At 69.9% G+C, this 50,813-nt stretch carries 47 protein-coding genes and 1 pseudogene; 18 read left to right on the forward strand and 30 right to left on the reverse strand.

What is annotated here, in order from left to right:
• Positions 1–59: 59 nt before the first annotated feature.
• From ACFCZF_RS24260 to ACFCZF_RS24280, 5 genes are all read right to left on the reverse strand, one after another.
• Positions 60–914 carry a DUF4394 domain-containing protein gene (locus ACFCZF_RS24260; RefSeq protein WP_376673436.1) on the reverse strand — a complete coding sequence of 285 codons (855 nt, stop codon included), beginning with the start codon at positions 912–914 and terminating at the stop codon, positions 60–62.
• 158 nt (positions 915–1,072) lie between these two features.
• Positions 1,073–1,531 (reverse strand): MaoC family dehydratase, encoded by a 459-nt coding sequence (locus ACFCZF_RS24265; RefSeq protein WP_376673437.1) that lies wholly within the window; start codon positions 1,529–1,531, stop codon positions 1,073–1,075.
• A gap of 48 nt (positions 1,532–1,579) precedes the next feature.
• Positions 1,580–3,127 carry a long-chain fatty acid--CoA ligase gene (locus ACFCZF_RS24270; protein ID WP_376673438.1) on the reverse strand — a complete coding sequence of 516 codons (1,548 nt, stop codon included), beginning with the start codon at positions 3,125–3,127 and terminating at the stop codon, positions 1,580–1,582.
• 10 nt (positions 3,128–3,137) lie between these two features.
• Positions 3,138–4,025 (reverse strand): amidohydrolase family protein, encoded by an 888-nt coding sequence (locus ACFCZF_RS24275; protein WP_376673439.1) that lies wholly within the window; start codon positions 4,023–4,025, stop codon positions 3,138–3,140.
• 1 nt (position 4,026) lies between these two features.
• The gene (locus ACFCZF_RS24280) at positions 4,027–4,938 is read right to left on the reverse strand and encodes an SDR family oxidoreductase (protein WP_376673440.1); all 912 of its coding nucleotides are present in this window, start codon (positions 4,936–4,938) and stop codon (positions 4,027–4,029) included.
• Positions 4,939–5,141: 203 nt separating this feature from the next.
• On the opposite strand from ACFCZF_RS24280, the gene ACFCZF_RS24285 reads away from it, so the two are divergent.
• On the forward strand, positions 5,142–5,555 hold the full coding sequence (locus ACFCZF_RS24285; RefSeq protein WP_376673441.1) for a MarR family winged helix-turn-helix transcriptional regulator: 414 nt from the start codon (positions 5,142–5,144) through the stop codon (positions 5,553–5,555).
• A gap of 64 nt (positions 5,556–5,619) precedes the next feature.
• On the opposite strand, the gene ACFCZF_RS24290 is transcribed toward ACFCZF_RS24285, so the two are convergent.
• On the reverse strand, positions 5,620–6,081 hold the full coding sequence (locus ACFCZF_RS24290) for a DUF3237 domain-containing protein (RefSeq protein ID WP_376673442.1): 462 nt from the start codon (positions 6,079–6,081) through the stop codon (positions 5,620–5,622).
• 217 nt (positions 6,082–6,298) lie between these two features.
• Between ACFCZF_RS24290 and ACFCZF_RS24295 the strand changes: the two genes are divergently transcribed.
• Both ACFCZF_RS24295 and ACFCZF_RS24300 read left to right on the forward strand, forming a co-directional pair.
• A complete protein-coding gene (locus ACFCZF_RS24295; RefSeq protein ID WP_376673443.1) occupies positions 6,299–7,948 on the forward strand; it encodes an ABC transporter substrate-binding protein in 1,650 nt (549 codons plus the stop codon).
• A 29-nt stretch (positions 7,949–7,977) separates the two neighbouring features.
• Positions 7,978–9,426: an amidase gene (locus ACFCZF_RS24300; RefSeq protein WP_376673444.1), complete on the forward strand. Its 1,449-nt coding sequence runs from the start codon at positions 7,978–7,980 to the stop codon at positions 9,424–9,426.
• A gap of 107 nt (positions 9,427–9,533) precedes the next feature.
• Here ACFCZF_RS24300 and ACFCZF_RS24305 read toward each other — a convergent pair whose 3' ends face one another.
• Genes ACFCZF_RS24305 through ACFCZF_RS24325 form a run of 5 tightly spaced genes read right to left on the reverse strand, consistent with a single transcriptional unit; the run spans position 9,534 to position 14,826 of the window.
• Complete coding sequence (locus tag ACFCZF_RS24305; RefSeq protein ID WP_376673445.1) at positions 9,534–10,322, reverse strand: ABC transporter ATP-binding protein; 789 nt, start codon at positions 10,320–10,322, stop codon at positions 9,534–9,536.
• Positions 10,315–11,310: an ABC transporter ATP-binding protein gene (locus tag ACFCZF_RS24310; protein WP_376673446.1), complete on the reverse strand. Its 996-nt coding sequence runs from the start codon at positions 11,308–11,310 to the stop codon at positions 10,315–10,317. The genes ACFCZF_RS24305 and ACFCZF_RS24310 overlap by 8 nt, the downstream gene beginning before the upstream one ends.
• The gene (locus ACFCZF_RS24315; protein ID WP_376673447.1) at positions 11,307–12,164 is read right to left on the reverse strand and encodes an ABC transporter permease; all 858 of its coding nucleotides are present in this window, start codon (positions 12,162–12,164) and stop codon (positions 11,307–11,309) included. The genes ACFCZF_RS24310 and ACFCZF_RS24315 overlap by 4 nt, the downstream gene beginning before the upstream one ends.
• A complete protein-coding gene (locus ACFCZF_RS24320; RefSeq protein ID WP_376673448.1) occupies positions 12,161–13,111 on the reverse strand; it encodes an ABC transporter permease in 951 nt (316 codons plus the stop codon). Before ACFCZF_RS24320 ends, ACFCZF_RS24315 begins: the two co-directional genes overlap by 4 nt.
• On the reverse strand, positions 13,108–14,826 hold the full coding sequence (locus tag ACFCZF_RS24325; protein ID WP_376673449.1) for a CocE/NonD family hydrolase: 1,719 nt from the start codon (positions 14,824–14,826) through the stop codon (positions 13,108–13,110). The genes ACFCZF_RS24320 and ACFCZF_RS24325 overlap by 4 nt, the downstream gene beginning before the upstream one ends.
• 97 nt (positions 14,827–14,923) lie before the next feature.
• On the opposite strand from ACFCZF_RS24325, the gene ACFCZF_RS24330 reads away from it, so the two are divergent.
• From ACFCZF_RS24330 to ACFCZF_RS24340, 3 genes are all read left to right on the forward strand, one after another.
• Entirely contained in the window at positions 14,924–15,490 is a 567-nt protein-coding gene (locus ACFCZF_RS24330) for a TetR/AcrR family transcriptional regulator (RefSeq protein ID WP_376673450.1), read from the forward strand.
• Between the two features lie 348 nt (positions 15,491–15,838).
• Positions 15,839–17,149: an amidohydrolase gene (locus ACFCZF_RS24335; protein ID WP_376673451.1), complete on the forward strand. Its 1,311-nt coding sequence runs from the start codon at positions 15,839–15,841 to the stop codon at positions 17,147–17,149.
• A 34-nt stretch (positions 17,150–17,183) separates the two neighbouring features.
• Positions 17,184–17,303: a hypothetical protein gene (locus tag ACFCZF_RS24340; protein WP_376673452.1), complete on the forward strand. Its 120-nt coding sequence runs from the start codon at positions 17,184–17,186 to the stop codon at positions 17,301–17,303.
• Here ACFCZF_RS24340 and ACFCZF_RS24345 read toward each other — a convergent pair.
• Complete coding sequence (locus ACFCZF_RS24345; protein ID WP_376673453.1) at positions 17,284–17,910, reverse strand: NADPH-dependent F420 reductase; 627 nt, start codon at positions 17,908–17,910, stop codon at positions 17,284–17,286. The genes ACFCZF_RS24340 and ACFCZF_RS24345 overlap by 20 nt on opposite strands.
• 209 nt (positions 17,911–18,119) lie before the next feature.
• Here ACFCZF_RS24345 and ACFCZF_RS24350 point away from each other — a divergent pair, with 209 nt between their 5' ends.
• Positions 18,120–18,608, forward strand: a complete 489-nt coding sequence (locus tag ACFCZF_RS24350) for an SRPBCC domain-containing protein (RefSeq protein WP_376673454.1) — start codon at positions 18,120–18,122, stop codon at positions 18,606–18,608.
• Positions 18,605–18,940 (forward strand): ArsR/SmtB family transcription factor, encoded by a 336-nt coding sequence (locus tag ACFCZF_RS24355; protein WP_375918223.1) that lies wholly within the window; start codon positions 18,605–18,607, stop codon positions 18,938–18,940. Before ACFCZF_RS24350 ends, ACFCZF_RS24355 begins: the two co-directional genes overlap by 4 nt.
• A 266-nt stretch (positions 18,941–19,206) precedes the next feature.
• Here ACFCZF_RS24355 and ACFCZF_RS24360 read toward each other — a convergent pair whose 3' ends face one another.
• The 3 genes from ACFCZF_RS24360 to ACFCZF_RS24370 all read right to left on the reverse strand — a co-directional run bounded on the left by ACFCZF_RS24360 (position 19,207) and on the right by ACFCZF_RS24370 (position 21,535).
• Entirely contained in the window at positions 19,207–19,539 is a 333-nt protein-coding gene (locus tag ACFCZF_RS24360) for a putative quinol monooxygenase (protein WP_375918225.1), read from the reverse strand.
• Between the two features lie 131 nt (positions 19,540–19,670).
• The gene (locus ACFCZF_RS24365) at positions 19,671–20,462 is read right to left on the reverse strand and encodes a VOC family protein (RefSeq protein WP_376673455.1); all 792 of its coding nucleotides are present in this window, start codon (positions 20,460–20,462) and stop codon (positions 19,671–19,673) included.
• 104 nt (positions 20,463–20,566) lie between these two features.
• Positions 20,567–21,535 (reverse strand): DUF3500 domain-containing protein, encoded by a 969-nt coding sequence (locus ACFCZF_RS24370; protein ID WP_376673456.1) that lies wholly within the window; start codon positions 21,533–21,535, stop codon positions 20,567–20,569.
• Between the two features lie 300 nt (positions 21,536–21,835).
• Here ACFCZF_RS24370 and ACFCZF_RS24375 point away from each other — a divergent pair, with 300 nt between their 5' ends.
• Positions 21,836–24,577, forward strand: a complete 2,742-nt coding sequence (locus tag ACFCZF_RS24375) for a hypothetical protein (protein WP_376673457.1) — start codon at positions 21,836–21,838, stop codon at positions 24,575–24,577.
• Positions 24,578–24,625: 48 nt separating this feature from the next.
• On the opposite strand, the gene ACFCZF_RS24380 is transcribed toward ACFCZF_RS24375, so the two are convergent.
• The gene (locus tag ACFCZF_RS24380) at positions 24,626–25,993 is read right to left on the reverse strand and encodes an APC family permease (protein WP_376673458.1); all 1,368 of its coding nucleotides are present in this window, start codon (positions 25,991–25,993) and stop codon (positions 24,626–24,628) included.
• A 214-nt stretch (positions 25,994–26,207) separates the two neighbouring features.
• Positions 26,208–27,071, reverse strand: coding sequence for an endonuclease/exonuclease/phosphatase family protein (locus ACFCZF_RS24385; protein WP_376673510.1), 864 nt, complete (start codon positions 27,069–27,071; stop codon positions 26,208–26,210).
• Positions 27,072–27,109: 38 nt separating this feature from the next.
• On the opposite strand from ACFCZF_RS24385, the gene ACFCZF_RS24390 reads away from it, so the two are divergent.
• Complete coding sequence (locus ACFCZF_RS24390; RefSeq protein WP_376673459.1) at positions 27,110–27,985, forward strand: aldo/keto reductase; 876 nt, start codon at positions 27,110–27,112, stop codon at positions 27,983–27,985.
• Between the two features lie 15 nt (positions 27,986–28,000).
• Here ACFCZF_RS24390 and ACFCZF_RS24395 read toward each other — a convergent pair whose 3' ends face one another.
• Both ACFCZF_RS24395 and ACFCZF_RS24400 read right to left on the reverse strand, forming a co-directional pair.
• A complete protein-coding gene (locus tag ACFCZF_RS24395; RefSeq protein ID WP_376673511.1) occupies positions 28,001–28,588 on the reverse strand; it encodes a DUF998 domain-containing protein in 588 nt (195 codons plus the stop codon).
• Between the two features lie 115 nt (positions 28,589–28,703).
• Complete coding sequence (locus tag ACFCZF_RS24400) at positions 28,704–29,225, reverse strand: hypothetical protein (protein WP_376673460.1); 522 nt, start codon at positions 29,223–29,225, stop codon at positions 28,704–28,706.
• A 298-nt stretch (positions 29,226–29,523) separates the two neighbouring features.
• Here ACFCZF_RS24400 and ACFCZF_RS24405 point away from each other — a divergent pair.
• Positions 29,524–29,861: pseudogene (locus ACFCZF_RS24405) on the forward strand (glutaredoxin domain-containing protein); the annotation flags it as partial.
• Positions 29,862–30,063: 202 nt separating this feature from the next.
• On the forward strand, positions 30,064–31,086 hold the full coding sequence (locus tag ACFCZF_RS24410) for a YncE family protein (RefSeq protein WP_375918240.1): 1,023 nt from the start codon (positions 30,064–30,066) through the stop codon (positions 31,084–31,086).
• 69 nt (positions 31,087–31,155) lie between these two features.
• On the opposite strand, the gene aztD is transcribed toward ACFCZF_RS24410, so the two are convergent.
• The 4 genes from aztD to aztB form a co-directional block, all read right to left on the reverse strand.
• On the reverse strand, positions 31,156–32,361 hold the full coding sequence (gene aztD, locus ACFCZF_RS24415) for a zinc metallochaperone AztD (RefSeq protein WP_376673461.1): 1,206 nt from the start codon (positions 32,359–32,361) through the stop codon (positions 31,156–31,158).
• Between the two features lie 108 nt (positions 32,362–32,469).
• Positions 32,470–33,429, reverse strand: coding sequence for a zinc ABC transporter substrate-binding protein AztC (gene aztC / locus ACFCZF_RS24420; RefSeq protein WP_376673462.1), 960 nt, complete (start codon positions 33,427–33,429; stop codon positions 32,470–32,472).
• Positions 33,426–34,676 (reverse strand): hypothetical protein, encoded by a 1,251-nt coding sequence (locus ACFCZF_RS24425; RefSeq protein WP_376673463.1) that lies wholly within the window; start codon positions 34,674–34,676, stop codon positions 33,426–33,428. The genes aztC and ACFCZF_RS24425 overlap by 4 nt, the downstream gene beginning before the upstream one ends.
• A 4-nt stretch (positions 34,677–34,680) precedes the next feature.
• Complete coding sequence (aztB, locus tag ACFCZF_RS24430; protein ID WP_376673464.1) at positions 34,681–35,550, reverse strand: zinc ABC transporter permease AztB; 870 nt, start codon at positions 35,548–35,550, stop codon at positions 34,681–34,683.
• A 23-nt stretch (positions 35,551–35,573) separates the two neighbouring features.
• On the opposite strand from aztB, the gene aztA reads away from it, so the two are divergent.
• Together aztA and rpmF are read left to right on the forward strand one after the other, a co-directional pair.
• Positions 35,574–36,308: a zinc ABC transporter ATP-binding protein AztA gene (gene aztA, locus ACFCZF_RS24435; protein WP_376673465.1), complete on the forward strand. Its 735-nt coding sequence runs from the start codon at positions 35,574–35,576 to the stop codon at positions 36,306–36,308.
• Positions 36,309–36,489: 181 nt separating this feature from the next.
• The gene (rpmF, locus tag ACFCZF_RS24440) at positions 36,490–36,660 is read left to right on the forward strand and encodes a 50S ribosomal protein L32 (protein ID WP_055420083.1); all 171 of its coding nucleotides are present in this window, start codon (positions 36,490–36,492) and stop codon (positions 36,658–36,660) included.
• A 180-nt stretch (positions 36,661–36,840) separates the two neighbouring features.
• Here rpmF and ACFCZF_RS24445 read toward each other — a convergent pair whose 3' ends face one another.
• The 7 genes from ACFCZF_RS24445 to rhaI form a co-directional block, all read right to left on the reverse strand.
• Positions 36,841–37,596 carry an SDR family NAD(P)-dependent oxidoreductase gene (locus tag ACFCZF_RS24445; protein ID WP_375918251.1) on the reverse strand — a complete coding sequence of 252 codons (756 nt, stop codon included), beginning with the start codon at positions 37,594–37,596 and terminating at the stop codon, positions 36,841–36,843.
• 215 nt (positions 37,597–37,811) lie between these two features.
• On the reverse strand, positions 37,812–38,477 hold the full coding sequence (locus tag ACFCZF_RS24450) for a lactate utilization protein C (protein ID WP_376673466.1): 666 nt from the start codon (positions 38,475–38,477) through the stop codon (positions 37,812–37,814).
• Entirely contained in the window at positions 38,474–39,898 is a 1,425-nt protein-coding gene (locus ACFCZF_RS24455) for a LutB/LldF family L-lactate oxidation iron-sulfur protein (RefSeq protein WP_376673467.1), read from the reverse strand. The genes ACFCZF_RS24450 and ACFCZF_RS24455 overlap by 4 nt, the downstream gene beginning before the upstream one ends.
• Positions 39,895–40,644 carry a (Fe-S)-binding protein gene (locus ACFCZF_RS24460; RefSeq protein ID WP_376673468.1) on the reverse strand — a complete coding sequence of 250 codons (750 nt, stop codon included), beginning with the start codon at positions 40,642–40,644 and terminating at the stop codon, positions 39,895–39,897. The genes ACFCZF_RS24455 and ACFCZF_RS24460 overlap by 4 nt, the downstream gene beginning before the upstream one ends.
• Positions 40,644–42,143: a rhamnulokinase family protein gene (locus tag ACFCZF_RS24465; RefSeq protein WP_376673469.1), complete on the reverse strand. Its 1,500-nt coding sequence runs from the start codon at positions 42,141–42,143 to the stop codon at positions 40,644–40,646. Before ACFCZF_RS24465 ends, ACFCZF_RS24460 begins: the two co-directional genes overlap by 1 nt.
• Positions 42,144–42,230: 87 nt before the next feature.
• Positions 42,231–44,276 (reverse strand): bifunctional aldolase/short-chain dehydrogenase, encoded by a 2,046-nt coding sequence (locus tag ACFCZF_RS24470; RefSeq protein ID WP_376673470.1) that lies wholly within the window; start codon positions 44,274–44,276, stop codon positions 42,231–42,233.
• 160 nt (positions 44,277–44,436) lie between these two features.
• A complete protein-coding gene (gene rhaI, locus ACFCZF_RS24475; protein ID WP_376673471.1) occupies positions 44,437–45,603 on the reverse strand; it encodes an L-rhamnose isomerase in 1,167 nt (388 codons plus the stop codon).
• Between the two features lie 283 nt (positions 45,604–45,886).
• Here rhaI and ACFCZF_RS24480 point away from each other — a divergent pair, with 283 nt between their 5' ends.
• From ACFCZF_RS24480 to rhaS, 4 genes are all read left to right on the forward strand, one after another.
• Positions 45,887–47,416, forward strand: coding sequence for a sugar ABC transporter ATP-binding protein (locus ACFCZF_RS24480; RefSeq protein ID WP_376673472.1), 1,530 nt, complete (start codon positions 45,887–45,889; stop codon positions 47,414–47,416).
• Positions 47,413–48,468 carry an ABC transporter permease gene (locus ACFCZF_RS24485; RefSeq protein WP_376673473.1) on the forward strand — a complete coding sequence of 352 codons (1,056 nt, stop codon included), beginning with the start codon at positions 47,413–47,415 and terminating at the stop codon, positions 48,466–48,468. Before ACFCZF_RS24480 ends, ACFCZF_RS24485 begins: the two co-directional genes overlap by 4 nt.
• Positions 48,461–49,492 (forward strand): ABC transporter permease, encoded by a 1,032-nt coding sequence (locus ACFCZF_RS24490; protein ID WP_375918268.1) that lies wholly within the window; start codon positions 48,461–48,463, stop codon positions 49,490–49,492. The genes ACFCZF_RS24485 and ACFCZF_RS24490 overlap by 8 nt, the downstream gene beginning before the upstream one ends.
• A gap of 82 nt (positions 49,493–49,574) precedes the next feature.
• Positions 49,575–50,660: a rhamnose ABC transporter substrate-binding protein gene (rhaS, locus tag ACFCZF_RS24495; RefSeq protein WP_376673474.1), complete on the forward strand. Its 1,086-nt coding sequence runs from the start codon at positions 49,575–49,577 to the stop codon at positions 50,658–50,660.
• Positions 50,661–50,813 lie beyond the last annotated feature (153 nt).

The following is a 50,813-nucleotide window of genomic DNA, read 5'->3' on the forward strand; positions in this document are numbered from 1 at the left end:
CCTGCGAGACTCCGGTCGGAGTCTCGCAGGCCGCCTCCTGTCGTGTCCGGGTGGTGCGGCTACCTCTGGTCGACCGGCAGGGCCAGGTCGGTGACCTGGTACTTCTTCGGGAACGCACCCATGTCCGTGGCCTTGCCGGTCAGGACGTCCACCCCGTACAGGCGGTAGGTGCCTGCCGAGCCGATGGCGGCGAACCCGTGGTTCATGCCGGTGGCCGGGCTGTAGTAGATGTCGAAGCCGGCGTCCAGGCGGGCGTCGACACCGAGGTTGCCGGTGGGAGCGAGGGTTCCGGCGTTGGCCGGGGACTGCAGAGAGATCCGGTCGGCCGTCGTGTCGAGGTCGAACAGGGTCGTCGCGGTCGCCGCGCTGAGGTCGTTGTTGGTGTAGGCGGCGCCGGTGACCCCCATGGCGGTGGACGGCGGGGTCGTGGGGTTGGTGAGGGTGCCGTCGACGGTGGTGGTTCGAGGGGCCGCCGGGTCGTCGATGTTGTGCCGCAGGTTCTGCCCCGTGTCGGAGATGACCCGCAGCCGGTTCGCGGCCGGGTTGAAGTCCACACCGAAGGCGGTGCCGGAGAGCGCGACCGTCAGCTGGGAGACCTTCGTCGCCTTCGCGTTCATGGTGTTGAGGGTGTAGATGCCCCCCTCGTCACCGACGCCGTACAGCCTCTCGTTCTGCACCCGGAAGTCGATTCCCACGATGCTGGTGTCCCCGGACAACCCGGAGACCTTACCCAGTGACCAGGTCTTGGCCGGCTTGTCGACGTGGAACTCGACCAGACGCTGGTCGCTGGTGAGACCGATCGCGGTCAGCCCTTTGTGCTGGGACGCGGCCTGCGTGCCCGGGGCTGCGAGTGCCGGGACGGCGCACAGGGCGGCGAGGACCACCCCGGCCGTCGCGACAGTACATTTACGCATCTCTTGTTCCCTTTCAGGAGGCCTCGGACTGAATCGCCGAAGGCTCTGAACGGGATCCGCCGCCGGCCGCCGGGCGGACTGGTGGCCACTGCGAAGGCCACCCGTATGGCCCCCGCCCGCGTAACGGGGCCCGGTCTGTGCTTCGAGGTCGGGAGACGTCAGGCGTAGTGGCGGTACACGGCCTGGGCCACGCAGGCGGGCTTGTCGCTGCCTTCCGTCTCCACGGTGAACGTCAGCGGCATCTGGACACCGTTGCCCTTGACCTCCTGCACGCTGCCGACGGCGCCGTGCAGGCGGATCCTCGCCCCGACGGGGACGGGGCTGGGGAAACGGACCTTGTCCAGGCCGTAGTTGACGCTCATGGATACGCCGGTGATGTCCAGCAGTTCGCCGAAGAGCGGGATGACGAGGGAGAGAGTGAGGTAGCCGTGGGCGATGGGGCCGCCGAAGGGGCCGTTCGCGGCCTTCCGCGGGTCGGTGTGGATCCACTGGTGGTCGTCGGTGGCGTCGGCGAAGGTGTTGACCCGTTCCTGGGTGATCTCTCGCCATTCGGTGCGGCCGAGGTCGGCTCCGCTGAGGGACTTGAGCGCGTCGAGGCCGTTGGCGATGGTGGGCATGGGGGTTCCTCTCGGTGGGGCGGGGCGGGCATGGGTGAAGCGGGCGCGTTACGGGTGGGAGCGATGGCCGCCGGGGGCGCTCGCGTAGCGGTCGCGCACGACGGGCTTGATGATCTTCCCGGAGGCCGTACGAGGCAGGGTGTCCGTGACTACCACGGACTTGGGGATCTTGTACTTGGCGAGCCTGCCCCGCAGGTGGCCGAGGATGTCCGGCTCGTCGGCGACGGCGCCGGGCTTCAGGACGACGACGGCGCGGCCCACTTCGCCCCAGGTCCGGTCGGGTACGCCGATGACCGCGCATTCGCTGACGGCCGGGTGGGTGAGGAGCACGTCCTCGACCTCGGCCGGGTAGACGTTCTCTCCGCCCGAGACGAACATGTCCTTGACCCGGTCGACGATGTAGGCGAACCCGTCGGCGTCGACGCGGGCGATGTCGCCGGTGCGCAGCCAGTGGTCGTCGGTCAAGGCGGCCTCGGTGTCGGCGGGCAGGCCCCAGTAGCCGGTCATGACGTTGGGGCCATGGACGAGGATCTCGCCGCGGTGCCCGGGTTCGGCGTCGCGCCCGTCGGGCAGCACCACGCGGGTGTCGGTGAAGAAGTGCGGGACTCCGGCGGAGCCCGCCTTGGCCGCGGCCTCCGCCTTGTCCAGGAAGAGGACTCCGGGGGACGCCTCGGTCATGCCGTAGCCCTGGCTGAAGGCCAGTCCGCGGGCGAGGTACGTGTCGATGGTGCGGGTGGGGACCGGTGCGCCGCCGCAGTTGACGGTGCGCAGGCTGGACAGGTCCGTCGTCGTCCAGCGGGGCAGGGCGGCCATCGCGTCGTACATCGTGGGGACGGCGAACATGTGGGTGACGCGCCGGCCCTCGATGGTCTCCAGTACCCGCTCGGCGTCGAACGCGCCGAGCAGCACGACCCTGCCGCCCTTGAGCAGGGTGGGCAGACACGTCATGTTGAGGCCCGCGGTGTGGAACAGGGGCGCGACGACCAGGGTCACCTCGTCCGCGGCGAGGTCGGTGTCGACGAGGACGTTGACGCTGTTCCAGGTGATGTTGGCGTGGGAGAGGACCGCTCCCTTGGGCCGACCGGTGGTTCCGGAGGTGTACATGATCATGCAGGGGTCATCGGGGGCCACGGTCTCGTCCAGCGGGTCCGTCCCGTGGGCCGTGAGCAGTTCCTCGTAGCCGAGGCCGCCGTCGCCGGGCCCGTCGAGCGCGACACGGTGAGGTACGCCGGCCTGTCCGGCGGCGGCGCGGGCGGCGTCGGCCTGCTCCGGCGCGTGGACGAGGACGGTGCTGCCCGAGTCGGACAGGCCGTACGCCAGTTCCGGGGCGGCCAGCCGGATGTTGAGCGGGACGAAGACCGCACCGAGCACACCGGCCGCGAACAGCGTTTCCAGGAAGGCCGGGTGGTTGGGTCCCAGGTAGGCGATCCGGTGGCCGCGTGCCACTCCCAGTGCGCGCAGGGCGTGGGCGAGGCGCAGGACGCGCTGGTGCAGCTCGCGGTAGGTCCAGGCGTTGTCCTCGTGGACGAGGGCGGTGCGGTCGGGCGTCTTGCGGGCCCGGCGGGCCGGCCACGAGCCGATGCCTTGGTTCAACACAACGACTCCTTCAGTCCTTGGTCAGACCGAGCAGACGGGCGGCGTTCTCCTTGAGGATCTTGGGCCGGACCTCGGGCTTGATGTCGAGCTTCTCGAAGTCCGCCAGCCACCGGTCGGGGGTGATGACCGGGTAGTCGGAGCCGAAGAGGACCTTGTCCTGCAGCAGGCTGTTGGCGTAGCGCACCAGCTGCGGCGGGAAGTACTTCGGCGACCAGCCGGACAGGTCGATGTGGACGTACGGCTTGTGCGTGGCCACGGCGAGGGCCTCGTCCTGCCAGGGGAAAGACGGGTGCGCCAGGATGATGCGCAACTGTGGGAAGTCCACGGCGACGTCGTCGACCAGCATGGGGTTGGAGTACTTCAGTCGTATCCCGCCCCCGCCCGGGACGCCGGCCCCGATACCGGTCTGGCCGGTGTGGAACAGGGCGGGCACGCCGAGTTCCTCGATGGCCTCGTACAGCGGGTAGGCCATCGGGTCGTCGGGTGAGAAGGCCTGGATGCTCGGGTGGAACTTGAAGCCCCGTACGCCGTACTCCTCCACCAGGCGGCGGGCCTCCCTGGCTCCGGCCCGGCCCTTGTGCGGGTCGACACTGGCGAACGGGATGAGCACGTCGGCGTGGGCGGCGCAGCTCTCGGCGATCTCCTGGTTCGAGATCCTCGGGTGCCCGGTGGCGTGTTCGGCGTCCACGGTGAACACCACGGCGGCCATGCGGCGTTCGCGGTAGTGGGCGGCCATCTCGTCGATCGTCGGTTGCCGGTGACCGTGCGCCTTGAAGTACTTCTCCGAGGCACCGAGGAGTTCTGGGCTGAGCGCCCCGTGGCCGTCCTTGGACACTTCGGCATGGGTGTGCACGTCGATGGCGGTCAGCCGGTCGAGGTCAAGGGTGAGGTCGCCCATCTCAGGCCCCCGGCGCCTTCGGAGCCGGGATGCCGTACGTCTCCGGCTCGGCGCCGACACCGTCGGTCCACTGCTCGGCGATGGCGTCGGCGCTCCAGCCGCCGTCGGCGAAGGCGACCGCCTTCTCCTTGGGGTGCGCCCACAGCGCCAGCCGGTCGCCGCCGATTCCGATGGCCTGTCCGGTGACGCCCTTGGAGGCGTCCGAGGCCAGGAAGGTGATCAGCGAGGCGACGTCCTCGACCGTGCCGAGGCCCTCGTCCCTGCGCAGCCAGTCCGGCAGCGGATCGCCGGTGCGCTCGGCCTCCTCGATGACCGGCGCGAACGCCGGGATGGTCTTGGTCATCTCGGTGGCCGCGACCGGCACGACGGCGTTGACCGTGATCTGGGCCCTGGCAAGCTCCATCGCCCAGGTCCGCGCCATCGCCACGATGCCCGCCTTGGCCGCGGCGTAGTTGGTCTGGCCGAAGTTGCCGCGCTGTCCGGCCGGCGAGGAGATGAGGACGAGGCGGCCACTGGTGCCCTGCTCCCGCATGCGGGTGGCGGCCGCCCGGGCACAGGTGAAGGTGCCGCGCAGGTGGACGCGGACGACGGCGTCGAAGTCGTCGTCGGTCATCTTCCACAACACGCGGTCACGCAGGATGCCGGCATTGGTGACCAGCACGTCCAGGCGCCCGAATTCCCGCACGGCCGCGTCCACGACCTGCTGAGCCGCCTCGCTGTCGCCCACGGCCGCCACTACACCGGCCGCTTTGCCGCCTTCCCGCGTGACGGTGGCGACGGCGGCGTCGACCGTGTCCTGGTCGACATCGTTGACGACGACAGCGGCTCCGGCCGCGGCGAGGGCCCGGGCGTACCCGAGTCCGAGGCCGCGTCCACTGCCCGTGACGACGGCGACTTTCCCGTGCAGATCCATGGAGGGTGCCTCTCGTGAGGAGGGGGTGAACGACCGGCGTGCGCCGAGATCGACAGGAATCCTGATGAACGACAGTCTGCAGTCTGGTAATCAACAGGATTCCTGTCAATGCCCTAGGGTGAGACGTACCGCCGCACCGGCGGTATCCAGCGCAGGAGCCACCCGGTCGGCCCCGCCCGGACCATCACCACAGGAGGACCGCCGTGAGCCCTTCGCTGCTCTACCTGGTCAAGAGAACGGAGTTGGCGGTGCGCGCCCGCCTGGACGAGCTGCTCAAGCCGGCGGGCATCACGGCGCTGCAGTACACCGCCCTCACCGTGCTGGAGCGGCACGACGGCATTTCCGCCGCGCAACTCGCCCGCGACTCCTTCGTCACCGCCCAGACCATGGCCGACATGGTCCGCACACTGGAGAACCGCGGCCTGATCCGCCGCGAACCCAACCCCGACAACCGCCGCGAGCGCCTGATCCTGCTCGCCGACGCGGGACGCCGGCTTCTGGCCGAGTACGCCGCGCCGGCTCGCGAACTCGAGGAGCGCATGGTCGCCGACCTGGACGCCGAGCAGGTCGGTCTGTTCCGGGACGCCCTGAATCACGCGTGGCGGTCACTTTCCTGAACCGCGTGGGCGGCAACGCCGCCGGTGACCGATGCGGGCACACCGGTCACCGGCGGCACGACCGCTACCTGAGCGCGTACATCCGGATGGCGACGACATCCTCGCCCTCCGGGCGGGCGAGGCCGACGAAGACCGTCTCGGCGAGCCAGCGGTGAGCGGGGGCGTCCGTGCGGAAGACCGGCGACGTCCGGTAGTAGTGGCCAGCCTCCGCGACCTGCAGATCCCCGTCGAACTGGTCCGGACTGTCGGCCTTCGGCCGGTAGTAGCCACGGTTGACGATGTCGATCACGGCACCGTCGTCGGCCTGGAGCAGATAGCGCGCCTCCAGCTCGCAGACCTCTCCCCGCGTACTGCTCCAGTCACCGCCACCCGGCAGCACCTTTCCGCGCAGGAGAGGTCCCTCCACGCTGCCTCCGACAATGGGCGTGAACTCGGCGACCTCCCCGTCACCGTGGCCGATATGCAGTGTGCCGGTCACCTCGGCACGGATCTCGAAGGCGAAGGCGAGGGCGGGAGTGAAGGACATGGCACTTCTCCGATTCTCCGGGGCGGGATGACGTGCTCATTCAGCGCGTGTGATCGTCACGCAGCGCTCTTGACTCGTTAGCTCACCAGATGCAAGCGTGTTACGCAACAGCGTTATATGACGTTCGTTTACGACGCCCGCCGACAGCCCCACCTCCCCGGCGCGGACCTCCCCCCTTCCCCTTCCTTTCTCACTCCTCTCGGCAAGGAGCATCGCCATGGCTGCGAAAAATCGAATGCTGACAGGGCTCGTGGGCGTGGGGCTGCTGGCCTCGACGGCATGCACCACCTCCTCCAACGAAGCCGACGAAACACCCGGGAGCGCCAGTCGGCTCACCACCACCACCGAGCCCGGAACCGCCGAGGTCGACCGCGTGACCTGGGCGCTTCCCTACGGCGAGCCCACGACGCTGGACCCCGCGAAGGTGGGCGACTACTCGCCCCAGACGGTAGGGGCGAACCTCTGCGACACGCTGACGCGGATGAACGCCGACTTCTCGCTGAGCCCCGGACTCGCCCGGAAGGTCGGCTGGACCGACGACCGCACCCTGGTGCTCGACCTGCGCTCCGACGTGAAGTTCTGGGACGGCTCCCCCATGACGCCACAGGACGTGATCCACAGCCTGGAGCGGCAGCGGGACCCGAAGACACAGGCGCTCTACGGGAACTACCTCGCCGCCGTCACGTCGATCAGGGCCACCGGCCCGCATCAGGTGACCCTGCGCACCAAGACCTACGACCAGACCCTGCCCAAGGCACTGTCGACCTCGTTCGGCGCGGTGAACAAGAAGGCGTACGCCGAGAAGGCGGGTTCCGCCTACGGCAGCGCCAAGGGCGGCCTGATGTGCACGGGACCGTTCGAGCTGGGGTCGTGGAAGTCCGGCGACAGCATCACCCTCGAACGCAACGACGCCTACTGGGACACCGGGCTCAAGGCCAAGGCGGCCGAGGTCACCTTCAAGTTCATCACCAACAGCAACACGCTCACCAGCGCGCTTCTCTCCGGTGAGGTGGACGGCACCTACGAACTGCCGCCCAGCAGCGCCACCGCGCTCGCCAAGGCCGACAGTGGCGCCGTCCATCTCGGTCCGTCGACCCAGAACGTGCTGCTGATCCCCGCCAACGGAGAGTCGCCCGCCGCCGACCGCGCGCTCCTGGACGCCCTGTCGCACGTCATCGACCGCGAGGCGCTGATCAGGAACGTCTTCGGCGGCGACGCCACCACCCTGAAGTCGCTCGTCCCGCCGCTCACCTGGCGCGGGGACGAGGCGGCCGCACAGTACGACGCGGCCTACGAGAAGCTGCCCGCCGTACCGAAGCCGGACGTGGAGCGGGCGAAGCAGCTGCTGGACCGGGCCGGGCCGGTCTCCCGGCCCCTGGTGGCCGCCATCCCCGCCGGTGACCAGCGCGGACTGCAGGCACTGACGTTCATCCAGGCCGCGGCCAAGAAGATCGGCGTCGACATCGAGATCAAGCAGCTCCAGCCCACCGAGATGTCCTCCCTCTTCTACGACCCCTCGGTCCGCGAGGGCCTCGACCTCGTCCTGACCTTCGGATACGTCACCATGCCCGACCCGGCGTCCTACGTGGCCGAGAGCGTCACCCCCCGCGGCCTCTTCAACTGGACGAACTACGACAACCCCGAGGTGACCCGGCTCCTGGACCAGGCGCGTACCTCCTCCGACCCGGCTGCGACGGCCAAGGCGTACGCCGAGGCCCAGGCCCTCTTCACCCCCACCACCCCGGTGGTCCACCTGGCCACCACGCACGAACGGATGTTCATGAACAAGCGCGTCAGCGGCGCACCCACGTCGTTCGCCTACATGGGCATGCCGTGGGCGGCCCACCTCGGCGGCACCGGCAAGTGACCCGCATACCCTCAGCACAGGAGACAACGATGACCGATGTTCCGGGCGGCAAGCCGCTGTGGGACCGTTCGGCTGCCGAACTGGCCGCCGGAATCCGTGCGAAGGACTTCTCCGCGACCGAGGTCGCCCAGGCCTTCCTCGCCCGTATCGACGAGACCAACCCGGCGCTCAACGCCCTGGTGGACATCCGTCCCGAGGAGGCGCTGGCGCAGGCCGCCGCTGCGGACGCGGCCGTCGCCGCGGGCGGGGAGCTGCCCCCGTTGCTCGGTGTCCCGATCTCCACCAAGATCAACACCTCGCTGCGCGGATACGCCAGCTCGCACGGCGTCGCGGCCTGGGCCGGCGCCTTCGCCCAGGACGACGCCGTGTGCGTCGCCGGTCTCCGCGACGCCGGGGCGACCTTCCTCGGCCGCAGCAACAGCCCGGCCTTCGCCGTGCGCTGGTTCACCGCCAACGACCTGCACGGCAGGACCCTCAACCCGTGGCACCCCGGCCGTACCCCGGGCGGCTCCTCCGGAGGCGCCGCCGCCTCGGTCGCCGCCGGGATGACCCCGATCGCGCAGGGCAACGACATCGGCGGTTCCGTCCGCTTCCCCGCCTACTGCTGCGGCGCCGTCGGACTGCGCCCCACAGTGGGCCTGGTCTCCGGTGCGGAGCCGCGCGGCGCGGAGGAGTTCGACAGCCCGATGTCGTTCCAGACCATGGCGGTGCACGGGCCGCTCGGCTGGACCGTCGACGATGTCCGCCGAGGTCTGCACGCCATGGTGACCCCGGACCTCAACGACCCCGTGGGCATCCCCGCACGCCCGCCCCTGGGCGAGCCCGGCCCGGTCAAGGTCGCGATCGTTCGCGACGCGGGACTGGCCAAACCCCATCCCACCGTGAACGCCGCCATCGACGACGCGGCCCGCTGGCTCGGCGAGGCAGGCCACGAGGTGGAGGAGATCGAGCTGCCGCTGCTCGGCGAGGCCGCCCGGCTGTGGTCGCTGCTGCTCTACCAGGAGTTGCGGACGATGATGTCCGAGATCGAGCAGTTCGGTGACGATTCCGTACGCGTCTCGCTCGTGTCCTCCTTCGCCGCGGCCGCGGAGATCTGGGGCGAACACCCCAGCCTCACCGAGTACATCAGGGGCTACGCCCGTCGCGGCACACTCATCAGCCGCCTTCAGCGGTTGCTGGGCAACGACCGGATCGTGCTCACGCCGGTCTGCGCCGAGCCGCCGTTCGAGCAGGACGCGGACCTCGCCGGTGATGCCCGGTTGAGCGAGTTGCTGGCCGCGCAGTGGCCGATGCAGGCGGTCCCGGTGCTCGGCTTCCCGGCGATGTCCGTCCCGACCGGCATCAGGGACGGGCTCCCGTCCGGGGTGCAGCTGATCGGCGGACGCTTTCAGGAGGACCTGTTGCTGCACGTCGCCACGGCGATCGAGGCCCGGGCGACGCGGAGCCGGCCGCCGTTCTCCGGCGGACAGACCGGCTGACTCTCGCCGGACCTGCCCGGCCGCCGGTCCGGCGGGAAGACGTTGGCCCCGCCCCGGAAGGGGTGGGGCCAACGTCTTCCCGCATGGAACCTGCTTCGCGTAACCCGTCAGGCGGCAGTCGTGTCCGCCCTTCTCCGCGGTCGCCAGCCCGGCTTGGGAATGGACTCGATCAGGCGCTGGGTGTACGGATCCTGCGGGCTGCCGAGGACCGTTGTGACCGGACCATGCTCGACCGCCCTCCCCGCCCGCATCACCAGCACGTCGTCACTGATGTGCCGGACTGCCGCGAGGTCGTGCGTGATGAACAGCAGGGCGGTCCCGGTGTCCGCGCGGATCCGCGCGAGCAGGGCCAGGATCTGCGCCTGGATGGAAACGTCCAGGGCCGCGATCGCCTCGTCCAGGATCAGCACCCGCGGCTCGGCCGCCAGGGCGCGTGCGATGGCGACGCGCTGACGCTGCCCGCCCGACAGTGCCTTGGGCAGGGAACCCGCCTGCCGGTCGTCCAGGCCCACCATGTCGAGCAGCTCCTCCACCCGGTCCCGGAGCCGGTCCGGGGGCAGGCGCCGATGCAGCAGGACCGCCTCGGCGACGGCGTCGCGCACCCGCTGGCGCCGGTCGAGGGACGAGTAGGGGTCCTGAAAGACCATCTGGATCCGCCGGCCGCGCGGACGTCTCTCGCGTGATCGCGTCCGTCCCGGCCGCCGCTCGTCGCCCGCGACGGCGATGTGTCCGCCACTGGGAGTCTCGAGCCCGGCGATCATGCGGGCGGTGGTCGTCTTGCCGGAGCCCGACTCGCCGACGACCGCCAGGGAGCCGCGCTCCGCCAGCGAGAAGGTCACGTCGTCCACAGCGACGAAGCCGCCGAACACCTTCCGCAGGTTGCGCACTTCAAGCATGTCTGCCGGCCTCCTCGGACGAGAACGTGTGGGGGAAGTGACAGGCCGCCGTGCCGTCACCGGCGGGACGCGGTAGCGGCCGGTCGCTGCGGCACAGCTCCCGCACGCGGGGACACCGGGCGCTGAAGGCGCATCCCCGGGGCACTTCGAAACCGGACAGGGGCCTGCCGGAGATGGAACGCAGCTCCGCGTCGGCGGCGTCGACCGAGGGGCGGGAGGCGAGCAGGGCGCTCGTGTACGGGTGTGCCGCACGGCCTCTCAGCCGGTCGGCGGGCAGGTCTTCCACCGTCGAGCCCGCGTACATCACCGCGACCCTGTCGCACACGGCGGCCGCCAGTTCGAGGTCGTGGGTGATGAACAGCATGGCGAGCCCGCGGGCTTCGCGGGTCTCTCCGATGATGGCCATCACCTCTTCCTGCGTCGTGACGTCGAGCGCGGTGGTCGGCTCGTCGGCGAGCAGCAGCCGCGGTTCGGCGGCGAGCGCGGCGGCGATCATGACGCGTTGGAGCAAGCCTCCCGACAGCTCGTGGGGCCGTTGCCGCATACGCCGCTCCGCGTCGGCGATGCCGACCTCGCGCAGAATCCCCGTGACCTTCGTGATCGCGGCGGCGACCGGAACACCGCGTGCGGTGGTCAGCCCCTCCACCAGGAAGTCGCCGACGCTGCGGGCCGGGTTGATGTGGGCTCTCGGGTCCTGGAACACCATGGCGACATCGGCGGCACGGAACGCGCGCAGGCGCTCCGGCTTCATGGCCGGCACGGACTCCCCCGCGAACAGCAGGTCCCCGTGGACGCGCGCGCCCCTGGGCAGCAGTCCCAGTACCGAGCGTGCCGTGAGGGACTTGCCCGATCCCGACTCGCCCACCAGGGCAACGGCCGTCCCCTCGGGAATGCTCACGTCGGCGCGGTGGACGACGGTGCGCACGGCCCCGTCGAGGGGCAGGTCGATTCTGAGCGCGTTGATCCGGAGGAGCGGTGGTGAGCTCATGCGTTCTCTCCGAGCAGACGTCGGGACAGCCCGGTCCCCAGCAGGTTGAACGCGACGACGACGGCCAGGATGGCGAGGCCCGCGTACAGCGACTGCTGTGGATGGCCGGCGAGGATCGAGGCGGATCCGTTGGACACCATCAGTCCCCACTCCGGGTCCGGGGGCTGGCTGCCGAGTCCCAGGAAGGAGATCGCGGCGACGTCGAGCAGGGCGTACCCGAAGCCGATGGTGGCCTGGACCAGGACGAGCGGCAGCAGGTTCGGCAACAGGTGCCGCAGCCAGATGCGGGTGGTGGGGACGCCGAGGAGCTGCAGCGCCGACACGTACGGCAGAGCACGTTCCTTCATCGCGGCCGATCGGACCACGCGGGTGATCAGGGGCAGGTAGGCGATCGACAGGGCCACGATCGGCGCGGTGAGCCCCGCCCCGAAGACGGCCGCGACGAGGACGGCCATGATCAGGCCCGGGAAGCCGAACACGACGTCCAGAGCGCCCGAGACGAATCGGTCGAGCCACCCGCCGAACCAGGCGGCGGTCAGCGCGAGGAGGGTGCCGAGTGTCGTGGAGACGGCTATCACCACGGCGGGGGCGGCCAGGCTGGCACGGGTACCGGCGATCAGCCGGGACAGGATGTCGCGTCCGGTGTCGTCCGTGCCGAGCAGATGGGCCGCGGAGGGGTCGGCGTTGACATTCAGCGGGTCGACCGCGTTCGGATCGTGCGGGGCGATCAGCGGTCCGAAGACGGCCAGCAGGACGAACAGGACGACGACACATCCCGCGCCGAGCGTCAGGTGGTCGCGGGGGCGTCCGGTCCGTGGCCGGGTGGTTGTCCGGGTGAACAGGGCGGCGGTCATCGGGCCCCCTTCTGTGCGGCTCGGGGGTCAAGCGCGACGCTGACCAGGTCGACGGCGGTGTTGATGACGACGAACACGACCACGAAGATCAGTGACACGGCCTGGACCACGGCCATGTCCTGCTTGGAGGCCGCCTCGATCATGAGAGCTCCGAGTCCGCCGGTGCCGAAGGCCTGCTCGGCGACGGCGGCGGTGGCGATGAGACCGGCGATGCCGACGCCGGACACCGCGAAGACGGGGGCCGACGCGTTGTGCAGCACGTGCCGTCTGATCACCGTCCATTCGGGTACGCCGCGGCTGCGTGCGGTCTCCACGTGCTCCGAGCGCGTCTCCGCGCGGACGGCGGTGCGGGTCACCTGGGCGACGTAACCGATCCAGGTCATCGCCAGCGCGAGGGCGGGCAGCGTCAGGTGGGCGAGGGTACCGGTCATGCCCTCGCCGGAGCCGTAGACCGGGAACCACGGGAGCTGCACGGCGAAGAGCCAGATGAGCAGGACCGACATGATGAAGGTCGGTACCGCCATCGCGCCCGCGGTGAGGGCCGTGGTGAGTGTTTCGGTGCGGCCGCCGCGCAGCGCGGCGACGGTGCCGATGGCGGTGCCGACGGTGAGGACGAGGACGGAGGCATACCCGACGAGGGCGAGGGTGTCGCCGGCCCGCGCGCCGATGAGGCCGGCGACGGAGTCGCGGTAGACGAGGGACTGTCCGAAGTCACCGTGCAGGCAGCCGCTCAGCCACTGCCAGTACCCCTGGATGAACGGATCGTCCAGGTGGTACTCCTGGCGGATCCGCGCCAGGACCGCGGGATCGGGGTCGCGGCTGCCGCCGACGAGCAGGGTGGCGGGGTCTCCGGGCGTGAGGAACATGGCGCCGTAGATGGCCAGGCTGGAGACGAGCACGGTCACGACGAGCATGCCGAGCCGGGTGGCGGCGAAGCGGAGGGTCATCTGGGGTCACCTCCTTCGCCGTCGGCGGGCAGGACGGTCAGGCGCAGACGGGAGGGGTGGGCGGGACCGGTCCGGAGCGTCTGCAGGCTCGCCTTGGGAGCGGTCGTGAGCCATGGGCTCTCCAGGGAACCGGAGTTGGGCAGGTGGTTCGGGAAGTCGCTGCCTGCGATCATCAGCGCGAGTCGGTGCCCCGGGCGTACCCGGTAGCCGGTGTGCCCCAGGGCTATCTCCACCTCCCTGGGCCCGTCGGCCTGCGCACAGCCGCGCACGATCAGGCGGGCCGTGCCGTCCGGCGCGAGGTCGAGGAGGCGCACGAACACGTCGAACGTCGGTGCCGTGCTCTCCACATGCAGCACCGCGTGCACGGGGCCGGCGAGGTCGAGTGGCGTGTCGGACACGGTGCTCGTGAACACGAGGACGTCGTCCCGGTCGAGTGTGCGGCGCTCGTCGACGTGGTCGCGCAACTGCATGAAGGTGTCCGCCGCGGCCGACGGCACGAGATCGTCCGGGTCGTAGCGCCACTCCGCCGATTCCGATCCGTCGGCCGCGTCCGTGTCCGTGTCCGTGTCCGTGTCCGTGTCCGGGGCGAGCTTCCCTCCGGGGACTGTGCCGGCCGCCGCAGCCGGGTCCGCCAAGTACAGTTCGGTGACCGTGGCTTCGGGCGGCGGCCAGGTGGAAGCGGTGCGCCAGCCCACGTGGCCGAGCTTCCAGCGCACGCGGGGCAATGACTCGGGCCGGGCGGTGCCCTTGAGGAAGACGTCGAAGAACTCGACGGCCGGTCCCGTATAGGAGTCGAGCATGCGCTCCAGGGCGGCGTCGTCGACCAGGTGGTCGGCGTCGGGTGGCACCGGGGCGTTCTCCAGGAAGTAGTTCTCGTGGTCGATCGTGTCGGCGAACAGATACTGCACGGCCGCCCATCCGGGGCGCCGGGCCAGTTCGGTGTAGTCGCGCATGTGGGCGGTACCGAGGTTGTCGAACCAGCCCACGCAGTGCAGGACGGGCACCGGTCGCGCCTCATAGGGATGAGGCCCGTTGTACGGGGCGAGGGGGATGCCGCCGACGACGAGGTCGAAACCGGCCGAGCGTTTGCCGATCGCGGCGAACGCCTCGTCGTACGCGGCGACGAGCGGACGCGTAGTGAGATCGACGTCGAACTCATAGGTGGCGTCGTCCGTCCAGACCTGCGCCTGATAGGTGGCTCCTTCCAGCCACAGGGGCTGGGGGCCGGCACCGGTGTCGTAACTGGCGATACCAGGGCCGTTGTTGGTGCAGGTGACCCGGGGGACGATCGCGCGGAGAGCGGGATGCTGGCTGGAGACCGCCGACCACTGGGTGAACCCGTAGTAGGAGTCGCCGAACATCCCGACGGTCCCGTCCGACCACGGCTGGCGGGCGATCCACTCCAGGGTGTCGTACCCGTCGTCCACTTCCCCGGTCCAGCCGAGCGTCCGGCCCTGCGAGCGGAACTTGCCGCGGACGTCCTGGACCACCACGACGTAGCCACGCGCCGTGAAGCGTTCCGCGATCCGGTCGAAGAAGACGTACCGGCTGTTCTTGTCGTACGGCAGACGGGTCAGCACGGTCGGTGCCGGGCTTTCCGGATCGGCGCCGTACACATCGGTCGCCAGCAGGACACCGTCACGCATGCGCACCCTGTGCTGCCGCGCCTGCGGCGGGACGGGCTCCGGGGTGACGCGCCGGATGACAAGGCTCATGGGGCCTCCACGGAAGCAAGGTCAAAAAACAACGTAATATAACAGAGTTACATTTCGCTTGTTCAGCGTCAACCCCCCTCTGAGCTAGGTTGCTGCCATGCCGATCGACGTCGACGAAGTCCAGCGCCGCAAGGCAATCGCCCAGGCGACCCTCGCTGTTGCCGCCCGTGACGGGGCGAGTGCGGTCACCATCCGTGCCGTCGCCAAGGAGCTCGGCGGCTCCACGGCGATGGTCACCAATTACGTGCCGACACGGACGGCTCTGATCACCAACGCGGTCCGCGCGGCGGAGTCCCGGTGGCGGACCGACCTGGAAGCCCGCCTGGGCGATCTGGTCGGCGCGGACCGGCTGCGGGCGACCGTGGAGTGGCACCTCAGCACGGAACCCGAGGACCTGCTGTTGCGGACACTCTGGGTCGAGATGCTCTCCTCGGCGCACAACGACTCCGCCGAGGTCGACCGCCAGGAACCGCGTGAAACACGCCAGGAGTTCCTCGAAGCGTCGACGGCCGCGGGAATTCCGGATGCCGACCTCGCCGCCGATGTCCTGTCACTACTGACCCGCGGCTACTACGTCTCCACCATGGAGGAACCGGCCTACTGGACACCGGAGCGGGCCGCCCGGGTGGCCGGAGCCGTCGTGAATGCCCTCATCGACGACTGAGAAGGCCTGACGCACATCGGTGGAATGACCGATGTGCGGGAGGCGGCGGTGTCGTCATAGTCCTCGGGAGATCGTTCGCGGGTGGCCGTCGTGCGCCCGGTTTTCGAAAGGGACCTTCCATGGACACGTATGCGGATCTGGTGTTTCTCGGCGGACGGGTGGTCACGGTCGACGCGGAGTTCTCCGTCGCCTCGGCCCTGGCGGTGACCGGTGGGACCATCAGTGCCGTCGGTGGGCGGGACGACGTCGCGCCGCTCGTCGGGCCCGCGACCCGGGTGATCGACCTGCGGGGGGGCGACGCTGCTGCCGGGCATCAACGATTCCCATCTGCACGGGTGCGCCTTCGGCATGGCGACGCCACCGCTCTCCGTCGACCTCGGCCATCCCGCCGTGTCCTCCCTGGCGGACGTGGCCGAGGCGGTGCGGACGGCCGTCGGGCGGGCTCCGGGCGGGCAGTGGATCACGGGGCACGGCTGGGACACCGGTTACCTCCGAGAGTGCGTCTCCGATCCGTCGCGGCTGCCCTCGCGGCACGACCTGGACGCCGTGAGTCCGGACCACCCCGTCGTGCTCTACTCCTTCTCCGGGCACGCCACCTGGGTCAACGCCAAGGCGCTGGAGCTCATCGGGATCGACCGGCACACCGTGGCGCCGCCCGGCGGGGCCATTGTCGTGGACGCAGCCGGGGAGCCGACCGGACTGCTCCACGAGGGTGCCCAGGCCCTGGTCCAGAACGCGCTGCCGCCGCTCAGCCGGCAGGAGCGGACCGACGCGATCAGGTCGGCCCTCGCCACGCTCGCCCGGCTCGGCGTGACCAGTTACTCCGAGCCCGGCCTCGGCCCCGGTGGTGACGGCATCATGCGGGGCGCGCTCGGCGCGCAGACCCTCGACGTCTACCGTCGGCTGCTGGCCGAAGGCGAACTGACCGCACGCGTAGGCGTCCTGCTGCTGCCCACCGGAATGGCCGGCACCGCCGAGGAGTTCGCCCGCGTCCTCGCCGACCTCGGCGAATCCGGAGAGTCCGGCGACACCGACCCGCGCCGCCTCGCCATCCACGGGGTCAAGGTCTTCGCCGACGGCATCGTCCCCAACAGGACGGCCTGGATGAACGAGCCGTACGTCGGCGGCGGCTGCGGCTCCCTGTGCGTCGGCGGCGAGAACGACACCGAGCGGACCGCCGAGATCGACACCATGATCCGGCGTGCCCACACCGCCGGGTACCAACTGGGCGTCCACGTCACCGGCGACCGGGCCGTCGACACCGTCACGGACGCCTTCGCCGCGGCCATGACCGAGTATCCGCGACCCGACGCCCGCCACTACGTCATCCACGGCGACTTCCACACCGCCCACAGCATGAAGGTACTGGCCGCGCACGGCTTCGGCGTCAACATGAACCCCACCATCAAGTGGACCGTCGCCGACATGGAGGAGGACTTCGTCGGTGCCGAACGAGCCGCGTACGCATGGCCCTACCGCGACGCCATCGATGCCGGTGTGCGGGTCGCGAGCGGGTCAGACGCCCCGGTCACGTTCCCGGAGTGGCGCCAGGGCGTCGCCACCATGGTGCTGCGCGAGTCGAAGGCCACCGGCCGGGTCAGCGGCCCCGAGCAGCGCATCGGCCTGGCCCGAACTGACCACCGGCCGCACCAACCGTGAGATCGCCGAGCGGCTCTTCATCACGCCGCGCACCGTGGGGACCCACATCGGGCACATCCTCGCCAAGCTCGACCTCCCCAACCGCGCGGCCGCCGCCGCGAAAGCCGCCACCTGGGGCATCGAGCCCCAGAATCCTAGACAGAGGGACGGGTGACCGCGTTGATGTTGAACGTGTGTGCCCCCAGGCCGCCCGCGATGCCCATGAAGAGCAGGGCGAAGTGCTCCTGTCCGCGGGCGGTACTGATGCCGCCGATGTCCAGTTGGGACGACGAGGGCCAGCCCAGGTCGGTGAGCAGTCGGCCCGTGGTCCGCTTGGCTTCGGCGTCATCGCCGGAGAGGAAGACGGTGCTCGGGCCCGCGAGACCGTCCGGGGCGGTCATCACGGTGGAGTCCATGGTGCACAACGTCTTGACGACGGGGGTCGACGGGAAGGCTTTCTGAATCTGTTCCCCCAGACTGCTGTTGGGGTGGGAGAGCTCGCTGAAGTCGTCGGAGAGGCCGACCCCGACGTCGATCAGCAGGGTTCCCGCCAGGGCCGATGCCCCTATGGAGTGCAGCAGGTCCACGGAGACGGTCCCCGGAGTGGCGTTGACGAGCACCTCCGCGTGCGCGGCTGTTTCATTCAGGGTCGCTACGGGGAGACCGAGGTCTGTCCGGTCCCCGGGCCGGCGCGAACCGAGGAGCACATCGTGTCCTGCGGCGCTCCAGCCGTGGGCCAGTGCTCGGGCGACGTTGCCGGTGCCAAGTAGTCCTATACGCATGGTGAGACGCTAGCCATTGCCGCGGGGGCGGCGGATCGGACCGCGGCCCCTGGTTGACCGGCACCAAAGACCTAGTTCTGTGGTCGCTCCTCCCCACCGGTTCCCCCCACCGGTTCCGCCATTGAGGCATTGAATGCAACCTTTCGGTTGCACTCGATGACAAGAAGTGCAACCATTGAGTTGCATCGAGAGAAGTGAGGGAGAAAGCCATGAACAACACCACCCACACCGGCGCGGAGCTCGACCGGATCGACCGGCAGATCGACATCGACGCCCCGGCCGACCGGGTATGGGAGCTGGTCGTACGGCCCGGCTGGTACATCAATGACGGCGCGGTCGAGGCCGAGCCGGACCTGCGCCACGAGGGCGACGTGGCCGTGGTGCGCCATCCTTCGATGGGCGAGTTCCGGTTCCGGACCGTGGAGCTGGACAAGCCGCGCTACGCGGCGTTCCGCTGGATCGGGACCCCGTCCCGGGACGAGTCGAGGCCCTCGACCCTGGTCGAGTTCTGGATCGACGAGCGGGACGGCGGCGGAGTGACCCTGCGTGTGGTCGAGAGCGGGTTCTCCGGTCTCGCCGACGATCCGGCGGCGTGGCTGAAGGAGCGCGAGGGCAACGACAAGGGCTGGCTCACCGAGCTGGCGGCCGCGAAGGCGTTCGTCGAGAAGAACGCGCCGGCCCCGACGGGGCACTCGTGACCGCCCCCGCCCTTCCCGTCGTGTGTGCCGCTCTCGGCGACGCGACGCGCTGGGAGATCCTCACCCGGCTCGGTCAGGGCCCGATGTCGGCGTCCGCGCTGGCCAGGGTCCTGCCGGTGAGTCGGCAGGCGATCGGCAAGCACCTGGAGGTGTTGCGCGAGGTCGGGTTGGTCGAGTCCGAGCAACGTGGGCGCGAGGTCGTCCACATCGCCGTCGGGGCCCGACTCGGCGCGCTGGCCCACGAACTCGACCGGATAGGCCGCTCCTGGGAGACCCGCCTGTCGCGGATCAAGGAACTGGCGGAGCGTCCGCAACCGGACGTCACGGGCTGACGGGCGCGAACGCGACTACGGCGATGGGACAAGAGCGTGTCCGAGCATGGCGGCAGCGCGTAGGACCGCGCGCCGCCTTCAAAGGGCGCCGACAGCTCATCGCCTACTGCTTCGTGTGGCACCACGGCCACGACGCGGCCGGGCAGTGCGAGGGCTGCACGTGGGGCACCAGCCAGGTACAGGAGTTGTCGTGCCTTCACTCAATGCACCTCGTGTGCTACCTGCGGGACGGCGACCGCGTCTTCCGGCGAAGGCGCGAGAACGTCTCAGTCGTCTCCCGGGACCGCCATCTCCCCGAGCAGGGACCAGTCCTCCTGCGGGACCGTGACGTTGACGATCCGGGGCGTTTCCACCAGGTGGGGCGGCAACGTCCTCCGGGCTTCGGCGAAGTGGCCGGAACCGACGTGCGCGGCACCGGCCTCGTCGTCGCGGAACGCTTCGAGCAGCACGTACTCGGTCGGGTCGTCGACGCCGCGGGACCAGTCGAACCACAGGCACCCCGGTTCGCCGCGGGTCGCCTCGGTGAAGGCGCGGGTGATGTCGGGCCAGTCGTCGGCGTGCTCGGGCCGGACGCGGAACCTGGCGGTGATGAAGATCATGGGTGGGCCTCTCGAACGTTCGGGGAATGGCCGTTCCGACGGTCAGGGGATCGAGATCGCGCGGCCGGACGTGCGTGAGCCACCGCCGGGCCGGCCCAGCGGCCCGGCGAGTGCTTCGGCGAGTGGTTCGGTCACCCTTGGGCCGGGGTCAGCACCACGAAGTCCGCGTTCGACGGATCGACGCATACGGCCAGCCGGCCGACGCCCTCCGCGTCCTCGGGGCCCATCTGCACCCTGCCGCCGTTCCCGGTGACCGCGGCGACCGCGGCGTCGCAGTCGGCGACGGCGAAGACCGGGTGCCAGTACGGTCGGCCGTTCGCCAGGGCGAGATCCTTTTCGCGGACCTCCATGAGGCCGCCGTGCATGCGCTCCTCGGGAAGGCCGGCCGGAGTGATGAGAGAGTACGTGCCCCCGCCGCCCGGCAGCTCCATGTCACCGAACTGCCAGCCGAAGACACCGCCGTAGAACACCTTGGCCGCTGCCGCGTCGCTCGTGTACAGCTCGGTCCAGGACAGCGAGCCGGGCTGGTCCACCAGTTCGACGCCCTTGTTCGTCCCCGGCTGCCATACGGCGAACTGGCCACCCGAAGCGTCGTTGTACTGGGCCATCCGGCCCCAGTCGTCGAGGTCCATCGGCGCCACCCGCACCGTGCCGCCCGCGCTCCGCACGGTCTCGGTCGTGACGTCCGCGTCGGTGACGCAGTAGTAGATCATCCAGGCGGAGCGCGCGCCCTCTTCGGTGAGCTTGCCGAGTCCGGCGACGATCTTGCCGTCCTTGCGGAACACGCCCCCTTCCATGTCCTCTCCCATGGACTCGTAGTCCCAGCCGAACACGGCACTGTAGAAGGCCGCTGAACCACGGACGTCGGGGGTGCCGAGGTCGAGCCAGCAGGGGGAGCCGGGGACGAAGTCGTTGGTGATCACGGCGATTCCCTTTCGCAGGTCCTGTGTGACCTCAGCGTGACACCCCGCGCTGACACACGCCCGTCGTGCTGGTCCGGTCCGGTCCGCCCGGGCTCGGGCTCCCTCTAGCCGTGCTGCTCCGTGTAGTGCGCGCGCAGCAGATCGGCGCCCCAGTCGTGGCGGACATGCCGCCAGACCGAGTGGGCGTGATTGCCGTCGTCCTGGGTGTTGTCGTACTCGATGAGCAGGTCCGGGGCTCGGACGCAGTAATAGTGCCGGTCCCCGGGTGCGCGGCCACCGGCCCAGGCGAACGAGAGGGCGTCCAGTCCACGCGCCACCAGGTCGGACCAGCACTCCTGCGCGTACTCCGCGGGCGCGCGGTCGAGGTAGCGGCGCACCAGGCGCTCAAGGAGGCGCTGCTGGCCGGAGGTCATGTCGCCGTACGGCAGGCCGCCGGGCAACTGGTCCGGACCGACGAACGGGTCGGCGCGGGTCAGGATGTCGTCCGGCGGCGCGGCCGCGAAGACCGCCCTCGCCCGTCGGTCGACGTCCAGGTCCGTGACCAGGTCCCGGGCCAGATCCTCCTCCGGCCCCAGCAGTCGGCGTCCGGCCTGCGGACCGTCCGTGATCCGCGCCGGCTCCGCACCGACGAAGTGCGGTGTCACCCGAATCCCGGCCGCCGTGATCAGTACGTGTACGGCGAGGTGGTGGCCGTTCATCCGCCAGCCCCAAGGAGCGTCACCGTCCGGGTCGCCCAGCAGTCGCACCCAGTAGCGGTCGGCCCCCGTGGCGCCGACCATGGCACGACGGTGCCGCTCCACCTCGATCGCCCCGCGCGCCAGCTCCGCGCCCGGCGCACTGTGCGCCGCGGCCAGCAGCGCATCGACAGCCTCGCGCTGCCGGCCGTCGAGACCCTCGGTGGGCAGACCGGGGCGCGGGCCCGGCAGGTAGGTCCACTCCCGTAGTTCGGGCGCGTCCAGCCTGGCGGGCCCCGCACGCAGCTCGCTCACCTGCTCCGGCTCCAGCACGGACAGCAGCACACGCGCCGCCTCCCGCATCTGCGCGGCCGCCGCCTCCGATCGATGCCCGTCCACCGTTCTCCTCCCCCTCGTCGCCCGGCGCGGCGCGTCCGCGGGGCGATGTAGTCCCTTGTGATACATGGTGCGCCACCCAGCGGCGAGGGGACACCGGATACCGGTCGCCGGGCCCGGGCGCGCACCGTCGCGCGTCCGGGCCCCGCTTACGCGACCGGAGGGCCGCCGTCACACGTGCACCTTGCACGTTCTGGCGCAAATCGCGCATCGGAGGTGACGGACGCGGGTAGCCTGCCAGATATGCCAGAGACGGGGTCTCCTTTCACCGGCGCCACCGAACTGTTGTCCACAATCAGGGAGTTGGCTCAGCGACCCCGGTTCCTGGCCAGGACCTCGGACGACGAAGTCCGAGGCGAACGGCCACTACCGCTGGTCTGTCTCGTGCGCGACCAAGGCCCGGACGATTTCCTCTCCGCGCTCAATGAGCGGCTGGAGGCGTCCGACTACCGGTCCTCGGTACCCCACGCCTATATCGACGCCCGCTCGGTGGACGACTCGGTGACGGACCGCTGGCAAGACGTCCAGGACCGGTCGCTTCCGCTGATTCCGCTGCTCGACGAGTTGAGGACCAAACTCGCCGGCGACCGCTTCGGTCCCGGGCGCCCCTTCCGCTTCGACTACTACCGACTGGCCGACTGGCTGACCGGACAGCGGCTGTCGCCCACGCCGGGACGCCACGAGCAACAACTCGCCGACCTGCTGCGCCATTGGAGTGGCCGGGCGCACCGGTCGGATCCCGGCGCTCTCACCACCTCCACCGCCGCCGCCCCCTCAGCCTTCAGCCTCATCGGGTCCACCCTGTATGTACTCGTGGAGGCCGGCCGCCGTCTGGGGCTGCGCTGGCTGGGGCGGCGCAGCCCCGGCCTGGGGCGGGAGGCACGCTGGTTCATGCGGCGACAGCCGTTCATGGTGCCCCGCCACTCGACCAGCTTCCGCGGCTTCGCCGAGCGGCTCACGGAACGCGGTCGGGAAGCGGAGAACCTCGAGCAGATCAAGAAGCTGCTGGTGCATGCGTTCCTGGAGGATCTGCGCCGGGCGTACCGTCGTCGACGCTGGGTCGTCTTTCCCAAGCGCTCGGGGTGGCGCCGTACGACCTACACGACCGTCCTGCTCGACAATCTCACCGATGGCAATGGCGGCTGGGACCTGCTGCGGCTCATCAGCGAGGTCCGCAACGAGACCGGAGAACTCGACCCCCTCCTCGTCATCGCGGCGACCGACGAACGCCCGGCCGCGCTCGAGGCGGGGGACGCCGGCGTTCTCCGCAGTGCCCAGGACGCCCCTGACGCGCTGAGGGCGTGGCTGGACAACCTGCCCAGCAAACGGCAACGCCTGGTGGAGAACGCCCGTTACCTGTGGCTCGCGCTGCCGCCCGCGCAGGTGGACCAGCCCGACCGTCGGGAAGTCGGGGTGAGGTCAGGGGACTTCCGTCCGCCCTCGCCTCCCGTGCTGTCCCGACGGGGCGTCGGCGAAACCCTGCTGGCGCTCGCCATGGTCCTGGTGCTGCTTCCAGTGACCCGGAACGTCATCGACTCGTGGGCCGCCGAGTGCGTGTACTTCCGCGCCGGCTTCCACGACGGCGTATCGGTCAAGACCGTCGAGGTCGGCCCGGACGACCGCCAGTGCATCGGCTACAGCGACGACGCCGTACAGGTCTTCGGTACCAACAAGCGTCTGCGCTGGGCCCAGCAGGCGATCTTCGCGCAGAACGAGACGGCGAAGAAGCTGCATCGCCAGCAGCCCGGCCGCCCCTATCTCAGCATCGTCCACTTCGTGGGGCTGACCCACCGCGAGGCCGCGCCCGACACCGATCACGCCGCTGCGGAGGAACTCGAGGGGCTCCTCCTGCGCCAGCGGGCACAGAACGTCAAGTCCAAGACGCAGCCGCTCCTGCGCGTCCTCGTGGCGAACGGTGGAGACGGTATGCGCAAGGCGCCCGAGGTGGCGCGCGACATGCTCCGACCGCTGTTCGACGAGGATCCTTCGGTGGTTGCCGTGGTCGGGCTGGACCGCACGGTCGAGGAGACCGAACAGGCGATCACCGAGATCGGCCTCGCCGGTGTTCCGGCCATCGGTACCACTCTGACCGGTTCGGGGCTCGGCGAAAGATCGCCGCTGTACTTCCAGATGGTCCCGGACAACACGGTGCAGGCTCGGCTGATCGCCGGCTACGCGCAGCTGCTTGAGGCGCAGAAGGTCACTCTCCACCATCCTGACCGAACGGACAGTTACATCGACACTCTGGTCAAGGCCGCCGACACCGAGCTGGGCGAACGGAACGTGCCTGTGGCAGAGGTGACATGGGACGAGTCAGCCGGTGAGGTGGCCTCGCTGTGTGCGGACGGCGTCGACCGGAGCGATGAGATCGTCTACTACATAGGACGCGAGGACGACTTCGGGGACTTCATCCGGTCCGTGACCAACGGCTGCACCAGTCAGCGGAAGTTGCCCCTCATCGTCGCCGCCGACGCGGTCTCCCGGTTCGTCGCGCAGGGGGAGAATCGTAAGCAGAGTGCGCTGGCGAACCGGTCGATGTCGTACGTCGGGATGGGCAGCCTCGTGACGCTGGCGGGTGCGTCGTGCTCGCAGGAGGGACGTCCCGCGCCCCTGATGGGAGCCGGGACGCCCTTGGACGCGTTCTGCGCGGGCTACGGAAAGCTGCGCACGGAACTCGGGAAGGCGCTGCCCGAGAAGGAGTCACCGCAGACGCCGTGGCCGGCAGAACGGACCGGCACGGCGTACGACGTGGCGGGACTGCTCGTCGAAGCCACTTCCACGCTGCACCAGCAGTTGGACACGGAGACGAAGGGTGTGGCGCCGCACCGGGCAGGGATCGCCCAGGAGCTGCGGGAGAACACGTACCAGGGTGCGACCGGGAAGATCGACTTTCGAGCCTCACGCATCGGCAACGAGCGCAACCTCGCGATCCTGCGGATCGCCAACATCCACGACATGGGCTCCGCACCCACCTGCCTGTACATGAAGGGCGACCTGTTCGACGCGCAGCAGTCGCGCGCCCCGGACACCGGTTGCCCCAAGTAGCGATCCTCTTGCACTCCGGGTGACTGCGCAGGACGTTGATGCTGCGGCTCACGTCTCGCCGCGTGCCTTCATCACCGTCCTGTTCAGCACCCACAGCCCGATGCCGATGACCAGCAGCACGCCCGCCCGGATGTAGACGTGCGCGGGCCGGTCGGACAAAGGGCTGGCCAGAATCAGGGAGGTGACCGCGCCCAGCACCGGCAGAGCGGTCGGCGTACGGAAGTGCTTGTGCTCGACGCGGTCGCGGCGCAGGACCAGTACGGCGATGTTGACGACGGCGAACACGCACAGGAGCAGAAAGGCCGTGGTGTCGCCGAGGCCCGCGATCTGCCCGGTGGAGACCAGTCCGATGGCGAGTACGGAGACGAAGACGATCCCGACGACTGGAGTACGGCGCCGGGGAAGGACGCGGCCCAGGGCGCGCGGCAGGATGCGTTCGTTCGCCATGCCGTAGCAGAGCCGGGAGGCCATCATGATGTTGATCAGTGCCGAGTTCGTGACCGCGAACAGGGCGATCAGCGCGAACAGCTTCGGCGGGAAGTCCAGCCCGCCCGCCTTGACGACCTCCAGCAGCGGGCCGCTGGAGCCCTCCAGCACGCGGTAGTCGACGAGCAGCGAGGAGACCAGGGCGACCAGGACGTAGACGGTCCCGGTGACGGCGACGCCGATGAAGATGGCGCGCGGAAACGTACGCACCGGATCCTGGGTCTCCTCCGCCATGTTGACGGAGTCCTCGAAGCCCACGAAGGCGAAGAAGCCGAGGGCCGTCGCGCCCAGCACGCTGGTGATCAGCGCGTAGCCGGTGCCCCCGGCCTGGAACTCGCCGAGTCGGGAGGGGTCACCGTCACCGGTGAGGACCGCCCAGGCACCGACGGCGAGGATGACGAACAGGCCGGTCAGTTCGACCAGGGTGAGAACCACATTGGTCTTCACCGACTCGGACACGCCGCGCAGATTGAGGGCCGCGAGGGCGAGGATGAACAGGATCGCGATGAGAGTGGGCGGGAAGAAGTCCGTGAACTCGGCGAGGTAGTCGCCGCTGAAGGCGCGCGCTGCCGCGCTCGCCGAGGACAGGCCCGAACACATGACCATAAAGGCGACGATGAAGGTCAGGAACGGTACCTGGAACGCCTTCTGGGTGTACAGCGCGGCCCCGGCCGCCTTCGGATACTTGCCGACGAGCTCGACGTAGGAGGCCGCTGTCAGGATCGCCACGACGAACCCGATGACGAACGGCAGCCACAGCGCCCCGCCGACCTTGCCCGCGACCTGACCGGTGGTCGCGTAGATGCCGGTACCGAGGATGTCGCCGATCACGAAAAGGATCAGCAGTTTGGGACCGATGGCCCGCCGCAGGGGAGTGTCGTCGCCCGCTCCCTCCGGCGAAGCAGTGGCGTCTCTTCCGCCTGTCGTCACGGAGGCCCCCCTGAGGTGTCTGGTACTGGACAACGTCTCCCCTGCCCGGAGGGCCGGTGGATCATGCCCGGGCATACTGCAATCGGAAGCACGCCGACGGAACTGACGCCCGAGGACTTGCCCGAGGACTTTCTGAATGCCGAAGATCGACACGGTCGACTGCGGACAGTTCCCGCGATCCACGCCGTGCGGCGGTTGAGTACGTGGAGGCTCTTCAGGCCGGGTCGACGTCGGTGTGCAGCAGGTGGTGGTCCGAGTACGGAGTGGGTTCCACGCGGTGTCCGAGCGGGATGAGGCCTCGCAGGAAGACGTAGTCGAACTTGCTGTGCCAGTCGGTGGTCGGCTTGCAGGAGCCGGCGGGCGAGGGATGACACTGGGCGTCGGTGTCCGCGGCCAGGGCCCACATCCGGGCGAGCTCGGGAGCGTCCGGCACGGCGTTGAAGTCACCGAGAACGACCGCGCGGTCGTGCCGAGCGACCTCGGCGGCGAGTACGGCGGCCTGGTCTGCTCGGACTGCTTCCTGACGCCGCTGGGCGAGGTGCGTGTTGAAGACCCGGACGGGCTCGCCGCCCACCAGGGTGGTGACCGCCATGTACCCACGGTCCTCGGATCCACCGTCGGGGTATTCCACGTGGACACGGTCCGTCATCGGGGCCGCCGAGAGGATCGCCTGACCGAAGCCTCCCGGGCTCCACGGCACTCCCCCGCAGCGGCCCCGGTGTTGCAGAACCATCCCGTACTCGACGTGGTAGACCAGCCCGTAAAGACTCTCCAGATAGTCCCGGATCCTGTCGACGTCACGCACGCACGCTTCCTGCAGGCCGATGACCTGGGGCGCGTACGTCGCGATCTCCGCTGCCCGGTCGACGTTGCTTTCCTCGCAGGGGTTGCAGATGTTCCACGTCATGACCCGGTTCGGTACGACATCTCCGACGGCATCGACGGGCAGTGACCTCACGAAGAGGGCGCCGCTCGGTGCACTGGGGCCGACGAGCAGCATGCAGACCACGGTCATGGCGCCTGCGAGCAACCACGTGCCCCTTCCGAGCACCTTCGCCTCCTGAATGTCGATCCACATGGCATCCGACGTCTCCACGCACAAGGTGGTCAACTGCGATGCTAGCTTTGCCGCCTGAGCCAGGGGGGCGGCACGTGACATCGACTGCGTTTCGTATCGGCGGGGAACTGAAGGTCCGGCGACTCGGGTTCGGGGCCATGCACTTGCCGACGGAGCCGGGCCCAGCCCGCGAGAACTCTCTCGCGGTGGCCCGAAGGGCCGTTGAGCTGGGCGTCACTCTGATCGACACCGCGTATCTGTATGGCGGGGGAGCCAACGAGGAACTGCTGGTCGAGGCCCTGCACCCTTACCCGGATGGCCTGCTGATCACCACCAAGGTCGGCGTTGCCCGATCGGACCCTTCAGGCGAGTGGAAGCTCGACGGGCGGCCGGCTGTTCTGCGCGATCAGGTCGAGCAGGCGTTGCGCCGGCTGCGCGTCGAGCGGATCGAGCTGCTCCAGCTGCACCGGATCGATCCGGAGACGCCGCTCGCCGATCAGCTCGGCACGCTGCGGGACCTGCGAGCCGAGGGCAAGATCGGCCGGATCGGGCTGTCCGAGGTCACCGCGGACGAACTTGACCAGGCACGGCAGATGGTCGATGTCGCGAGCGTACAGAACCGCTACAACGTGCTCGACCGCGAGCACGAGCCGGTACTCGCCGCCTGTGAGTCCGCGGGGATCGCATTCCTGCCGTGGCGACCTGTCGCCTGGGGAGATTCCGGAGCGAGGTCCGAGATCGCCGCAGTGGCGGACGAACTCGGTGCCACTCCCACGCAGATCGCGCTCGCATGGCTCCTCGGCCACTCGCCCGTCATCCTCCCGATCCCGGGCACCGCCCGGGTGAACCACCTGGAGGAGAACCTCGCCGCGGAACGTATCCACCTGAGATCTGACCACCGCGATCGCCTCGACCGGCTGTCCGAACTGGCATGAGATCAGGCTCGCGAGCTATCCAGGACCGGCAGGCCGCTCGGCCGGTACCTCGGAGTGGTGAGGGCAGGAGGCGGCGACCACGAAGGGCCACACCGACTGGACAAACGTCACGACGCGTTCCGCGACGCCGGCGTTGCCGTGTCGGTGCATCTCGATCAGGAACCATGCTCCACCGGCGGACATCAGGACGGTCACCACGATCGAGGGCGCAAGCCGCAGAGCCCAGGGAGCGGTTGCGCCGCCCTTGGCGGCCAGTACCGGCCACACAGCCAGGAGCGTGAAGCCGACTGCCACCACGGTGCCGTGACGCAGTGAACCCCCGCTGGTCGGTGCGGGAAGCAGTGTTACCGCCAGCGCCGCGAGACCGCCGCCGCCCAACGCCACGCGTCCGGCGGTGGCAGCTGTCCGTAGCCCCCAAGCGGTCAGCAGGTGACAGGCGCCCAAAGCCAGGAACGCCGCCGTCATCACCCAGAATCCGGAAGCTCCGTAGGCCCCCAGGGCGCTGATCGTTTCAGTGACGGGGTCATAGGCAGGCCCTTCGAACAGTGCCGCGCCCGTCCAGCCTCCGATCAGCAGGACGGGCGCACATCCTGACGAGAGCAGGACCTAACTGGGGACAAGTCGCATCAGATAACCATAAAACAACACAGAGACGAACCGCGGTTCCCATCAGAGTCAGGTGGATGTTGAAGTCGGACACCTCACGGCAGACGCGCGCTCAAGCGTGACAGAGCACCGCGGGGGCGGTCGGGGCGGAATCGCGCGCCACGGTCGCGTGGACGGGACGGGCGGTGGGGACGGTGGCCGCGACCTGCGAGCACTTCCGTGCGAAGACGACCAGGCGCAGCACCGCGAACCGCGCGACACCGGCGAGTGCGGCGGCGGACAGGTAGACGACCTGCTCGAGCACCGCACCGGGTGCCGCCACCAGCCGATGCAGGGCAAGTATCGCTGCGCAGGTCACCGCGTACGCGGCCGCCGCGGACCCGGCCGACTGCGCATGCTGGCGCCAGGTCGCGTGCCCGCCCGCGCCGAAGGTGAAGCGGGCATGCAGCTCGGTCGCGAGAAGGGTGGAGCCCGCGGTGATCAGTGCGTTGGCCAGCATCCAGGGAATCCAGGAGGCGAGGACCGCCACGGCGAAGCTGGAGGCGAGCCCCACTCCGCCGCCGCAGAGCACGAAGCGGGCGAAGGACGTGAAGGCACCGGGCGCCGCCGGCTGCCGACTCTGTGCTGTCTCCATGATCCGCCCCCTGCTGGCTCAGTCGACGAAACGCGCACTTCCCGATCCGTGCGACCGTCGCCTCGTCGTTTCCAACGCCAGAAACGCTACGTTGCGTTCATGTTATGGGCAACCAAATATTTGCGTGAGAACGAGATAACCGCAGACAGCGTCCTTCAAATCGTTGCAATGCCTCGAACTTAACGCAACGAACTTTACTGTCGTTCGTTGCAATGACAGAGTCACCGGGCTTCCGCCCCCGTCGGCCCGGACGACGTCACCGCACAGTCCTTCCGTCATGATGCGCGCGTGGGTGCAACTTCTGCTGATGTTCGTCCTGCTCGCAGGCCCGCATCGCCGTTGGCATGCCCCCGGTCGATCGGAGCGGTGGAGGCACGACGCCGGAGCGCGGTCGACGGCCGGCCGATCGTCTACTGGCGCGCGGGCTGCAAGTACTGCCTGCGCCTGCGGTTCCGGTTGGGCCGCAGCGCCCGTCGGCTGCATTGGGTCGACGTCTGGCGTGACCCGGCTGGGGCATCGGCGGTACGAACCGTCAACAACGGCGACGAGACCGTGCCGACCGTCATGGTGGCGGGCCGGCCGCACGTCAACCCCGACCCCGAATGGCTGCGCGGCCAGCTCCCTCCGACGGCGTGATGAGAAGCAGCCCACCGGGGCCCTCGGTGATGCGTAGCACCAGACCGGCCGAACGCCCGCGCCCTTTCCCCCGGTTGCCGTCCCGTGCGAGGCGGTTGACCAGATCCGTCGGCGGACATCAGGCTCGTGCCCGGACGCGAGGAGTTGCGGTCCCTCGCCCAGGACGATGACGGACGTCGACAGATCGAGGTGAGGGACTGTGGTGACGCGTCGCACGGTGATGATGGCGGCCGGTGCCGGAACGTTGGGGTCCGGGCTGGCGACGTCGGCCTCCGGTGCTCCGCGGGCAGCCGGGACGGACGTGTTGGTGGTGGTGGAGAAGAGCGGCCACGCGGTCGGCTTCTACGACGCGACGTCGGGGCGGCGTCTGCACAGGGTGGGGCTGCCCGACTATCCGCACGAGATGGTCGTCGACGCGCACCGGCGGTTCGCCTATGTCGGGCACTACGGAGTGCGTATGTCCTCGACCGTCGGCGAGGGCGGCGCCGCTGTCTTCGTCATCGACCTCGTCGAGCGGTCTCTGGCCCGGACCATCGACACCCGGCCCTTCAACCGCATCCACGGCATGGGCATCGACGACCGCGACCGGCTCTACGCCCTGAGTGAGGAGAAGGCGGTGCTGCTCGGTTTCGACGCACCGTCCACCGACCAGGCACCGACCAGGGCGGTTCCCGCGCACGGCGTGAAGACCCACCTGTTCACCTTGAGCCGGGACGGCGAACGAGCCTACGTCACGGGGTTGTTGTCGCACACGGTGAGCCTCGTGCGTCCCCACGACGCCTCCGTCCCACCGCTCGTGGTGACTCCCGGCCAACTGCCCGAGAGTGGCTGCCTGAGTCGGGACGAGAAGACCCTGTTCGTCGGGGCCCGTAAGAGTTCTTCCCTGGTAGCCGTGGACGCGCGCACCATGAAGGTGCTGCGCAGCCGGAAGGTGAGCGGAGACCCACTGCGGGTGTACACCGTCGACGAGGACCGGCTACTGGTGACGGACATCGTCGCCAACACCCTCACCGTCTACAGCACGGCGCTGCGCCCGATCCGCTCGCTGCGCCTCGACGGAACCCCGGCCGCCGTGTCCTTCCACCCCGACCGGCCCCTGGCCTACGTGTCCCAGCTGGGCACCCACCGCATCGCCGTGGTCGACCTCGAACGGCTCACCGTCGTCGGAGACTTCGGCACCGGGCTGGAACCCGACTCCTCGGCACTGCTGCCGGCGGCCGCGTGAAGGACTGAGCCCGCCGTCGGCCTGCCCGCCCAGGCACGTGCCTCGTGTTGTGCCTGGATGGGCCTGACGTCAGTGGCCGACGGCAACACCGGAGAGTTCGTTCGTACCCTTCGGCAGCGTCACCGACGTGACCTTCTCGCCGGACTCGATGTCGACGGCGTGCAGCTTCCGCTTGCCCGGTTCGGAGACGTACGCGGTGTGGTCGCGGACGAAGAGGGTGGGCCGGGCCTGCTGCCAGTCCAGCGGCTCCTGCCACTTGTCCACTACGGGGATCTTCTTCTCGACCTTGCCCGTCTCCGGGTCGATGACGTGAAGCGTTCCGTTGGTGCCGAGGACGAGTGCCTCGCCGTGGGGCCCCCGGCCGAGCGAGCGGAACGAGTAGCTGGTGCCCAGGTCGACCAGGCGCAGCTTCGCGGACTCGGTGTCGATGAGGGAGATACGGGTCGGTCGCTCCAGTTCGGCGTCCGGGTCGGTCTTGTAGTCGCCCAGGATGACCGGCGACGCGTCGCTGCCGGCCTGGTTGCCGATGCGGCCGTACTCGTCGGGGGCGTCGACCTTGGTGAACTTGCCGTCCTTGTAGATCAGGACGCCGTCCTCGCAGCCGACGGCGACGGCTTCGCCCTGGGCGGCGGCTTCGCCGTGGACGCCGGGGCAGTTCTCGTTGCGCCTGATCTCCTTGTTGTTCTTGTCCAGGACCAGTGCGCCGGTGCGCTTCTCCTCGGTCCCGAGGGTGCTGAGGAGTTGGCCGTTGCTCAGTTCGATCGCGACGCCGTGGTGCGGTTCGGCGGAGGTGTAGGCACGGCCTTCGGGCTTCGTGCCGTTGCCCAGGTCGGCGGGATCGAAGACGTTGACCTCACCGGTGCCGTCGGTGAACAGGACCGTCCTGCCGGCGTGCCGTACGACGTGCCCGGGCTTGGCGCCCTCGTAGGTGATGTCGGTGAGGGTCTGCTCGGCGGCGTTGAGGACCCGGAAGCCGGCGTCGGTCGAGACGATGACGTGGGAGTCGTCGCCTGCCGGGTTGACCCGGTTGAATCCGGGCAGCTCGATCGTCTTGGCCGGCTTCAGACTCTCGCCGTCCAGGATGTACAGGCCGCCGGCGAAAGTGGCGACCAGCGGGTTCTTGACCGCCGTGGCGGACTTGGCACTCGGCGAGTCCTTCGGCGTCTTCGCGTCGGAGGAGGCATCGTCCCCTCCCCCGCACGCGGTCAGAACCGTGGAGACGGCGAGGGCGAGGGCGGTTCCGGTGAGGGCTCTGTTGCGTATCGTCTTGCTCACTGTGGGTGTTCCTTTCCGGCCGCACGGGGCGGCGTCGGTGTGTCTGTCGGTGGCGGCCGGTCGTGTCGGCATGGTGGTGCGGTTCAGTCGCCGGCGCGGGTGTGCGGTTCAGTCGCCGGCGAGGCCGTCGGTCATCGCGGTGGTGTTGGCGCGCATCATCTGCAGGTAGGTGCCGGCGCCCTTGCCCTTCTCGGTCAGCGACTCGGAGTAGAGCTCCACGACGCGCACCCCGCCGCCCAGTTCCGTGCGCAGGACCTCTGCCAGTCGCTTGGTCTGGGAGGAGTCGGCGAACACCGTCCGGACCCCGGCCTCACGCATGGCTTCGGTGAGCGAGCGCAGGTCGGAGGAGCTGGGCGAGGCCAAGGTGGTGCCGCTGGGGATCACCGCGCCGATCACCCGGAAGCCGAAGCGTTTCGCGAGGTAGCCGAAGACGTGGTGGTTGGTGACCAACGCCCGCTTCTTTTCGGGTATGCGGTCGAAGGACTCCTCCATCCAGGTGGTGAGGTCGGCCAGCTGCTCGTCGTAGCGGGCGGCGTTGTCCCGGACCGCCTTCTCGTCCACGCCGTCCACGTGCTCGACGACCTGCTCGGCGATCAGGGCCGCGGCCTTGCGTACGCGGTCCGGGTCGGTCCAGAAGTGCGGGTCGGGCTGGCCTGCCTCCTCCTCGGGGCCCCCGTCGGCGTGAAGCCGGAAGGTGAGGGGGTCCACCGCCTTGCCGACCTCGAAGGCGGCCACACCGGACTCGCGGGCGGCGTCCACGTGCCGCAGCACGTTCTCCTCCAGGCCCAGTCCGTTGTGGACGACGAGGTCGGCGCGCTCCAGTTCGGCGGCCTGCACGGCCGACAGCCCGAAGGAGTGCGGGTCGGCGTTCGGTTTCATCAGCACGACGGTCTCGGCTTCGTCGCCGACGATCTCCTGGGTGATGTCACCGAGGATGTTGGTCGTCACCACGACCCTGGGCCGGTCGTCGATGCTGGTACAGGCGGTGGCCGTGGCGGCGAAGACCAGGGTGACCAGGGTCAGCAGCAGGCGGCGCAGCCGCAGAACGGTTCGCTTCGGTGTCGTCATCGTCCGGTCTCCACCATCAGGACCGGCTTCATGTCGAGGTCGAGGGTGCGAGCGACGCGCAGGTTGTCGTTGTAGTCGATCTCATGGACGCGGCTGCCCGCGGGGTCGTTGAGGTAGGCCCGGCTGCGGTCGACCTCGATGGCAGGGCCTGTGATGTCGTCGGCGCGGACATCGGGGACGTCGGTCAGCAGGCGCTTGGTCCGGGAGACCTGCCTGCCGGTGGTGATGTCGTAGCCGTGCAGGGCTCCGTCGTCCTGGAGGACGAGCAGCGGTGAGCCCTCCCCCGCGGTGTTGACGGAGACGACGGGGCCGGTCCTCACCCGTGTCCAGGTGCGCTCGGTGACGTCCAGCACCCACACCGCGCGGTCCCCGGCCGGCGCGGTGAGGGTGTCGCTCCCCGCGCGGTGGCTGAAGTGCGACGCCCGTTCCTCTGCGGGGACATCGGCACCGTACGGAATCCTTTCGGCCGCGAAGCCGCCGTCGTCCTCACGGATCAGCAGTGCTCCGTCCGCGCAGCCGAACACCACCCCACGCCGGGTGACGGCGTCGCCCCGGGGGGCCTCGCACTCCGCGTCCGGCGAGGCGACGCGCTTGCCCTCGCGGTCGAGCACCACGACCTTCGTGGAGCCGTCCTCGTCTTCCATGACGGTGAGGAGGTGCTCCGCATACGGCACGACAGCGCTCGCGGGTTCCCCGGGCAGCCGACGGGGGCTGCCCGCCTCGCCCTTCTCCAGTTCGGCCCGGCGGTAGACCGCGGCCCGGCCGTCCTCGCCGGTCACGGCGGTCACGGCGGCGTCGCTGCGGATGCGCGCACCGGTACCCGCGGGCAGGCGGCCGGCGTCGCGTATCGCGGCGCGGTAGTAGTGCACGTGGTCGCCGTGATCCACCATCCAGGCGCCTCCGTCGAGGACACGCGTACCGCTTTCGGTGTGGAGGTAACCGAACCGGCCGTCCGTGGTGAGGTCCGAGGTCCCGCTGGTCGGGGACACGTCGTGGACCTTGCCGGTGATCAGGTCGAGTACGCGGGTGTCGCCGGTCTCCGGGTCGTTGAGCAGCAGCCGGGACTGCTGCTCGACCGCCTCCTGCGCTCCCTCGACGTAGCCGTGGGCGGTGGTGGAGGCCGGGGAACTCTCCTTGTCGGCGGACGCGTTGTCGTCCTGCCCGGCACAGCTCGTGGCCAGCAGCGCGAGGGACACGAACAAGGTCGTCCCCCAGGAAGTGACGTTCTTTCGGACGAACAAGGACATCGCCTCAGGTCTTTCTCAGTCGGTTTGTCGCCGGGCGGAGTCCGGCCGGGCGTGCGCGGCGGCGGTCGCGGATGCCGGATGCCAGGTGGGAGAGGAAGAACAGGCCTACGGCGAGGGTCGAGACCGTCGCGCCGGCCGCGGTGCTCAGGTGCCAGGACAGCAGCAGGCCACCGAACGTGGCGGACATGCCGAGCAGCGCCGCGAGCACCATGACGCCCCGCACACTGCGCGCCCACGGCAGCGCGGCCGCAGGCGGAGCGATGAGAAGGCCCAGGACCAGCAGCGTCCCCACGATGTGGAACGAGGCGACGATGGCCAGTGCCAGCAGTCCCAGCAGCACGGCGTGTGCCAGGCGTGGACGCAGACCGAGCGTCTGGGCCTTGCGCGGGTCGAACGCCAGGGCGAGGAAGGCCCGGTGGCCGAGGACCGAGACGCCCAGCGCCAGCAGCAGGGCCCCTCCCAGCAGCGCCAGGTCCTGCTCTCGGACGGCGAGGACGTCACCGAAGAGGAACCCGGTCAGGTCCACCGCGAACGACTGCGACCGGGACACGATGATGACGCCGAGCGACAGCATGCCCACGAACAGCAGACCGATCCCGGTGTCCTCGGACAGCCTGGGTCTGCGGCCCAGGGCGGTGACACCGGCCGTCATGACGGCCGCGCTCACCAACGCCCCCACCAGCAGGTTCCCTCCCACAAGCGCGGAGAGCGCGACGCCGGGCAGCAGGCCGTGCGACATGGCGTCACCGAGGAAGGCCATGCCCCTCAGCACCACCCAGGTCCCCGCCATGGCACAGATCGCCGACACCAGAACTCCGCCCCACAGGGCCCGTTGCACGAAGGTCACCTCGAAGGGGCCTGTCAACCACTCCATGCGAGCACACTACAATGACAATCATGTTCAACAAACCCGGCCCCTCGCTCCCCGCCGCCGAGGAAGAGACGCTTCGCATCCGGTTCACGGAGCTGTCCGCGGGCTACACCGGCCACCCCGTGCTCCATCAACTCAGTGGTTCGATAGGCCGATTGACCACCACCGCGCTCGTCGGCCCGAACGGCAGCGGCAAGTCCACCCTGCTCGGCGTACTGGCCGGCGTGATCCAGCCCACAGCCGGCGAGCTCCACCACACCGGCGGCCGGCCACCGGCGTTCGTGCCTCAGCGCGGTGCCGTCGGCGACGCACTGCCGCTGACGGTCCGGCAGACCGTGGAGATGGGGCGCTGGGGCGAACGCGGCCCGTGGCGCCGGCTCACCCGGCAGGACCGAGCCGCGGTGGACTCGGCCCTGGACCGCCTGGGCATCGCCGATCTCGCCGCACGCCAACTCGGGGAGCTGTCCGGTGGACAGAGGCAGCGCGCCCTGATCGCCCAGGGGCTCGCCCAGGAGTCGGACCTGCTGCTCCTGGACGAGCCGACCACGGCACTCGACCCCGAGGCCAGGGAGCGCATAGCGACGCTGTTGACCGAGCTGGCGGACGACGGCGTGACCGTCGTCCACGCCACGCACGACCTCGACGCCGCCCGCTCGGCCGACGCCTGCCTCCTGCTGCGCGAGGGCCGACTGGTGGGTCAGGGGCAGCCCGAGCGCCTCCTCACCCCCTCGACCCTCGCCCGGATCTGGCAACCGGCCTGAGGCGCCGCCGACCGCGACCGGCGTCCGCCCGATCCGCACGATCCGCCTGATCCGCCTGATCCGCCTGATCCGCGAACACGGTTATGGCACATGACAACCATTGTCGTATGCTGCTCGTCCCACCCCTCCCGTCGGCGGCGCCCATCGCGCCGCACGACGTCCTGACCGAGAGGAACACCTCATGGCCGTGCCCAAGCGCAAGATGTCCCGCAGCAACACCCGCCACCGCCGCGCCCAGTGGAAGGCGAGCACGCCGAACCTGGTGCCGGTCACGGTCGACGGTGTGACCTACCGCGTGCCGCAGCACCTCGTGCCCGCCTACCGGCGCGGCCTCATGCGTCCGGAGGGCTGACCCCGTCGACGCCACCCTCGCTCCCTACGAGGACGACGAGCGCACCGTGAGCGCTCTGCTGATCGACCAGGTGGAGTTCGCCGACATACTCGTACTGACTCCGACGCTCCCCACGCACAGGAACCGGTGTTCATCGGTGTGGGCCTACGAAAGTCGAGTCTGCGCGCCGTCCTCGCCGGGTCAGCGGAGTTTGACCGAGCCGCCGTCGGCCATGACGGTCTGTCCGGTCATGTACCGCGCGTCGTCACCGGCCAGGAAGGCGACGATGGGAGCGACGTCCCGGTCGGGGTCGCCGAACCTGCCGAGGGGCACCATGGCAGCGGACTGGGCGTACTGCTCGGGACGGGCCTCGGCCCACTGGGCCACGCCGGCGGTCAGGGCCATGGGGCAGATCACGTTGACTCGGATGTTGTGCGGGGCCCACTCGTTGGCGGCCACACGGCTCAGACCGCGGATGGCCTCCTTCGCCGCCGCGTAGGAGGCCTGGTTCGGCTGGCCGTTCAGTCCGGCGCCGGAGCCGAAGTTGATGACGGAGGCGTTGCCGGTCTTCTTCAGTTCCGGCAGGGCCGCGAGCATGAAGTTGCGGGTGGCGTACAGACCGGTGTTCATCGCGAGGTCCCAGTCGTCGTCCGTCTGCTCCTCGAACGGCTTCTGCCGCGACACACTCGCGTTGTTCACCAGCACGTCGAGGGAGCCGAAGCGCTCGACGGCGGTGGCCACGGCCGTGTCGGCGACCGACCGGTCGGACACGTCGCCCTTCAGGAAGACCACGGCGTCACCCAGCTCACGGCTCAGCGCCTGACCGGCCTCCTCCTGGAGGTCGACGACCACGACCCGGGCTCCGCGCTCGACGAAGACCTTCGTGATGGCACCGCCGATGCCCGAGGCCCCTCCGGTGACGATGGCCGACTTTCCCTGCAGGCTGAGGGAGTTCATGGGGTGTCCCTTCCGTGAGCGCCCCAGGGCGCGGACTGCTCCGCGACTCAGGACCGGCTCGTGTCGGTCACGGGACCACCCGCGGTCGGCCCGGGCACCGCGCGTAGACGATGCCGACGCCGACCCTGATGATCACCGAGACCCGACCCAGTATGCATTGTGCACTTAATGTGCATCGTACACCTTGCCGCCGATCGGTGAGTCGTTCGGGCTGGTCATCGGCCCCGGCGACCGCGAGGTCGGTCCACCACCAGGACGACCTCCAGGGTCCGAGGTCCATGGACGCCTTCCACCCGGTCGAGTTCGATGTCGCTCGTCGCGGACGGGCCTGAGATCCACGTGGTCGGGCGGGTGGGGTCGAGGCGCGGCAGGGCCTGCGGAAGGGAGGCGACCACCTGCCCGGGTACGTCGACGACGCAGATGTGCAGGTCGGGGATGAGAGTGAGGGCACGCCGGCCCTGCCCCGGACCGGCGTCGAGTACGACGGTGCCGGTCTCCGCGACGGCGAGGGCGCAGCCGGTGACCACGGCGTCGGCGGAGTCGAGCTCGGCGGGGGTCAGGGGGACCTCGTCGAGTCGTTGCCGGGCGTCCGAGTCGGCGAGCCAGGCGCCGGGGAGGCCGGGCGGCACGACGACGGTGGCTGCGTCATGGTCGGCGAGGATCCTTGCGATGAGTGCCGGGAGGTCCTGCCGGGTGCTGCGGTGCACGCCCGCCCGGTAGTCGGCGAGGTTCTCGTGCAGGAGGTCGAGCACCGTGGCGGGGTCGTCGGGTGTGTGGCTCACGAGGTAGTCGCGCGTGACCTCGGGGGCCTCGGGCGCCTCGGCGAGGGCCCTGCGCACCCTGCCCAGGACACGGTCTCGGGAGGAGGACGGAGACGTCATGCGTGGTTCTTCTTCCACCAGTCACGGAAGGGTTCGGCGGGCATGTCCGGCAGGTCGCGGCTGTTGGTCCACTCGCGCGCCCCGGGTCCGGGAAGCCGTTTGGGATGCAGCTTCCGTGTCCTGGAGGCGAGTCGTGCACCGGCGTTGAGGGCGGCCGGGTGGTCGAGCAGCCAGGTCGCCGTCCGCATCGCGGCCCCCTCCAGGCGGTGCCCTTTGCCGCCCTGGTCGGCGACCTTCTCCCGCAGGTGGACCAGGACTTCGGGGATGTCGATGGCCACCGGGCACACCTCGTAGCAGGCACCGCACAGGGACGACGCGTACGGCAGTGACGCGTCGAGTTCCGTGGCGGTGCCCCGCAGCTGGGGCGTGAGTATGGCGCCGATGGGGCCGGGATAGGCGGAGCCGTAGGCGTGGCCGCCGGCCCGCTCGTAGACCGGGCAGACGTTCAGGCACGCCGAGCAGCGGATACAGCGCAGCGCTTGGCGGCCGACCTCGTCGGCGAGGGTGTCGCTGCGGCCGTTGTCCAGCAGGACCAGGTGGAAGGTGCGGGGGCCGTCGCCGTCGGTCGTGCCCGTCCACATCGTGGTGTAGGGGTTCATCCGCTCGGCGGTGGACGAGCGGGGCAGGAGCTGGAGGAAGACCTCGAGGTCGCGCCAGGTGGGGATCACCTTCTCGATGCCGACGACGGAGATCAGGGTCTCGGGCAGGGTCAGGCACATGCGGCCGTTGCCCTCGGACTCCACGACCACGAGCGTGCCGGTCTCGGCGACCATGAAGTTGGCGCCGGAGATGCCGACCTTGGCACGCAGGAACTTCTCCCGCAGGTGGAGGCGGGCCGCCTCGGCCAGTTCGGCGGGCGTGTCGGTCAGGCCCTCGGGTGCCGGGCGGCCCCACTCGCCCATCTCGGAGCGGAAGATGTCCCGGATCTCGCCGCGGTTGCGGTGGATCGCCGGTACCAGGATGTGCGAGGGCCGGTCCTTGCCCAACTGCACGATCAGCTCGGCGAGATCGGTCTCGTAGGCGCGGATGCCCTCCGCCTCCAGCGCCTCGTTGAGACCGATCTCCTGCGTCGCCATCGACTTGACCTTGACGACCTCGGACTCCCCGGTCGCCTTCACCAGGTCCGCCACGATCCGGTTGGCCTCCTCGGCGTCGGCGGCCCAGTGCACCGTCCCGCCGGCCGCCGTGACCGCCTCCTCCACCCGCACCAGGTAGGTGTCGAGATGACGCAGCGTGTGGTCCTTGATCTGCTTCCCGGCCTCGCGCAGCGCCGCCCAGTCGTCCAGCTCCGCGACCGCGCGGGCCCGCTTGTCGCGGATCGTGTGCGTCGCGTGCCGCAGGTTGCCGCGCAGTGTCGTGTCCCGTACGGCGTCCCGTGCCGCCTCGGGGAAGGACGGCATTCCCATGAAGGTCCCACTCATCGCAGCGGCTCCTCTTCCGTGCTCGCGAGAATCTCCGCGAGGTGCAGTGCCCGCTGCGGTGCGTTTCGGCGGCGCAGCATGCCGCCGATGTGCATGAGGCACGAGTTGTCGGCGCCGCACAGCACGTCCGCGTCCGTGGCCAGGGCGTTGCGGATCTTGTCGTCGCCCATCGCCTCTGAGACGTCGGCGTTCTTCACGGCGAAGGTGCCGCCGAAGCCGCAGCACTCCTCGGCGCCCGGCAGCTCGACGAGTTCCAGTCCCTTGACCGCTTCCAGCAGCCGGCGGGGCCGGTCGCCCAGGCCGAGCGTGCGCAGCCCGTGGCACGAGGGGTGGTAGGTGACCGTGTGGGGGAAGTAGGCGCCCAAGTCCGTCACTTCGAGCACGTCGACGAGGAACTCGGTCAGCTCGTAGACGTGCGGAACGAGGGACGCGGCGGCGTCGGCCAGGTCCCGGCCCTCGGCCACCGCCTTGGCACCGATCCGGGGGTAGTTGTCGCGGACCATGGCGACGCAGGAACCGGAGGGGGTGACGACGTGGTCGTAGCCCTCGAAGGCGCGGGCCATGCGGCGCACCAGTGGTTCGGTCGCGCGCCGGTAGCCGGTGTTGTACTGGGGCTGGCCGCAGCAGGTCTGGGCGGCGGGGAAGTCCACGTCGACCCCGAGGCGTTCGAGCACCTTGACGGTGGCGATCGCCGTGGACGGGTAGAGGGCGTCGTTGACGCAGGTGGCGACGAGGGCTACGCGCATCAGGGCTCCGTTCGGGCAGGGGTGAGCCTGGCGGCTGCCGCGTCCCAGTCCGCGCCGTGGCCGCGTGGGGTGTAGCGCCTGAGGTGCTGGGTCGAGGCGACGAGTCGGCGCATCGACGCCAGGTCGGCCACCAGCCCTGCGGCTCGGGCCTGGACGAGGATGTTGCCGAGGGCGGTGGCTTCGGTGGGCCCGGCGATGACGGGCAGTCCGGTGGCGTCGGCGGTGAGTTGGCAGAGCAGGTCGTTGCGGGAGCCGCCGCCGACGAGGTGGATGTGGGTGACGGCGCGGCCGGCGAGTTCGGCCGCCTGCCGCAGGGTGCGGCGGTGGGCCAGCGCCAGGCTCTCCAGGATGCAGCGGACGAGGGCACCCCGGCTGCCGGGGACCGGCTGGTCCGTGCGGCGGCAGTACTCGCGGATCCGTTCCGGCATGTCGCCCGGGGCGAGGAACCCGGGGTCGTCCGGGTCGATGATCGCGCCGAAGGCCTTGGACCGGGCGGCCTCGGCGAGGAGTACCGGGATGTGTGTGGGCAGGCCCTGCGCTTCCCAGGTCCGGCGGCACTCTTCGAGCAGCCACATGCCCATGACGTTGCGGAGGTAGCGGACGGTGCCGTCCACGCCCAGTTCGTTGGTGAAGTTCGCGGCCCGGGACGCCTCGGTCAGCACCGGCGCGTCCAGTTCGAGGCCGGCCAGGGACCAGGTGCCGCACGAGATGTAGGCGAAGTGCGGTTCGGTGGCCGGGACGGCGGCGACCGCGGAGGCGGTGTCGTGCGAGGCGACGGTGACGACCGGGGTGCTCGCGTCCAGACCGGTGTGCGCGGCGACGTGCGGCAGGAGGGTTCCGGCCGGGTCGCCGGGGCGGCGCAGGGGCGGCAGCAGAGCCGGGTCGATGGAGAGCCGGTCGAGGAGTTCCCCGGACCAGGTGCCCGTGCGGGCGTCGAAGAGGCCCGTGGTGGAGGCGTTGGTCGCCTCCACCCCGATGGTTCCGGTCAGCCAGTGGACCAGCAGGTCCGGGATCAGCAGCAGGGTGCGGGCAGCGTCCAGCTGGCTGCTGCCCGCCGCCGAGGCGAGCTGGAAGACGGTGTTGAACGGCAGGTGCTGAAGCCCGGTGATCCGGTACAGCTCCTCGGGTCCGACGTGTGGCCGGACCCGCTGGGCGGCGTCGTCGGTGCGGCTGTCCCGGTAGTGGTACGGGGCGCCGAGGAGTACGCCGTCGGCGTCGAGGAGCCCGTAGTCCACCGCCCATGTGTCCACGCCGATGGAGACGACCGAACCGGCCCGGGCGGCCTCACGCAGTCCGTCGACCGTTCCCTGGAAGAGCGCGAGCAGGTTCCAGTGCAGTCCGCCGGGCAGGCGTACGGGAGTGTTGGGGAACCGGTGGGCCTCGGTCAGGTCGAGGTTGTCCGGCCCTACCCGGCCGAGGATCACCCGTCCGCTGGTGGCCCCGAGGTCGACCGCGGCGAACGCGGAGGGGAAGGCCGAGGAGGCCGGGGTGGTGGTCACGTGGTGTTACCTCCGCTGTGCGCGGCGAGGAGTGGGGTCCCTGATGCCGCCGCGGGCGTCGCACCGGCATCAGGGCGGGCTCGTGGGTCAGCGCAGGAAGGCCGCGGCGACACCCGCGTCCACCGGGATGTGCAGGCCGGTGGTGTGGGTCAGGTCGCCGCCGGTGAGGGCGAAGACCGCGTTCGCCACGTGCTCGGGCAGCACCTCGCGCTTGAGCAGCGTGCGCTGGGCGTAGAACTCGCCCAGCTTCCCCTCCTCCACGCCGTACACGGCGGCCCGCTTGGCGCCCCAGCCGCCGGCGAAGATGCCGGAGCCGCGGACGACTCCGTCGGGGTTGACGCCGTTGACGCGGATGCCGTGCTCGCCGAGCTCGGCCGCCAACAGCCGCACCTGGTGGGCCTGGTCGGCCTTGGTGGCGGAGTAGGCGATGTTGTTGGGTCCCGCGAACACGGCGTTCTTGGAGGCGATGTAAACGATGTCGCCGCCGAGCTTCTGCGCGGTCATCACCCGGGCGGCCTCGCGGGAGACCAGGAAGGAGCCGCGGGCCATGATGTCGTGCTGGAGGTCCCAGTCCTTGGCCGTCGTCTCCAGCAGCGGCTTGGAGACGGAGATGCCGGCGTTGTTGACGACGAGGTCGACGCCGCCGAAGGCGAGTACGGCCTCGGCGAACGCGGCGGCGATCTGCTCCTCGCTGGTGACGTCCACGGTCACGGCCACGGCCTTGTCCGGCCCGCCGAGTTCCTCGGCCACGGCGGCCGCCCCCGTGGCGTCGAGGTCGGCGACCACGACGCAGGCGCCCTCGGCGACGAGCCGGTGGGCGATGGCCTTGCCGATCCCAGAACCCGCGCCCGTGACGAGCGCGACCCTGGTGGCCAGCGGCTTGGGCGCGGGCATCCGTCGCAGCTTGGCCTCCTCCAGGACCCAGTACTCGATACGGAACTTCTCGGACTCCTCGATGGGGCTGTACGTGGAGACTGCCTCGGCGCCGCGCATCACGTTGATCGCGTTGCCGTAGAACTCGCCGGCGACGCGGGCGGTCTGCTTGTCCTTGCCGAAGGAGAACATGCCGACCCCGGGCACCAGGACGATCACGGGGTCGGCGCCGCGCATGGCCGGCGAGCCGGGGACCGCGTGCCGTTCGTAGTACGCCCGGTACTCGGCGCGGTATTCGGTGTGCAGCTCCGTCAGCCGGGCGATCGCCTGCTCAAGCGGCGCCCCGGCCGGCAGGTCCAGGACCAGCGGGCGGACCTTGGTGCGCAGGAAGTGGTCGGGGCACGACGTGCCCAGGGCCGCGAGACGCGGGTGCTCGGTGCGGGAGAGGAAGTCGAGCACCGCCTCGGAGTCCGTGAAGTGGCCGACCTGCGGCAGGTCGGCGGAGGCGAGCGCGCGGACGTACGGGGCGAGCGCGGCGGCATGGGCGCGCCGCTCCTCGTCGGGCAGCGGCGCGTAGCCGTCCCTCACCGGGCCGAACGGTTCGGGACGGCCCCTGTCGGCGAGGAACACCTCGGCGGTGCGGATGATGTGCAGCGAGTTGGCCTCGCACTCCTCGGAGGTGGCGCCCCACGCGGTGACACCGTGGCCGCCGAGGACGCAGCCGATGGCCTGCGGGTTGGCCTCCTTGATCGCGGCGATGTCCAGGCCGAGCTGGAATCCGGGCCGCCGCCACGGCACCCACACGACCTTGTCGCCGAAGCATTCGGCGGTCAGCTTCTCGCCGTCGGCCGCGCAGGCCAGCGCGATACCCGAGTCGGGGTGCAGGTGGTCCACATGGGCCGCGTCGACCAGACCGTGCATGGCGGTGTCGATGGACGGCGCGGCGCCGCCCTTGCCGTGCAGGCAGTAGTCGAACGCGGCGACCATCTCGTCCTCGCGCTCCACGCCCGGGTAGACGCCCTTCAGGGCGTGCAGCCGGTCCAGACGCAGCGCGGCCAGTCCTTCGGCCTTCAGCGTGCCCAGGTCGCCCCCGGAGCCCTTGACCCACAGCAGCTCCAGCTCGCCACCGGTGACGGGGTCGGTGGCGGTGCCCTTGGCGGAGGTGTTCCCGCCCGCGTAGTTGGTGTTGCGCGGGTCCGAGCCCAGCCGGTGCGAGCGCGCCAGGAGCCCGGCGACTTCGGGATGAACGGCGGAGGCCATGATGCTCTTTCCTTCGGGATGAGATGACGACCCGGGATGAGATGACGACGCGGGATGAGATGACGACGCGGGATGAGTTGACGACGCGGGATGAGTTGACGACGCGGGATGAGTTGCCGACGGAGGATGCCCGAGGTCGCCCGGCGCCCCGGAGCAACGGCTACGCGCCCCAGCCGGCCTGCTCGCCGCCCACGCGTTCGGCGACGATCCGCTCCTGCCAGCCGCTGGCGCGGTAGGCGGCGATCGGGTCGGGGTTCAGACCCTTCTGCTCGCGGATCTCCGCCAGCAGCGGCCGGACGTCGGTGTTGTAGGCGTCCATCAGGACGGCGTTGGACGCCAGGACGTCGCCCGCTGCCTGGGCCGAGGCCAGGGCCTCGTCATCGACCAGCAGCGCCTTGGCCGTGGCTTCCTGGACGTTCATCACCGAACGGATGATCGCCGGGATCTTCGCCTCGATGTTGTGGCACTGGTCGAGCATGAAGGCCACGCCGGCGGCGGGGTCGAGGCCGCCGTTCTTGATGACCTCGCGGAGGATCCGGAAGAGCTGGAAGGGGTCGGCGGCGCCGACCATCAGGTCGTCGTCGGCGTAGAAGCGGGAGTTGAAGTCGAAGCCGCCGAGCTTTCCCTCGCGGAGCAGGACGGCGACGATGAACTCGATGTTGGTACCGGGCGCGTGGTGCCCGGTGTCCACGACGACCTGTGCCTTCTCACCGAGCTTCAGGCAGTGCGCGTAGGCCGTGCCCCAGTCGGGGACGTCGGTCGTGTAGAAAGCGGGCTCGAAGAACTTGTACTCCAGGAGCATCCGCTGGTCCTCGCCCAGGCGCTCGTAGACGGCGCCGAGTGCCTCGGCGAGCCGGTCCTGGCGGGCCGTGATGTCGTCCTGACCGGGGTAGTTGGTGCCGTCGGCGAACCACAGCTTCAGGTCGCGGGAGCCGGTGGCGTCCATGATGTCGACGCACTCCATGAGGTGCGCGAGCGCCTTGTGCCGCACCGCGGCGTCCGGGTGGCAGACACTGCCGAGCTTGTAGTCGTCATCCTGGAAGACGTTGGCGTTGATGGCGCCCAGTTCCAGGCCCCGTTCCTTCGCGTGCGCGGCCAGCGCCGCGTAGTCGTCCACCTTGTCCCAGGGGATGTGCAACGCCACCCGGGGGGTGACACCGGTGAACTCGTGCACCTTGGCCGCGTCGTCCAGCTTCTCGCGCGGGGTCCGCGGCACGCCGGGCTGCGCGAACACCTTGAAACGCGTACCGGAGTTGCCGTAGCCCCAGGAAGGCGTCTCGACCCGCTGGTCAGCGAGTGCGGTTCTCACGGCAGTGATGTCAGGCATGTCCACCTCTGGATGCGCAAGTTACCCCTTCGCGGGGGACTTGAATGACCTGTTCTTATGAATCGATTCAGACTGCCGCCGAAACTAACCCGTGACGCAACCTCCGTCAAGGGTCTCCGCAGGGCTTGGCCCACCTGTTTCCTGGCACCTCGTCGCAAACTTCGGCGACTGCGCGGGCCCTGGACCCTTGACGTCCCGGACACGCTGAAGCTAGCTTCCCCGGCAACTACATTGAAACATTTCATGCGGTGTTTCCGCTCGGCACACGTACTGGAGAGAAGCCATGACTCATCCCGAACCGGAGACCACTCCGGTGCTCGCCCTGGAGGGAGTGAGTAAATCCTTCGGCGCCGTCCGGGCCCTGCGTGACGTCTCGCTGCGGCTGTACGCGGGCGAGGCGCACGCCCTGGCGGGCGAGAACGGCGCCGGCAAGTCCACGCTGATCAAGACTCTCGCGGGCGTGCACCGTCCGGACACCGGGACGGTCCTCCTCGACGGCGAGCCGGTGGACTTCCACAGCCCGGCGGACGCCCGCGACGCGGGGATCGCCGTGATCTACCAGGAGCCGACGCTCTTCCCCGACCTGTCCGTCGCGGAGAACATCTTCATCGGACGGCAGCCCCGGCGCTCCCTGGGCAGGGTGAACCACCGTACGGTCAAGTCGGCCGCGGCCGCACTCTTCGCCCGCCTCGGTGTCGCCCTCGACCCCGACCAGCCGGCCCGCGGCCTCTCCATCGCCGACCAGCAGCTGGTGAAGATCGCCAAGGCCCTGTCCTTCGACGCCCGCGTCCTGATCATGGACGAGCCGACGGCGGCGCTCACCGGCAGCGAGGTGGCCCGGCTGTTCGGCGTGGTCGAGACGCTGCGCGAGCAGGGCTCGGCGGTGCTGTTCATCTCGCACCGTCTGGAGGAGATCTTCGAGCTGTGCCAGCGGGTCACCACCCTGCGGGACGGTGCCTGGATCGCCAGTGAACCCCTCTCCGGCCTCGACGAGGACGGCCTGGTGCGCCGCATGGTCGGCCGTGATCTGGAGGAGCTCTACCCCAAGCAGCAGACCCGGATCGGCGAAGTCGCCCTCAGCGTGCGCCGGCTGACGCGCGAAGGCGTGTTCACCGATGTCTCCTTCGACGTCCGGCGCGGAGAGATCCTCGGTCTCGCCGGTCTGGTCGGGGCGGGCCGAAGTGAAGTCGCCCGCGCTGTCTTCGGCGTCGACCGGTTCGACGGCGGTGAGGTCGAGGTCCTCGGCCGGAAGCTTCCGCCGGGTGCTCCGAGCCTGGCCATGGCCGCCGGACTCGCGCTGGTGCCCGAGGACCGCCGCGCCCAGGGCCTGGTGATGGACATGTCCATCGAGCGGAACATCGGGCTCACCGGTTTCGCGGCCACCTCCCGGGCCGGGCTGATGAACCGGCGGGCCGAGCGCAGCCGCGCCGTGGACTGGGCGACGAAGCTCCAGGTGAAGTACGCGCGCCTGGCCGATGTGGTGGGGACGCTCTCGGGCGGCAACCAGCAGAAGGTCGTACTGGCCAAATGGCTCGCCACGGCTCCTCAAGTGCTGATCGTGGACGAGCCGACCCGCGGTATCGACGTGGGGACGAAGGCGGAGGTGCACCGTCTGCTGTCCTCGCTCGCCGCCGACGGGGTGGCGGTACTGATGATCTCGTCCGACCTGTCGGAGATCCTCGGTATGGCCGACCGGGTCCTGGTGATGCACGAGGGCCGGCTGACCGCGGAGATCCCCCGGGCGGAAGCGACCGAGGAGACCGTGATGGCAGCCGCGACCGGCCGCACCGACCGAGGGAGGAAGGCGGCATGACCACGACCGTGGAGCCGGTGCGGCAGGAGGTCGCACCCGAGTCCGTCGCCGCGCGGCGGCTCATGGACAGGATGTTCAAGGCCCGCGAACTGGCCGTGATGGCCGTGCTGGTGGTGATGCTCGGCGCGACCCAGCTGTCCAACTCCGAGTTCCTCTCGGAGCAGGGCGTCAGGGACCTGATGCTGAACGCGACCATCCTCGTGCTGGTCGCGATCGGCCAGGCGATGGTGGTGATCACCCGCAACGTCGACCTGTCGGTCGGCTCCGTGCTGGGCATCTCCGCCTTCGCCGCGGGGCTCTGTCTCAAGGACGGCGGCCACCCGCTCGTCGCGGTCCTGCTGGCCGTGGCGGTCGGCGCGCTGTTCGGCGTGGTCAACGGCGCACTGGTGAGTCTGGGCAAGGTGCCGGCGCTGGTGGTGACCCTGGGCACGCTCTACATCGTCCGCGGCATCGACTCGATCTGGGTCGGCTCCCGCCAGATCACGGCGAGCGCCCTGCCCGACGGCTTCGTGGACTTCGGCAGCGGCGGCATCTGGGTGGTGCCCTACCTCGCGCTGCTCGCTCTGGCCGTCCTGGTCGTCGTGGCCTACTACCTCCGCAACTACCGCAGCGGACGGGACATGTACGCCCTGGGGTCCAACCCGGAGGCCGCCCGGCTCGCCGGTGTCCCGATCCGGGCCCGCATCATGACCGCCTACGTGGTCTGCGGGGCGCTCGCCGGACTCGCCGGCGCCCTGTACCTCGCCAGGTTCGGCAACGTCGACTCCAACACCGGCAACGGGTACGAACTCATCGTGGTGAGCGCCGTCGTGGTCGGCGGCGTCGCCTTCACCGGCGGATCGGGCACCGTGTACGGCGCCGCGCTCGGTGCCGTACTGCTGACCTCCATCAACGGTGTGCTCCCGGCCCTCGGCGTGAGTTCGGTCTGGGTCACCGCCATCAACGGTTTCCTGCTGCTGCTCGCCATCGCCGTCGACCGGGTTCTGGCGCTCAGAGTCTCCGGAGCCCTGCGCAAGAAGGCCGCACAGTCGAGGAGTGCCCGTCATGCCTGACACCACCGTCAAGTCTCCCGTGCTCTCCCGTCTCGGCGGCGCGGTGCGCTGGGACACCTCGGTCGGCGTTCTGCTGGTCGTCCTGCTGATCTGTTCGTTCTCCTTCGTGGAGAACTTCGGCAACGCCCTGAACGTGTCGTTCCTCATCGGCAACACCCTGCCCATCGCCCTGATCGCCCTGCCGATGGCGATGCTCGTGGTCTCCGGCGAGGTGGACCTCTCGGTGGCCTCCACCGCCGGCCTCTCCAGTGCCGTGATGGGCGCGCTGTGGAACGCCGGGATGGCGATCGAGACGATCATCCCGATCTGCGTGCTGCTCGGCGTGGTGTGCGGCCTGGTCAACGGGCTTCTCGTCACCCGGCTCGGGCTTCCCTCGCTGGCCGTCACCATCGGCACGCTCGGCGCCTACCGGGGCATCGCGCAGATCGTGCTCGGTTCCGACTCCGTGACCGACTTCCCGGTCCAGTACCTGGACTTCGGGGCCGGCCGGTTCGGGGACACGTTCCTCCCGTACGCCGTCGTCCCCTTCGTCATCCTGCTGGCGATCGCCGTCGTCGTGCTGCACGCCACGCGCTTCGGCCGGTCGCTGTTCGCCATCGGCTCCTCCGAGGAGGCCGCCCGCTTCGCCGGTGTCCGGGTCAAGCGGCTCAAGCTGGCCATGTTCGTGTCCACGGGCGTGATCTCCGCTCTCACCGGTGTCTTCTGGACGCTGCACTACGCCAGCGCCCGCTACGACAACGCCACCGGACTGGAACTGTCCGTGATCGCCGCGGTGCTGCTCGGCGGCATCGACTTCGACGGCGGCAAGGGCACGCTCGGCGGGGCCATCGCCGGTGTGTTCCTGCTCGGCACGATGCAGAACGTCATGAGTCTGCTGAACGTCTCCGCCCAGTCCCAGACCGTGGCGACCGGAGTCCTCCTGGTGATCTCCGTTCTCGCCCCGCGGATCGGCCGACAGATCTCCCAGACACGGGCCAGGGGGAGAACGGCCGCGTCCCCACCGCTGACGGCCCCTTCCTCGTAGTACTTCTTCCCGGCTCCTCTCGGGCCCTCCCCGCCGGGGAGCGCCCCTCCCCCTCCCTCCCGCACAGGCAAAGGAACCTCCCATGCTCGGCACCAGCGCCAGGTCACGCCGCCTGACCCTCGTACTCGCCACTGCCACCGTCCTCGCGCTCGGCGCCACCGCCTGCGGCGGCACCACCAAGGACGACGCGAACAAGGACAGCGGTAGCGCTGCCGTCGGCAAGGCCGACCCCAACGCGGAGACGAAGAAGGGCCTCACGGTCGCCTTCCTTCCCAAGCAGGTCAACAACCCCTACTTCACCACCGCCGACAAGGGCGGCGAGAAGGCGCTCAAGGAACTGGGCTCCAGCTACAAGGAGGTCGGCACCAGCAGCGGCACCGACACCGCCGGCCAGGTCAGCTACGTCAACACCCTGACCCAGCAGCAGGTCGACGCCGTGGCCGTCTCCGCGCAGGACCCCGGTGCCCTGTGCACCGCCCTCAAGCAGGCCATGCGCAACGGCGTCAGCGTCGTCACGTACGACTCCGACACCAACAAGGACTGCCGCCAGGTGTTCGTCTCCCCGGCCTCCGCCGAGGACCTCGGGCGTACCCAGGTCGAGCTGCTGGCGAAGCAGATCGGCGGCAAGGGCGAGATCGCGATCCTGTCCGCGGCGCAGACCGCGACGAACCAGAACACCTGGATCGACGTCATGAAGGAGGAGCTGAAGAAGCCCGCCTACAAGGACATCAAGCTCGTCAAGACCGCCTACGGGGACGACGACGCCCAGAAGTCGTTCCAGCAGACCCAGGGCCTGCTGCAGGAGTACCCGAACCTGAAGGGCATCATCTCCCCCACCACCGTCGGCATCAAGGCGGCCGCCCAGTACCTGTCCGGCTCCAAGTACAAGGGCAAGGTCAAGCTCACGGGACTCGGCACCCCGAACGACATGCGCGCCTACGCCAAGAACGGCACCGTCGAGGAGTTCGAGCTGTGGGAGCCGGCCAAGCTCGGCGCACTCGCCGCCCGCGCCGCGGTCGCCCTCGAATCCGGCCAGATCACCGGCAAGAAGGGCGAGACCTTCGACGCCGGTGACCTCGGCACGATGACCATCGGTGCGGACGGTGTCGTCTCCCCTGGTGAGCCGACCGTCTTCAACAAGGCCAACATCGACGAGTACGACTTCTGATCCGCGACAACAGTCGTGGGGGGGGGAGGGGGGGAGGGGGGAACAGGAGGGGGGGGGGAAAAACCCACCAGAATGGGGGGGAACCCCTTTGATTGGGGTCGGGGGGACACGACACTGGCCAAGAAGCGGGCGGCCCCACGGTCACCTCACCAG

Origin of the sequence: Streptomyces sp. NPDC056296 (assembly GCF_042268605.1) — a bacterium.
Lineage (GTDB): Bacteria > Actinomycetota > Actinomycetes > Streptomycetales > Streptomycetaceae > Streptomyces.

Bases quoted from the DNA above. Each gene is read 5' to 3' on its own strand.
- ACFCZF_RS24260 (WP_376673436.1), bottom strand. From the start codon at position 914: ATGCGTAAATGTACTGTCGCGACGGCCGGGGTGGTCCTCGCCGCCCTG.
- ACFCZF_RS24265 (WP_376673437.1), bottom strand. From the start codon at position 1,531: ATGCCCACCATCGCCAACGGCCTCGACGCGCTCAAGTCCCTCAGCGGA.
- ACFCZF_RS24275 (WP_376673439.1), bottom strand. From the start codon at position 4,025: ATGGGCGACCTCACCCTTGACCTCGACCGGCTGACCGCCATCGACGTG.
- ACFCZF_RS24280 (WP_376673440.1), bottom strand. From the start codon at position 4,938: ATGGATCTGCACGGGAAAGTCGCCGTCGTCACGGGCAGTGGACGCGGC.
- ACFCZF_RS24290 (WP_376673442.1), bottom strand. From the start codon at position 6,081: ATGTCCTTCACTCCCGCCCTCGCCTTCGCCTTCGAGATCCGTGCCGAG.
- ACFCZF_RS24295 (WP_376673443.1), top strand. From the start codon at position 6,299: ATGGCTGCGAAAAATCGAATGCTGACAGGGCTCGTGGGCGTGGGGCTG.
- ACFCZF_RS24300 (WP_376673444.1), top strand. From the start codon at position 7,978: ATGACCGATGTTCCGGGCGGCAAGCCGCTGTGGGACCGTTCGGCTGCC.
- ACFCZF_RS24305 (WP_376673445.1), bottom strand. From the start codon at position 10,322: ATGCTTGAAGTGCGCAACCTGCGGAAGGTGTTCGGCGGCTTCGTCGCT.
- ACFCZF_RS24310 (WP_376673446.1), bottom strand. From the start codon at position 11,310: ATGAGCTCACCACCGCTCCTCCGGATCAACGCGCTCAGAATCGACCTG.
- ACFCZF_RS24315 (WP_376673447.1), bottom strand. From the start codon at position 12,164: ATGACCGCCGCCCTGTTCACCCGGACAACCACCCGGCCACGGACCGGA.
- ACFCZF_RS24320 (WP_376673448.1), bottom strand. From the start codon at position 13,111: ATGACCCTCCGCTTCGCCGCCACCCGGCTCGGCATGCTCGTCGTGACC.
- ACFCZF_RS24325 (WP_376673449.1), bottom strand. From the start codon at position 14,826: ATGAGCCTTGTCATCCGGCGCGTCACCCCGGAGCCCGTCCCGCCGCAG.
- ACFCZF_RS24330 (WP_376673450.1), top strand. From the start codon at position 14,924: ATGCCGATCGACGTCGACGAAGTCCAGCGCCGCAAGGCAATCGCCCAG.
- ACFCZF_RS24335 (WP_376673451.1), top strand. From the start codon at position 15,839: ATGGCGACGCCACCGCTCTCCGTCGACCTCGGCCATCCCGCCGTGTCC.
- ACFCZF_RS24345 (WP_376673453.1), bottom strand. From the start codon at position 17,910: ATGCGTATAGGACTACTTGGCACCGGCAACGTCGCCCGAGCACTGGCC.
- ACFCZF_RS24350 (WP_376673454.1), top strand. From the start codon at position 18,120: ATGAACAACACCACCCACACCGGCGCGGAGCTCGACCGGATCGACCGG.
- ACFCZF_RS24360 (WP_375918225.1), bottom strand. From the start codon at position 19,539: ATGATCTTCATCACCGCCAGGTTCCGCGTCCGGCCCGAGCACGCCGAC.
- ACFCZF_RS24385 (WP_376673510.1), bottom strand. From the start codon at position 27,071: ATGTGGATCGACATTCAGGAGGCGAAGGTGCTCGGAAGGGGCACGTGG.
- ACFCZF_RS24390 (WP_376673459.1), top strand. From the start codon at position 27,110: ATGCTAGCTTTGCCGCCTGAGCCAGGGGGGCGGCACGTGACATCGACT.
- ACFCZF_RS24400 (WP_376673460.1), bottom strand. From the start codon at position 29,225: ATGGAGACAGCACAGAGTCGGCAGCCGGCGGCGCCCGGTGCCTTCACG.
- aztC (WP_376673462.1), bottom strand. From the start codon at position 33,429: ATGACGACACCGAAGCGAACCGTTCTGCGGCTGCGCCGCCTGCTGCTG.
- ACFCZF_RS24425 (WP_376673463.1), bottom strand. From the start codon at position 34,676: ATGTCCTTGTTCGTCCGAAAGAACGTCACTTCCTGGGGGACGACCTTG.
- aztB (WP_376673464.1), bottom strand. From the start codon at position 35,550: ATGGAGTGGTTGACAGGCCCCTTCGAGGTGACCTTCGTGCAACGGGCC.
- aztA (WP_376673465.1), top strand. From the start codon at position 35,574: ATGTTCAACAAACCCGGCCCCTCGCTCCCCGCCGCCGAGGAAGAGACG.
- rpmF (WP_055420083.1), top strand. From the start codon at position 36,490: ATGGCCGTGCCCAAGCGCAAGATGTCCCGCAGCAACACCCGCCACCGC.
- ACFCZF_RS24445 (WP_375918251.1), bottom strand. From the start codon at position 37,596: ATGAACTCCCTCAGCCTGCAGGGAAAGTCGGCCATCGTCACCGGAGGG.
- ACFCZF_RS24450 (WP_376673466.1), bottom strand. From the start codon at position 38,477: ATGACGTCTCCGTCCTCCTCCCGAGACCGTGTCCTGGGCAGGGTGCGC.
- ACFCZF_RS24455 (WP_376673467.1), bottom strand. From the start codon at position 39,898: ATGAGTGGGACCTTCATGGGAATGCCGTCCTTCCCCGAGGCGGCACGG.
- ACFCZF_RS24460 (WP_376673468.1), bottom strand. From the start codon at position 40,644: ATGCGCGTAGCCCTCGTCGCCACCTGCGTCAACGACGCCCTCTACCCG.
- ACFCZF_RS24470 (WP_376673470.1), bottom strand. From the start codon at position 44,276: ATGGCCTCCGCCGTTCATCCCGAAGTCGCCGGGCTCCTGGCGCGCTCG.
- rhaI (WP_376673471.1), bottom strand. From the start codon at position 45,603: ATGCCTGACATCACTGCCGTGAGAACCGCACTCGCTGACCAGCGGGTC.
- ACFCZF_RS24480 (WP_376673472.1), top strand. From the start codon at position 45,887: ATGACTCATCCCGAACCGGAGACCACTCCGGTGCTCGCCCTGGAGGGA.
- ACFCZF_RS24485 (WP_376673473.1), top strand. From the start codon at position 47,413: ATGACCACGACCGTGGAGCCGGTGCGGCAGGAGGTCGCACCCGAGTCC.
- ACFCZF_RS24490 (WP_375918268.1), top strand. From the start codon at position 48,461: ATGCCTGACACCACCGTCAAGTCTCCCGTGCTCTCCCGTCTCGGCGGC.
- rhaS (WP_376673474.1), top strand. From the start codon at position 49,575: ATGCTCGGCACCAGCGCCAGGTCACGCCGCCTGACCCTCGTACTCGCC.